The organism is Campylobacter concisus (assembly GCF_002913745.1).
In the GTDB taxonomy this organism is placed as follows: Bacteria; Campylobacterota; Campylobacteria; order Campylobacterales; family Campylobacteraceae; genus Campylobacter_A; species Campylobacter_A concisus_R.
This window is the reverse complement of record NZ_PPCG01000013.1, coordinates 1-47,303: the sequence shown is the minus strand read 5'-3', so window position 1 is coordinate 47,303 and position 47,303 is coordinate 1. Positions and strand designations below refer to the sequence as shown.

Below are 47,303 nucleotides of genomic sequence, written 5' to 3'. Positions count from 1 at the left end.
ATTTTGATATTTGATCTCACATTTTATAAAATATAAAAATTAAAAAAAATTATTAAATAAAATTTAATTTTAGTTTTAACTTTAAATAATAAAATAACAAAAAGTAAAATTTCTTTTAAAGGGAGAAAGATGAGCTTAAATAGAAGAGAATTTTTAAAATTCAGTGCAGGAGTTAGCGCAGCTGCATCATCTCTATCAGGTGGTGCTTTGCAAGGTGCTGCAAATGGAGGCGAAAAGCACGTTCATAGCTTTTGTGAGATGTGCTCTTCAAGGTGTCCTATCGAGGCAAAAGTCGTTGATGGCAAAGTTCGCTTTTTAAGTGGCAACCCAAAAGCTGGCGGCACGGCAACCTCTCTTTGTGCAAGAAGCGGCTCAGGACTTAGTCAGCTCTATGATGAAAATAGGATCAAAAAGCCGTTAATCAGAGCTGGCGATAGAGGCGAAAATAAATGGCGCGAGGTTAGTTGGGACGAGGCGCTTGACTATGTCGCTTCAAAGATGCTTGATATAAAGCAAAAGTATGGCCCCGAAAGCTTTGTATTTACCTGTAAAAGCTCGCAAACACACAAGCTAATGGTAAATTTTGCCTCAGCTTATGGCTCGCCAAACTGCTTTTCGCACTTTTCATGCTGTCCGATCACCTACCAAATGGTCTGCGAGCAGATGTATGGCATCGCTAAGCTAAAAAGAGACTTTGCAAATGCAAAATACGTTGTAAATTTTGGTCACAACCTCTTTGAGGGCATCGTCATAGCTGATGCTAAAAAGCTTGCTAAATTTGCAGCTAGCAAGGATACAAAACTACTTGTGCTTGAGCCAAGATTTAGCGTTGTAGCTTCAAAGGCTGATGAGTGGCTACCAGTTAAACCAGGCACTGACCTTGCCTTTGTGCTGGCACTCATCAACACTTGGATACAAAATGGCACTTACGATAAAGAATTTATTGAGAAATTTACAACTGGCTTTGATGAGATCGTAAAGAGCGTCGAGGGCAAAACACCTGAGTGGCAAGAAGCAATTACTGGCATAAAAGCAAATGATGTTAGACGTATCGCCGATGAAATTTACAAAGCTGCTCCAAGAGTTATCATCGACTTTGGGCACAAGACAACCACCACAAGAGCTGAATACATGAGGACAAAAGCCATCATGGTGGCAAATGCGATGATGGGTAACTGGGAGGTTAAGGGCGGTCTTTTTGGTGGCAAAAATGCAAAGACCTTTAACAAGCTAGTCGGCGAGGATAAATTTCCAGTTCTTAAAAACCCAGATGAGAAATTTAAAGTGCCAAAAGTCACTAGACTAGACTTCGCTGGCGAGGCTGGAGCGCATAAATTTGTAAGCAGAAAACATGGCGTTTTGATGGATATAGATAACGCTATCTTAAACGAGAAGCCTTACGCCATAAAAGGTTGGTTTAACATCCGCTTTAACCACCTCATAAACGTGGCTGAGACGATGAAGAGCATAGAGGCGATGAAGAAGCTTGAGCTCATCGTAGTGAGCGATGTCTATCTAAACGATATGGCGACCTTTGCTGATGTCATCTTGCCTGAGAGTAGCTACCTAGAGCGCGACGAGGGCATAGAGGACAAGTCAGGTCTAAAACCAGCTTATATGATAAGAAATAAAGTCGTCGATCCAGTTGGCGACACGAAAGATGGGGCGTTTATCTTTAGAGAGCTAGCACGCCGCATGAAGATAGATGAGCTTTACACTTGGAACGACATGCGTGAGTTTAGGATGCAACAAGCTGGTGGAGATGTAAATTTACTTGCCGCACTAGAAAAAGATGGCTTTATCACGTGGGATGAACCGGGAATTTTGTTTAGAGAAAAAGGCATGATCGATAAATTTATCGCTAAATATCCAGTCGCATCTAAATTTGTAGGAGAAAATGGCCTAATGGACGATATGGCTAAGCTTAAAACAAAAAGCGGCAAGATAGAGCTATTTTTACCTGACGTTGAGGCGCAGTTTGCAGGATATGGCGCGCTAAATGACAAAGATATGGACACATTTGACGGACACGAGCTTTGCCTAACATGCGGTAAAACGCCTATTCATACCAACGGCCACACTCAGGCAGTGCCATTTTTAAATGACCTTATGAGCGATAGCCCTATCTGGATCAATCCAAACACCGCTAAAAAGCAAAATTTACGTGACGGCGACACGGTCTTGGTCAAAAATAAATTTGGAGAGCAAAAGGGCAAGCTTATGGTGACTGAGGGCATTAGAGAAGATACGCTCTTTATCTATCACGGCTTTGGACACATCACGCCAGGTCTTAAGAGCATAGATCACGTAGGGCTTAACACAAGCGTGCTTCTTGATCCAGCTGAGGGTCCGGTGGCTGCGACTATGGTTACAAATGTTGGCGTTAGCATAAGTAAAGCGTAAGGATAGAAAATGAAAAAATATATGATGATACATGATGAAAATTTATGCATCGGCTGTCAAGGCTGCTCGGTAGCTTGCAGAAGTGCAAACAACGTGCCAAGGGGACTTTACCGCTTGCAGGTGCATGCAAAGATGAGTGGGACATTTCCAAATTTAAAGACTGACTTTTTACGTCAAAGCTGCGTTATGTGCGAAGATGCACCTTGTGTTGAGGTTTGTCCAACTGGCGCTAGCTTTAAAACAGCTGATGGCGTGACGCTGCTTGATCACAGAATTTGCGTTAGTTGTAAGTACTGCATCTTAGCCTGTCCATACGACGCTCGCTATGTCTTGCCAGATGGCGAGATAGGCAAATGCACATTTTGCTATGAGAGTAGGCTAGAAGAGGGCAAAGAGCCAGCTTGTGTTAGCGTCTGCCCTACAAATGCCCTAACTTTTGGCGACGTAAATGATGAAAACTCTAAAATTTCAAAGAAACTAAAAGAGAGCAAATACTACTTGCCAAAAGCGGAGTTAAACACAAAACCTTCACTTGCGATGATCGCAAATACAAAAGGAGCACACCATGAATAACATGTCAGGAAGCCTAGCTCAATACACAGAAATTTACTGGGGCTGGCCGATAGCTTTTTATCTATTTTTAGCAGGACTTAGTGCAGGTGCTAGCATCGTTGCTGTGCTCATCTCAAATAAATTTGGCAAAGACAACTACTACTTTAAAGCAGCCGCTCTTATCGCTCCAGTGGCGATCGTCCTTGGACTTGCTCTTTTGGTGCTTGATCTTGGCAAACCGCTTAGCTTTTACTGGATACTCTTGCTTTACAACTTTGACTCAGTTATGTCAATAGGCGTTGCTCTGCTTCTAGTTTATACGCCTCTTAGCGTTATATACGCGCTTGGTGCATTTAAAAACGAGATCGCATCACTTAAAATTTCTCTTTTTGACGCGCTTGCAAATTTAGCTAGTAAGCTTTCAGGTTTGCTTGGAGTTTTACTTTTCATCTTAGGCATTGGCGTTGGCGCATATACTGGCTTTTTGCTAAGCGCAGCTCACAAGATCGCACTTTGGAACACGCCAGTTTTGCCACTATTATTCTTAGTATCTGGCTTAAGCTGTGCTGGTGCTTTTACACTGCTTCTTGGCGTGCTAAAAGATGAAAAGAGAGCGCAAAACCAAACTGCACACTTTTTATTAAAATTTGACTTTTTAGCGATCGTAGCCGAGTTTTTGCTGATAGTTGCTCTTTTTATGGTCGTAAAAGGTGCAAGTGCAAGTGGTGCGCAGAGCGTAGCAAACGCACTTAGTGCAAATTCTCTTGGACTGATGTTTTATATCGGTGTCATAGGCCTTGGTATGGCTGTGACTATCATTTTAGACTTAAGCGTTTTAAAGGTGCATGATTTCAAACGCGAATTTGCCGTGCTAAACGCTATTTTAGTCATTTGTGGCGTCTTTTTGCTAAGATATTACATAGTCTATGCAGGACAAATTTTTATTTAATACTTAAAAAAGAATTTTAATTTGAAATTTACCTATTAAGTATTACAATAGATAAAAATCTTATTAAAGTTTGTTTTTTAGGAGAGCATTTTGAAGATTTTGCTTTTAGAAGATGATTTAGGGTTTCAAGAGAGCGTCTGTGAGTTTTTGCAGACGCTTGGTTATGAAGTTACAGCGGTGAGCGACGGTCAAGAGGCTTGCGACTTGATAGAGAAAAATTTCTATCACCTTTTTATACTTGACATAAAAGTGCCTGGAGTAAATGGTCACGAAGTCATCAAGTATATAAGAAGTCTAAATCCAAACGCTCCTATCATGATAACGACATCTTTAGTTGATATAGATGATATGGCGATTGGCTACGAGCTTGGCTGTAACGAGTATCTAAAAAAGCCATTTGAGCTAGCTGAGCTTAAATTTAGAGTTGCTGAGCTTATGAGAAAGTACTATGGCACTGACGATAAGAACATAGTAAAAATAAATGACGAGTTTAGCTTCAATCTAAATAAACGTGTGCTACTTAAAGATGGCAAGATGGTTGATCTTAGCGCAAAAGAGGTCGCTTTGGTCGAGTGTTTGGTCTCGCATCTAAATTCTTACGTCAGCATGGAGGAGCTTAGAGATCTTGTCTGGAACGACAAAGAGATCGAGGGCGCTGATATAAGGATGCACGTTTTAAAGATAAGAAACAAGACAAACAATAACTTTATCATCTCAAAGAGGCGCATAGGCTACAAGATAGATGCACAAGAGCTTTAAGATCCAGATCATAGCGACATTTGTCATAATGTCGCTCTTTTGCTTTCAAAGCTTTGTGATCTTAAATTTAAGTCAGAAAAATAGCAGCTCAAAGGCTCTCTTTGGCGCTATGAAGCATGAAACCATCATCAAAAATTCATTTCTCAAAAACGAAAATATAGCTAGCTCATTAAAGTATAAATTTGCGATTTATGACGTAAATTTTAAACCAGTCATCTCAACACTTAGCAAAGAGCCAAGTAGCTTTAAATTTGTAACTCTAGAAGAGGGCGGCTATCTTTTTTACAAGAGCTTTTTTATAAAAGATAAGACCCCTTACTACATCGTCGTAGAAAAGGAGCTTGACAACAAAAAGAACATCTTTTTAACAGCCATCATGCTGCTTGTCATCCTTGTGGCAGTGCTATTTATCGTCTATTTTTTATATCTAAGCAGTGTTAAGCCTTATAAAGAGTTTCAAAAGTATATGAACAACTTTTTTAACGACGCCATGCACGAGCTAAAGACCCCACTTGGCGTAGCTGGCATGAACCTTGAGATGCTTGGGCTTGAAAACAAGTATATAACTCGCATCAAAAACGCTCTAAAACAGATGCAAATAACCTACGAAGATGTCGAGTACTTCATAAAACGAGGCTACATCAAATTTCCACTTGAGAGGTTAAATTTGGGCGAATACGTTAAAGAGCGAGTGAAATTTCTCTCAAGCGTGGCTGAAGTTAAGCACATCGTGGTAAAGACAAATTTAGCAAGCGAGGCATTTACTATGCTAAGCAAGGTAGAAGCCCAGCGCATCATCGATAACACCATCACAAATGCCATAAAATACAGCCCAAAAGAGAGCGAGATAATAGTAAATTTAGAGCTTGAAGAAGAGCGCATCAATCTTAGCGTGCAGGACTTTGGCAAGGGGATAAAGGATGTAAAAAAGGTCTGGAAGCGCTACGTCAGAGAGGATGAAATCCAAGGTGGATTTGGCCTTGGGCTAAATATCGTCAGTGAAATTTGTCAAAAACATGACATTTTATATGGCGTCGATAGCGTTTATAATGAAGGCAGCACTTTTTACTATAAATTTAAACGAGCTTAGATTAAGCATAAAAGCGTAAAATGAAGCCTTAAATTTAGAAGGAAAAACTTTGGATAGAATCGTTGAAATCGAAAAAGTAAGCTTTGAAAATGACTTTGAAGTCTCGCTTAGACCGACAAAATTTGAAGACTACATCGGTCAAGAAAAGATCAAGCAAAATTTAGACGTCTTTATAAAAGCAGCCAAAAAGCGAAACGAATGCCTAGATCATGTGCTATTTTACGGCCCTCCAGGGCTTGGTAAGACGACCCTTGCTCACATCATCGCAAACGAAATGGGCGTAAGTATCAAAATGACTGCGGCTCCCATGATAGAAAAGAGCGGCGACCTTGCAGCGATCCTTACAAATTTACAAGAGGGTGACGTGCTTTTTATCGACGAGATACACCGCCTAAGCCCAGCTATCGAAGAGGTGCTTTATCCTGCGATGGAGGACTTTAGACTTGATATTATAATTGGCTCAGGGCCGGCTGCCCAGACTATCAAGATAGACCTGCCAAAATTTACACTTATTGGCGCAACGACGCGTGCTGGCATGATCTCAGCGCCTTTAAGAGACCGCTTTGGGATGGACTTTAGACTGCAGTTTTACACAAGCAGCGAGCTAAGCCGTATCGTGCAGATAGCCTCTGCCAAGCTTGGCAAAGAGTGCGATAAAAACGCCTCGCTTGAGATCGCCAAACGCTCACGTGCCACGCCTAGGATCGCTCTTAGACTATTAAAGCGAATTCGCGACTTTGCCGAGGTAAATGACGAGCAAATCATCAGCCACGAGCGTGCAAAAGAGGGGCTTAACGCGCTTGGGGTAAATTCGCTTGGATTTGATGAGATGGATATTAGGTATTTAGAAATTTTGATGCAAGCAAGGCGCCGTCCTATGGGACTTAGCACGATCGCAGCGGCACTTAGCGAGGACGAGGGCACGGTTGAGGACGTCATCGAGCCATATCTGCTTGCAAATGGCTTTATCGAGCGCACAGCAAAAGGCAGGATCGCTAGTGCGAAGTGTTTTGAGACCTTTAACGTCAAGATCGACATCGAAAAAGGGCTTTTTGAGTAGCGAAATTTAAATTTGGAGCAAAAATGAGCGAGCCACATCTTTGTCCTAAGTGTAAGCAAAGGACGATTTATTTTGACGGGATCTGCTACTGGTGCAAGCAAAAAGAGAAGCTGGAGTTTTATGAAAATTTAAGCGAAGACGAGATCAAACAAAAGCTAAAAAATGTCCTAGCCCACATAGATGAGATAGGCAAATACGGTGAAATTTACAGCGATCTTGTCTACATTTTCTACCTACATAGCATTTGCGACGAGCAGATCATAAGAGAAGTGACCAAGCAGGGCGAGTACTATCCATTTGAAATTTACAAAAATGCCCCAAGTGACGTAAGAGACGAGCTCATAAATAGCCTAAATGGCGCCCAAAACACCGTAAAAACAAATCACATTCTTTGTGCGCTTGCGTGGCAGGGCGATGAGGTGGTAAGAGAGCTATTTTTTAAGCTTTATGGTGCGCCAAAGCCTTGGAAGGCAAAGCTTCACGTTGATATGGATGGATACGCGCAGGTTGCAGGCTGGAGCTTTGATGAGAGCGGCAAGAGAAGAAGCCTAGTTTTTGATAGGTGCTTTACCTGCCAGCCAAGCCAAAGCGCAGAGGCAAGCGTTAAATTTAAAGCACTAAGCGATGAAAAGTGTAAATTTTGTAACGGCGAGATGCTGGAATTTACAATCAAAAAAGAGAGCCTAAAGCGACTTGGCTTAGAGCTTAAAAATGACGCTGTGCTTAAATTTTGTCCGACATGCGTGGGCTTTGTGCAGTACTTTTGCCAAAATGACGGCAATAGCGTTCAAACAGAAGTGGTAGGCGAGGGCGAGAGCGAAGACTATGTAAGAGAGGCTGTGGCGGTGCTTGATGGGCAAAATTTCGAGCTAGCAAGCGAAGTTTGCGCTCACTACTCGCATATGATAGATAGTGAAATTTTGCTTGGCGGATATCCGCAGTGGCTGCAAGACACCGAGCATCTAGCCTGCCCAAAATGCGCTAAAACGATGAAATATCTAGCGCAAATTCCTTTTGGTGCTTTGGCAGATGCCGAGGGCACGATCTATATGCAAATTTGTGATGAGTGCGAGGTTGTCGGAGCAAATTTTCAGTGCACGTAAAAAGGCTAAATTTATAGGAGCTTTTGAGCTAGAAAATTTACGTATGGCATAAATTTATCTAAATTTATTAAGCTGTGGCAGGCTAAAAATGCAAAAGCCTGCTCTTTGCAAATTTGGTGCCAAAGCGTTTTTTAGTAAATTTATCAAGCAAATGAGTAGCTTTGATAAATCTGCTATAATTACCCCATTTTAAGGGAGCGAGATGAATAACAGGCTGTTTTTTGGAATTTTTGCGCTTTGCGCTTTGGCTTTGGTGGTCTATCTTTTTAAACCATTTTTACTTGACATTTTTATCGCAGCGCTGCTTGCTGTGGCTGTTGCAAACGTGCAGATCGCATTTTTAACGCTTACTAAAAACCGCAAAACGCTCTCGTCAGGACTTACGACATTTGCGCTTCTTTGCCTATTTATCGCGCCGCTTCTTTACGCCGTCATCGAGATCGCGAAATACGCAGCTGGCTTTGATATAAACAACGTCACAAAGACGATTGAATTTATCAAAAACTACGACTTTAGCCTGCCAGAGTCGATAAATTTCTTAGAGCCAAAGATCAAGGAATTTATAGGCGGGCTTGATATCAAGATGCTCTTTTCGCAAGTCGCTGCTAATCTTGCAAATTTAGGCAAACTAAGCCTTAAATTTGGCGTTGATATGATCATTATCCTAGTCTTTTTCTTCTTTTGCAACCTTTATGGCAACGAGCTTATAAACTACCTAAAAGAGGCGCTTCCGCTTAAAAAAGAGGACACTGAGTCGATACTAAGCGAGGTTGGCAACGTGATGGGCGTCGTTTTTTACTCAACCATTGCAAATATGATCATCCAGGGCTTTTTATTTGCCATTGTCACCAGTTTTTACGGCTATGATGGCGTGCTAACTGGCATATTTTTTAGCTTTGCTTCACTCATCCCAGTCGTTGGTGGCTTTTTGGCGTGGGCGCCTATTAGCATTTATGAGTTTGCAAATGGCAACACAGCAGCCGCTATCACGATCGCACTTTACACCATTATCGTGATCTCATTTGGCGCTGATACCTTGCTAAAGCCGCTTGTCATTAAATTTATAAACTCAAAACTAGTCAAGATACCAACAAAGATAAACGAGCTACTCATCTTTTTTGCGATGATCGCTGGCATCACGACGTTTGGCTTCTGGGGCGTGATACTTGGACCTGCGATCGTGACATTTTTTATCTCAACGATCAAGCTTTACACGCTTTTGCGAGAGAGAAATTTCGTATAAAATAGGGGCAAAATATGATATATGAAGATAAATTTATAAGAGTTGAGCGCGAAGAGAACGAGCTTCCGTGGGTGAAAATTTTTACAGCTAAGCCCTACCGCGAGCTAAGTGAGTGTGATGAAGCGAGTAGAGCTAGGCTTTTTGAGGCGATGCTGGTTGCTGAAAAGGCGATGCTTGAGTTTTATAAACCAACTAAGATAAACATCGCAAGCTTTGGAAACTACGTGCCACACGTGCATATTCACGTCATTGCGAGATTTGAAAACGATGCATTTTTCCCAGATAGCGTTTGGGCTAGCCCCAAAAGAAAAAGCGAGCTTGAGCTACCTAAATTTGATGAGTTTGCTAAATTTTTAGAAAAAAAACTAAGGCTTAGTTTTGAGTAAATACAAAAAATATTTTAATATCTATATCATTTTAGTCGTTTTTGCGCTGCTTGGTAGCCTTTTTTATTTTCTTTATAGCTCATACATGGCTGAAAAAAAGCAAAACAACATGCGTGTCTTTTTTGACTATCACGTAAAGCAGCTAAACAAAAGCATTGATGACGCGAAATTTTCATCAATGGCGATCTCGATCTTGCTTGCTCAAAATGAGTCTATACAGATGTGCTTGCTAGGTCAAGACCGCGACGAATGCGTAAAAAATATCGAAAATTTGACCAAAACTCTTGGCGCAGCGTCGATGTATAACAACATCAAACTTCATCTTTACGACAAAGATCTAAAAAGCTACGTAAGAAGCTGGGATCTAAACAGATATGGCGATATGATCGCTAGTGGCAGGTTTTTAGTCCAAGAGTCAAGACGGCAAGATAAGCCCATGGTTGGCATCGAGGCGTGGTATGCTGGAGTGCATATAAGGGCTGTTTCAAATGTGATGCATGAGGGTAAAAACATCGGTAGCATCGAGGTTTTACTAAACTACGACTCACTTGGAAATTTTTATAAAACGCAAGGCATAGACCTCTTTGTGCTCCTATCAAAAGATAAGATGCCAGCACATAAAAGCGCGCCGAGTGATCAAATTTTAAGTGATTATTACATCGAAAATTTAAGCAGTGCAAATTTAAATATAGTTGGAATTTTGCGTGACATCGACCTTAAAAAGTATGAATTTTACGTATATAAGACGCACTATTTTTGCGTGGTGCCGCTACTTGATGCTAGCAACACGCAGATAGGCTACTACGTCCTTCATGTAAATTCCGACGAAAAAGAGCGAAACATCTCGCAAAATTATCTTGAATCAGAAGAGCTTTTTTAAATTTAAAAAGTATGCTCTAGCGCTTTGGTGTTGCTAGAGCTTTTTGCAGAGTTTTTATGGGCTACTTTTAAATTTGGAGTATAAATTTAACCCTGATACGAAAACTCTTCGCTTGGAAAAATTTTGCTTTTTACTTCGCTAGCATACTCTTGCACGCCTTTTCGCACAAGAGTGGCTCCGTCAAGATAGCGCTTAACAAATTTAGGTTTAAAGTCCTCGAAAAATCCAAGCATATCAGACCAGACAAGCACCTGTCCATCGACATCCGCCCCAGAGCCTATGCCCACAACTGGCACATGAACCCGCCTTGTTATCTCGCTTGCTACCTTGCTAAGCGTGCCCTCAAGAAGTATGCCAAACGCGCCAGCTTGTTCAAACGCCAAAGCCTCTTCAACTAGCCTTTTTGCCTCAAGCTCGCTTTTGCCTTTTATCTTATATCCGCCCTCAAATTTATAAAACTGCGGCTTTAGTCCGATGTGAGCCATCACGTTTATGCCCTCTTCGCAGAGGCGTTTTACTAAATTTACCTGATGCATACCAACTTCAAGCTTCACTGCATCTGCGTTTGTCTGCTTAAAAAATTTCATCGCATTTTTGATCGCTTGTTTTTCGTTTGTGTAGCTGCCAAATGGCATATCAGCTAAGATAAAAGTCTTTTTAGCCCCAGTGCAAACAGCCTTTGTGTGATAAAGCATGGTGCTCATATCGGCACTTAGCGTGCTCTCCTGCATGTTAAAGCTCATGTTTAGACTATCGCCAACAAGGATAACATCAGCGTAATCATCAAAAATCTTCGCAAATAGCGCATCATAGGCGGTTATCATCACGATAGGTTCAACGCCTTTTTTGTTTTTTATATCATTTATAGTGAGTTTTTTCTTTGCGATTGTTTCATCTTTCATGGCTGAGTCCGGTAAATTTTGTGATAATGCTAACAATTTTATCAAAATTTTGCTACAATTACGCCAATTTCTTAAGGACATGAAAATGGGTATATTAAAAAGGCTTGAAGTCGATTATTCTTATGATATAGTTGAGGAGTTTCTCTCTCACTACACTTTGATGTGCGATTTGCTAGAGCCTTTGATAATAAATTTAGGAAGAGCTGACAAGTATAAGGAGAGCATTTTAGAGCTTTCTAGGATCTTTCACAATATCAAATCAGCAGCAGGTTTTATGCATCTTGACCCGATCTTGAAACTAACGACTTTGGCTGAAGAGGTCACTCAAGAGGCTAGAAGCTTAAAAGGTCCAGCAAATGATAAATTTATAGATTGGTTGTTGCTTATTAGCGATCAGTTTCATAAATACAAAGGCGACGTCGAGAGAGACCTAGAGTATTTTAGCGTCCTTGAGCCAAAGATCATTGACGTACCTGCAAAGCTTGACTAAACAATCCAACTAAACCATTTCATTTTTTATGGGAGCGACTTGGCTTCGACAGGAGCAGAGTGTGTACGGTGGCACGTCGCTTTGAGCAAAGCGTAAAAAGCTCAAATTAAATTTAAACGCAAACAACGTTAATTTCGCTCCTGCTTACGCTAAAGCTGCGTAAGTTCAGTTGAGCCTCGCTTTGTCTCATTCTAGCTAGGATGTAAGCGAGTAATTTAGCTAGAGTAGGCCAGCAAAGTGACTGCTTGCTAGCTGAAATTTTAGTCTTAGTCTAAATTTTGGTTTTGGAAAGTGAGCCTTTTTAGATGAAATTTTCACTTTTGCTAAGCGTGTAGAGGCTGTACGGATTTTGCTTTTGGACAGGGGTTCGATCCCCCTCGCTTCCACCATCTACTTTAAATTTCTCTCAAATTTACTTACTTTTTAAAATAATATAAACTAAAATAACACAACTCATATAAACAAAGGAGAGGGATATGTTTTTGGGATTTGATGGTGTTTGGAGTTTTAACGAAGGCTTTGCTGCTGTTAAAAAAGATGGCAAATGGGGATATATAAACACCAAAGGTGAGTAGATCGTAGAGTGTAAATTTGATGACGCTTATAGCTTTTACGAAGGCTTTGCTGCTGTTCAAAAAGACGGCAAAAGGGGTTATATAAACACCAAAGGATGTTTTGTCATTTTTGACGAAAGCAAAAAATGAGATAGAGGTGCTTGATAAGGCTATAGACAGGTCAAATAACACTTTCTACTTATCACGACTAGGTGATAAATTTGGACTTTTGGATGAAAACTTTAATGTCGTTGTCAAAAATAGCATTTATGGTAAATTTGAGGTGCTTCAAAGGATAAATGAAACTACTTTTTTGATAAAAATAGCAGACCGAGATATCTTTGTGGATAGCGAGGGGAATTTTAGATAAGCTAGCTATAAAAAGCTTTACCAGCCAGTTAAATTTAACTTGGCTGGTTTTTTATCTAAGCTTTGTCTCGTAAAATGCATTAAAAAGCGAGTTTATGCCTTGCTTTGTAAATTTCTCCATTATCTTTTCGAGCTGCGGTTTTTCTTGCCAGATGGGCTCATCTACGAGGCTCATTTTTGCTAGCTCATTTTGAGCGTCTATGTAGCTGCCAAGGCTGTCTATTAGTCCCATTTTTAGGGCATTGTGTGCCAAAAAGACCCTTGCGTTTGCCCACTCGTCTTTTTTCTTGATATCTAAATTTCTAGCCGCCGCCACGTCGCTTACAAAGAGCATGTAAGCGTCATTTACTAGCCCTTGCAAGCTCTCGCGCTCCTGCTTGCTCCAGCTCCTCATAAAGGTGCCAGCTTCTTTAAACTCGCCAGCCTTCACCACCTGCTCGCTCACGCCTAAATTTTTGGCTAAATTTTCGATGTTTGCCCCTTGCATGATGACGCCTATCGAGCCTATGAAAGCGCCCGGGTTTGCTACGATAGTGTCGGCGTTTACGCCAGCGTAGTAGCTGCCACTTGCCATGTTGCCAGCAGCGTATGCGAGCACTTTTTTGCTCTCTTTTAGCCTCTTGACCGCCATGGCTAGCTCCACGCTAGGGCTTAGCGCGCCTCCTGGGCTGTCGATGTAGAGCAGCACGCCTTTGATGTTGCTATCAAGCCTTGCTTTTTCTAGTGCATCTAAAATTTCGCTTGTGTCCATTATCGTGCCGGTGATGTCAATGCGGGCTAAATTTGGCTCTTTCATCTTGCTATCTGGCGCGAAAATAAAAAATAAGATGAGTAAAAATATGAGCGCCTTAAAGTAGTTATTGATAAATTTAAAAATTCCCAAAAATCCTCTAAAAATAAGCCTTAAAATTTGCAAATTTTGCCTCCGATATATAGTTTTTTAGCCTCGTTTGTATGAAGTATGAGCTGAAGTATTAGCTCGCTATCATCGCACTCTAGGTCGTTATAGATTGCGATATCAGCCGCGCGTCCAGCCTTTATCTCGCCGTTATTTGTCCTAAGCGCCTTTGCGCCCCCATGCGTTGCAGCGACAAAAAGCCTAGTGGCAAGCTCGTTTAGATCAAGGCTAGCGTGGGTAAAAAGGGCGGCTCTTAGTTCATGCCAGAAATTTAGGCTGATATTTGAGCTAAGGCCGTCTGTGCCGATGTTTAGACTGACGTTATTTTTGAAAATTTCTTTTAAATTTAGCGCCTTTTTGCCAAGTAGCCTGTTTGAAACGGCGCAGTGTGTCACGCTGTGATGAGGCTTAAATTTAGCAAAATCACTCACATAAACGCAGTGCGTAAATAGCGTATTTATCTCACGAAACATCGCAAAGTAGCCATCCGCGTCATACATCGGCTTTGGGTCTTGGCTAAATCTTAAAAGATGCTTTTTAAAGCCACCGCTGCCGTGCTCTAGCCACTGCTTTTCAGCCTTGCTTTCTAAAAAGTGCGTGCTAACTAGAAGACCATCCTTTTTAGCTATCTCAAGGGCGGCTTTGGCGAGCTTTGGATGCGCAGAGTAGGGCGAGTGCAGTGAGATGGCTGGGGTGAAATTTTGGCTTTTATAGCCCTTTGTTTTTTCAAATTTAGCTAAGAAATTTTGTAAATTTTGGTGGATCATCTGCTCATTTGAGCCTAAAATTTCACTAAAAAGCACGACTTTTAGTGGGCTAGCGGCTAAAATTTCAAGATCACTACCAAAGCTAGATATCTCTCCAATGGCACAAACTCCACTTTTTAGTAGCAAATTTATAGCTTCACTCATCGCTTTTTTAGCGTCCATTTTAGCTAGCTCGCCGCCTTTATCGATGATAGAGCCAAGCCATTTTATAAAATCACCATATTTTAGTGTGCTAACGTTTGAGCTAAACTCCAAATGAACGTGCGTATTTACGAACGCTGGAGCGATCACACTCTCGCTAAAGTCACAAATTTTCGCATCTTTAAATTTCTTTTGCGCCTCTTTTTCGCTTGTAATTTCTAAAATTTTATCATCATCGATGACTAGACAAGAATTTCTTAAAATTTTTGGATTTTCTCCGCCAGTGATGATCTTTTTTGCTTTTAAAATTTCCATTTCTAGCCTTAAATTTTTGTTATTGTAGCGAAAATTTAGGAACGAAAATGTATAATTTGGGCTATTTAATCAAAAAGGAGTGACATGGATAAGAAGCTAAAAATAATGGTTATCCAAGGCCCAAATATCAACATGCTTGGCGCTAGAGAGCCAGGAATTTACGGCGTTATGAAGATGGAGGATATCCACTCTCAAATGAAGATCGTTGCCGATCAAAATGACGTTGAGATCGAGTTTTTTCAAAGCAACCTTGAGGGCGAGCTAGTCGATAAGATCCAAGAGTGCTTGGGCGATGCTGATGGCATCATCATAAACCCAGCTGCTTACACTCACACCTCTATCGCTATCCGTGACGCGCTAAGTGCGGTTGCGCTGCCAGTTATCGAGGTGCATATCAGCAATGTTTATAGAAGAGAAGAGTTCCGCCATAAAAGCCTCATCGCACCAGTTGCAGCAGGCCAGATCGTGGGCTTTGGACCAGTTGGCTATCATTTAGCGATGATAGGCATGCTTCAAATTTTTGAGCAAATCAAAGCAGTAAGAGCAAATCAAAAAGCACAATGAATTTCATCTTAAAGGACGAAAACGCCGTATTTTACGAGTGCGGCTACAGCTGCGACAATGAGTTTTTGCTATGCGTTGATGGCGTGAAATACTTTTTCACGGACGCGAGGTATTATTTTGAGGCAAAAAGCTGCGTAAATGCAGGCGTGGTCGTTCTTTTAGCGCAGAGAAATTTAATAAACGAGGTTAGGGCATTTTTAAGAAAGACGAAGCCAAGCAGCCTCGTTTTTAACCCTGATGAGCTAAGCTTAAGCGAATTTAACGCGCTTAGCAAGGGATTTAAGATAAATTTCAAGCCAAAGGCAAATTTCTCTAGACTAAAGAGAATTTGCAAAAGTGAAGATGAGATAAAAATTTTAAAAAAAGCTAGCGAATTTGGAGCAAAATGCTTTGATGAATTTGCTAAATTTGTGCGTGAAAATGGCGAGGGAATGAGCGAAAAAGAGCTTCATTTCAACGCCTCGCTCATCTTTAGGCAAAAAAACGAGCTAGGTCTTAGCTTTGATCCGATCGTGGCGATAAATGAAAATGCCGCAAAGGCGCATGCGCTGCCTGGGGATAAAATTTTAAAAAAGGGCGATTTGCTGCTACTTGACGCTGGGGTTAAATTTAAGCGTTACTGCTCTGATCGCACCAGAACTGCTTGCTTTGATGAAAATTTTAACTTCTCAAAGGAGCAAAAATTTAAAAACACCAAGATGCAAGAAATTTACGAGATCGTAAAAGAGGCTCAGGCTGCTGCAATAAAGGTCGCTAGAGCTGGCGTTAGGGCGTGCGAGATAGATCTTGCAGCAAGAAGTGTGATAGCAAAGGCTGGATATGAAAATGCCTTTTTTCACTCGACAGGACACGGCGTGGGTGTGGATATACACGAGCTTCCAGTCATCTCAGCAAGGAGCGAAACGCTCATAAAAGAGGGCATGGTCTTTAGTGTGGAGCCTGGAATTTATCTAGAAAATGAATTTGGCGTGCGCATCGAAGACGTGGTGGTCGCAAGAGAAGGTGAGTGCGAGATCTTATGAGGCTAGCTGGAGCAAGAAAGATCGTAAAAAGCCGTTTTTGCCCTAGTTTTTTTCATAAAAGAGATGAGTTTAAGTATGAGGCGCTAGTTGGCATGGGTGGCAACATCGGCGATAGCGCAAAGAGGTTTGATAAATTTATAAGAGCGATTAGTGAAGATAGGCGTTTTCACGTGGTTGAAGTTTCGCCGATCCTTATAAATGCGGCGTTTGGCTACGAAGCGCAGGATGATTTTAGTAACGCTGTTATAAATTTACAAACATCTGTAAGCCCTAGAAATTTGCTAAAAATTTTAGGACACTATGAGAGTAAATTTAAGCGCGTGAGGACGTTTAAAAATGCGCCACGCACGCTTGATCTGGATATTTTGTATTTTAGTAAAAAAGTCTATAAGACGCCGCGCCTTATCGTGCCGCACCCAGGGGCTAGCAAGAGGCTTAGCGTGATCGTGCCACTAGGGCTTATGAGAGGTTAAAGGATATAAATGGCTACAAAATTTCATACTTTTACAGGCGAGAGCACCATCGAGGCTTTGAAAAAGGCTCAAGAAGCGTGCGGCGAGAAGGCCATACTCGTCACTACAAAGCAAATCCAAGCCAAGACGATAAACAAAAAGCCGCTTTATGAAATTTTAGTAAGCGTCGAAGAGGACGAGGTAAAGCAACCGCCAAAACCAAATGTAAAAGCAATAAACTATGAAAATGCCTACTCTAAATTTAGCAAAAACTACGAGCCACCAAAACCAAAATTTGAGATAAAAGAGGAGCCTGCTAAATTTGAGGCGAAGACGACGTCGCCTGAGCCTTACGATCCAAATGAGAGCGTGCTTTTAAATATCTCAGACGTTGCAAAAGAGATAAGCGCGATCGCAAATGTCGATATGAACGAGATAAAAGAGCCAAACACAAATGGCATGAATAAAAAAATAGACGATGTGGCAAAACAAGTAAGCGTGCTAAGCGAGAAAATAGGGCTGATAACTGACATGATCTGGGACGAAAAAGCCCCAAATCGCAACAATCTCTCGATCCCGCCAGAGTTTGCTAGTATCTACAAGCTCGCAAAACAAAGTGGTATGAAAGAGGAGCATCTAGAGGCGATCATGCAAACGACGCTTGAAAATTTGCCAGTCTCTATGAAAAGCAACCCAACCGCGGTAAAAAGGTACTTTTACTCGCTTTTGCGAAATATGCTGCCTTGCAGAAAAGAGATAAGTGATAAAAAACAGCGCATAATGATGCTAGTTGGTCCAACCGGAGTTGGCAAGACGACGACTCTTGCGAAGCTCGCGGCTCGTTTTGCATACGGCAACGAAAAGCGCTATAAAACGGGCATCATCACGCTTGATACGTACCGTATCGGAGCGGTTGAGCAGCTATTTCAATACGCTAAGATGATGAAGCTACCGATCCTTGATGTCATAGAGGTCGAGGACTTTCAAAACGCCATAAAGCAGCTTAGCTACTGCGACGTGATACTAATCGACACCACTGGAAATTCGCAGCATGACAAAGAAAAGCTTGAAAGACTTGATAAATTTTTAAAGCATAGCGGCGCAAAGATCGATGTAAATTTAGTCCTCTCAGCTGGCTCAAAGGTCGAGGATCTAATAGAAATTTATAATGGATTTTCATTTTTGGAGATCGACACTTTAATAATCACTAAATTTGACGAGACCAAAATTTTTGGCAACGTCTTTTCGCTGATATATGAGACAAATACGCCAGTTAGCTACTTTAGCGTGGGTCAAGAGGTGCCTGATGACCTTGTGGAGGCAAGGAGCGAATTTTTAGTAGAGTGCGTGTTTGACGGCTTTACAAAGCAAAAGGCTAGCGATGAATAATCAAGCACAAAAACTACAAAATTTAGTCCAGTCTCAAAATAAGGCTAAAAATACTCATTTTATAGCGATCACAAGCGGCAAAGGCGGCGTTGGCAAGAGCACGATAAGTGCAAATTTAGCAAATGTCTTGTCGCAAAATGGCTATAAAGTAGGGCTTTTTGACGCTGATATCGGCCTTGCAAACCTTGATGTTATTTTAAACGTCAAAATGGGCAAAAACCTGCTTCACGTGCTAAAGGGCGAGTGCAGTTTAAAAGATATCTTGATACCTAGAAATAAAAATCTCATCCTCATCCCTGGCGAGAGCGGCGATGAAATTTTGAAATTTAACAATCAATTTTTATTTGAGAGATTTTTAGATGAGGCTAGCGAGCTTGATCAGCTTGATTTTTTGATCATCGACACTGGTGCTGGCATAGGTGGCAGCACACAGCTCTTTTTAGAGGCAGCTGATGAGGTCGTCGTGGTGACTGTGCCTGACCCTGCGGCGATAACCGATGCATACGCGGTCGTAAAGATCGTATCAAGGTTTAAAAATAACGAGCTTTTGCTTTTAAATATGGTAAAAAACGAGGCTGAGGCCACTAGAATTTATGAAAATGTAAAACGAGTGGCAAATGCAAATATCGGACCAAGCTTAAATTTAGAGCTAATTGGCTACGTGGCTTCTGATAAGAGCGTGGCAAGGAGCATAAAGCAAAGGACACTCTTTACAGATGACGAAGCTTACGGCTCTGCTAGCGTGCAGATCAAGCAGATAGCTTCGAATTTGCTTTATAGGTTGGAACGAAAAGTGCTTAAAGATGAGCAAAGCAGGAGCTTTGGGGGCTTCTTTAAGCGTTTGATAGAACAATTTTAATGGAGATTGAGCTTTGCGTGCAGAAAATTTTATAGCATTTTTTACGGTTTGTGGATTTTTCATAGGCATAGTTTTTACCTTGCTAAAGGTGAGTGAGCCTATCGAAATGCTTGTTTATACGCTAGTTATTACTTTATTTTTTTACCTTATAATTCACATCGTGATAATGAACTACGTCGATGTAAAAAGGACTTTGAAGAAATTTTTTGACAATCAAAGACATGAGGAGATCGCGGACTATCTCATCTCTGAGCTAAACGTTAGGGAAAAACGGATGGAAAATATCATGCTAAAAGTAACCACCGAAAATTTAGACTCTGGTAAGCAAAATGTACGAACTAAAGCAAAAGCAGCTTAATGCTTATAAAAGCACCATCAAAAAAGAGCAAGACGAGATCGTCTTAAAATACATGCCAGCTTTGCGTGCAATGGCGTTTAGACTAAAGGAGCGCTTGCCTTCAAGCATTGACGTAAACGACCTTATAAGCGTTGGTGTTGAGGAGATGATAAAGCTTAGCAGGAAGTATGACAAAGAGCAAAACGACTCATTTTGGGGGTATGGTAAAAAGAGAATTTATGGCTCGATGCTTGACTACCTAAGAGCGCTTGACGTCGTTAGTAGAAGCGACAGAAAGCTAGTAAAGAGCATAAATACCGAGATAGATAACTACTTTAACACACACGAAGAAGAGCCAAGCGACGAGTATCTGGCTGAAAAACTAAATGAAGATATCGAAAAGATAAGAGAGGCAAGGGGAGTTAGTGGTATCATCACCATTTTGCCGATCGATGAACAAATGGAGCTAATCGGACAAAGCGATGTTGAAAAAAGCGTAGAAAAAGAGGATCTTATCTTAAAGATCGAAAGTGCGTTAAAAGACTTTGATGAGCGCGATCAAATGATAGTTCAGCTCTACTACTACGAAGAGCTAAATTTAAAAGAGATCAGCGAGATAATGAACATCAGCGAGAGTAGAATTTCACAAATTCATAAACGTTTGCTTGATCGCATCAGACGCAGCTTGGGGGTTTAATGGCTGATATTTTAAGTCAAGAAGAGATAGATGCGCTACTTGAAGTCGTCGATGAAGACGGCGATACGAGCAATATCGAGATAGAAGAGAGCCCACAAAGTGAGCAAAGACAGATTATCGTTTATGATTTTAAACGTCCAAATCGTGTTAGTAAAGAGCAGCTCCGTGCGATAAAAGGCATCCATGATAAGCTTGCTAGAAATTTAGCTAGTCAAATTTCAAGTGTAATGAGAAGTATTGTTGAGATCAGACTTCACAGCGTCGATCAGATGACATATGGCGAGTTTTTGATGAGTTTGCCAAGTCCAACGAGCTTTAACGTCTTTTCTATAAAGCCGCTTGATGGCAACTGTGTTTTGGAGATAAATCCAAGCATAGCATTTCCTATGATAGATCGTTTGCTTGGCGGAACTGGTGAAAATTTTGAAACAAATAGAGAACTGACTGACATCGAGGTAAATTTGCTTGATGCAGTACTTAGGATGATCATGCAGCGCCTAAAAGAGAGTTGGGCGATGATAACTGATATGTATCCAAACGTCGAGGCAAAAGAGAGTAGCCCAAATGTCGTTCAAATCGTCTCTCAAAATGAGATCGTTATCATGGTCGTCATGGAGATCATCGTTGGTAACTCAAGCGGTATGATAAATTTATGCTATCCAGTCATCTACCTAGAGCCGATACTTTCGCGTCTTGCAAACAGAGATATCATGCTTGGCGAAACTAGTGCTAAGAAGAGTAGAAATAAAGAGTTAAAAACGCTTATCGGAAGGGCTGAAATTTTATATGAGGCGATATTAGGAAAATCAATCGTTAGCGTAAATGAGTTTTTAAATTTAAAAGAGGGCGATATCTTAAGACTTGATAGGGGCGCTGATGATAAGGCGATCGTTTGTATCGATAAAAAAGAGGTATTTTTAGCTGAAGTTGGGCTTCATAGATTTAGGAAGTCGATAAGAATCGAACAGCTAATACGCTCTGATAAAGATGAGATTAAAAATATTCTAGAAAAATACGAAGAAGAGCGAAAAGCGAAACTAATGGCTTATGAAGCTAACGAACACAATATGGAAGAAGAGACCGAAGAATATGATGAATGAATTTTTTAATATATTCTCCAATGAATTGAAAGCGACCATTGAAGGGCTAACTGGTAGAGCGCCAGAGATTGGAGAGAGAAATGAATTTGATGCTCCTACGCAAAATGGCATAAAGCCACCAGTTGCCATGGCTAGTGTAGCTTTAAGCGGTGACATTAGTGCTAAAGTTGAGATCGTATGTACGCCAGTGCTCATAAGCGCTGTTAGCGAATGGATGATGGGCGAAGAGGAAATCTCACGTAATGAAAATCTTGGAAATGACGAGCTTGACGCTGCTAAAGAGATCTTTTCAAACCTTTTTAGTGCTTTTAGCACCTCTCTTGGTGCGCAAAAAGGTATGCCAAAAATCAACTTTGAGGTGATAAATGTAAATTTCTTAGATGAGAATTCCCCTCTTGATTTTAGTGTTTATGAAAAGCTTTTTTTATTTAACGTAAAGATAGAGGATCTAAACGAGCATATTGGCTTTGCTTGCGATCATGCGCTGATGAGATTTTTTGAACCAACTAAAGCTGAAGCACCAGCAGCGCCTGTTAGCACACCTCATAACTCCAAAAATGAATTTAGCGCAGAAGAGATGAGAAATATCGGCCTTATTATGGATGTTAGGCTACCTATTCGCGTTCGTATCGGCTCAAAAAGGATGCTCTTAAAAGATGTACTCACTATGGATATAGGCTCAGTCATCGAGCTAAATCAGCTAGCAAACGACCCGCTTGAAATTTTGATAGGAGATAAGGTGATAGCCCTTGGCGAAGTTGTCATAATAGACGGTAACTTTGGCATCCAGATCACACAGATAGGCTCAAAACGCGAGAGGCTTCAGCAGTTAAAATAATGAATGAATTAGTAAATGATCTCTTAAAATTCCCAAGCGTTTTAAAGTATAAAAACAAAAATGTAACTTTCTTTGGCTCGGCTAGGTTTGATGAAGAAAATTTCTACTGCAAAAAGGCATACGAGCTAGCTTATAAGCTAAATGAGCTAGGTTTTGCCATCTTAACTGGCGGAGGAGATGGCATAATGAGAGCGGCAAACAAGGGTGCATTTGACAGCGCAAAGTCCCCTAGCGTCGCACTAAACGTGAGGCTGCCGTTTGAACAACAAACAAATCCATACGTCACCGCAAAATATCTCTTTTCAAATTTAAGCCCAAGAAAATTTGCCCTAACTGATAGCTCTATCGCATTTGTCGTCTTCCCTGGTGGCTTTGGTACACTTGATGAGCTATTTGAAATTTTGGTACTTGCTCATGTTGGCAGCAAAAAAGTGAAAATTTTTCTTTATGGATGCGAGTTTTGGCAAGGGCTTGATGAGTTTATACGAAAGACGCTGATCCCTCAAAAAACGATAAACGAAGAAGATCTAAATTTATACAAAATCACCGATGATCTAGAGCTTATCGTAAGCGAAATTTTGGCTATTTAAAAATAAGATATAAAATATCGCCTTTAAATTTAAAAAAGGTAAAAATATGAAAATAATGGTTGCAATGAGCGGCGGCGTAGATAGCACGATGACGGCTAAATTTCTGCAAGAGGCTGGGCATGAGGTGCAAGGCTGCTACATGATGCTTCATCAAAAGCCAGGATACCACGAAGAAAACATCAGAAAAGTCAAAAAAGTGGGCGAATATCTTGGCATCAAGGTGCATATACTCGATCTGCAGGATAAATTTAACGAATATGTCTATGATCCATTTGTCAGACTCTACAAAGAGGGCAAAACGCCCAATCCTTGTGCCTTGTGTAATAAATTTATAAAACTTGGTGCGCTACTTGACTTTGCAAAGGCAAATGGCTGCGAGAAGCTTGCTACTGGGCATTACGTGCAGGTTGTTGATGGTTTTATAACCTGCGCCAAAGATCCTAGCAAAGATCAGAGCTATTTTTTAGCTCAGGTGCCAAAAGAGGTGCTAAAAGATGTCATTTTCCCACTTGGAGATAAATTTAAAAAAGATATAAAAGAGCTAGCAAGAGGCGTAAAAGTGCTTGAAGAGTTCGCTACTCAGGCAGAAAGCAGTGAAATTTGCTTTGTGGAAAATACCTACATCGAGGTTTTAAACAAGCACTACAACACAAATTTACCAGGCAATGTGGTTGATAAAGACGGCAATATCATCGGCCGCCACCAAGGCTACATGCACTACACTATCGGCAAACGCCGCGGCTTTGAGGTTTTTGGCGCTCATGAGCCACACTTTGTCATCAAGATAAATGCCGAAAAAAACGAGATCGTTGTCGGCACGAAGGATGACCTTGCTCAAAAAGTGGTCGAGCTTGAAAATGTAAATTTATTTATCGATGAAGATAAATTTGAGTGCGAAACCAAGATAAGATATAGAAGCCCTAAACTTGAGGCTTTTGTAGAGGTTGATAAAGCTAACAAAACCGCAAAGCTAACGCTAAATCAAAACGCACTTGGCGTAGCGCAAGGTCAGCTTTGCGTGATGTATGAGGGTGATCGCGTCATCGCAAGTGGCTTTATAAAGAACTAAGCGCCTCTTTTATCACCTTAACGTGGCTAAATTCTGGCTCTTTGACAGCAGTTAGAAGCGCCACGTTTTTATACTCTTTTTCTAGCTTTTTAAGCTCTTTTAATCCCTCTTGCCCCTCTTTGCCATTTAGCTCTTGTCTAAATCTTTTGCAAAACTCATCAAACCTAGCCTCTTTATCTTCATGAAACCATGACCTTAGCTCGTTTGACGGAGTGACTGATTTTAGCCAGATAAAGCTAGAAAAGATCTCTTTTTTCACGCCTCTAGGATAAAGTCTATCGATAAAGACACCTTTAAATTTCTCGTCGTCGCTTTTAATAAAGTCGTAAATTCTATAAATTTTAAACATGAGCGTGATTTTAGTCTTGATAAAATAAAAAAGTCAAAAATATTTTTAACTAATTATCTTCTTTAAATTTATGTTGCCTTTTTTATTTTTTTGAAATAGAATAACACCTGGATTTATTTCAAGGAGGTTATGATGAAAGTTTTAAATTTAGCTCTACTTTGTGCGGTTGCAGGTATATTGTCTGGTTGTGTTGCTCCACAGTTTGAGCCAAAGCCGTTGTCACCAAATTCAAAAGGTATAGCTATGGTAAATTCTACACCTTATAGCTGCAAAGTTTTAGGAGAGGCAGAGGGAAGCGATGAGGCAAATGGCAGAATAAACCCAGCTATTGAAAGACTTAGACAAGGTGCGATAAATGATCTAAAAAATGAAGCAGTTGAAATAGTAGGACTCCATAAAAGAGTCGTACTTTACATTATAAAAGAAGAGGCGCTTTGCTACTGGCTTTTTGAAGGTATCAAAGCCTGCCCTGCTGGAAGCTCGTCCGCACTTGGTTATAGGGTAAGAGCTCAAATTTTTGACTGCGGAGATAAAAACTAACAAATTTAACTTTAAATAAAATAGCTGGAATAATAAATTTAGATTTAAAGCTCATTTTGATAAAATCACAACATAAAAATCACTAAAAAAGGTTACTATTATGAGAGGCTATAAAATTTTCTCAGGCACCGCAAACATCGAGCTTTCGAAGAAAATTTCGCAATATTTGTCGCTTCCACTGAGTGAAGCTAGCATTAAAAGATTTAGCGATGGTGAGATAAGCGTGCAGATCGGCGAAAGCGTGCGTGGGAAAGATGTTTTTGTCATCCAGCCAACATGTGCCCCAGCAAATATAAATTTAATGGAGCTTCTTATCTTAACTGACGCTTTAAAGCGCAGTAGCGCAAGCTCTATAACAGCGATCGTGCCATATTTTGGCTATGCTAGACAAGACAGAAAAGCAGCTCCTAGAGTGCCTATCACTGCAAAACTTGTGGCAAATATGATGCAAACAGCAGGCATCGACAGGGTCGTGACGATGGACCTTCACGCAGGACAAATTCAAGGATTTTTCGATATCCCAGTAGATAACCTTTATGGAAGCATCATCTTTAACGACTACGTAAAAGCTAAAAATTTACCAAATCCAGTCGTCGCAAGCCCAGATGTAGGCGGCGTGGCTCGTGCTAGAGCCTTGGCGAAAAATCTAAATTTATTAGATATGGTCATCGTTGATAAACGCCGCGAGAAAGCAAACGAGAGCGAAGTGATGAACGTGATCGGCGATGTTAAGGGCAAAGATGTGATCTTGGTCGATGATATGATCGACACCGCTGGCACCATCGTAAAAGCAGCTGAAATTTTCAAAGAGCGTGGCGCAACTAGCGTAATGGCGTTTTGCACGCACCCAGTGCTTAGCGGACCAGCCTATGATAGGCTAAAACTTGGCTTTTTAGACGAGCTAGTGGTGACTGATACGATCCCATTAAAAGAAGAACTACCTTGTATAAAAGTGCTAAGCACAGCTTCACTCTTTGGCGAAGTGATACGCCGTGTTTATCACAACGAAAGCGTAAATAGCTTGTTTTAATAACCCTTGCAGGCTAGAGCTCTAGCCTGCTAAATTTATTCGTTTTGGGTGATTGATATTTATCTTTTGGATTAAATTTCTAGCCCAAAAGACTTAAAATCCTACTTGTAACGAGCCTAAATTTAAAGTCAAATAAATAAAAATCACAATGAAACCTCGCCGCTAAATTTCTACATGCTAGCTACTAAAATTTAAATAAGCCATATTAAGATGCAGTGCCGATCAGATCCGCGTTGGAGCTGCGACAAATGCCGTGAGGATCGCGCAAAAATGGATCACGATGCAGGAGTAGTTTGTAAAATTATCTTTGGCTAGAAAAGATCAAGATCTAGCCTAAATTTATCTCGCAAGCTCGTCTAATAAATCTTGCAAAGTAACGTTTTTTAGCTCGTTTTCTAGGGCAGTTTGCGCCCTTAAAAAGTGCCCAGACAAAAGCTCTTCTATCCTGCCACCAAGCGGGCAAGCCCTTGGCGAGTCAGAGTGAATTTTAAAAAGTTTTTCTTTCTCATTTACTGCGTTAAAAATTTCAAGTAAATTTATATCTTTTGGCTCTTTTGCAAGGCTCACCCCGCCAACTCCAGCTGCGACATTTACGAGCCCTGCAGCCTTTAGAGTGCCAAGCAGGCGCCTAACGATAACTGGGTTTGTGTTTATGCTGCCAGCTATAAATTCGCTTGTAACCTTCTCATTTTCAAAAAATTTAGCACATAAAAGCGCGTGTATCGCAGTTGAAAATTTAATGCCAACTTGCATAAGCTCCCTTAAATTTTTTCGTGATTATACTTAAATTTTCTGCCAAAGACAGCCAGCTAAATTTGACTTACGAGCCTTCGCCAGCCGTCAAATTTATAAACTCAAGCTCTCTCGCCGACCGCAGTGAAGCGCTTTTGGATAAATTTCATGTTTTTTTAGCTCGTTGATGATCGCAAGTGCAAGGTCTGCGTAGCTTATGTAGCTCTCATTTTTTGAGTTTAGTATGAGATCATCCCCGCCAAGCACGTATTTGCCAGTGCGAGCGCCATTTGCGTCGTAGTCGCCTGCTGGACTTACATACGTCCAAAGCACATTTGTGCTACCTTTTAGCTCAAAATATGACTCCGCCGTAGCCTTTGCCACGCCCATATATGTAGCCGGGAAGTCTGGCGTATCCATGACCATAGTGCCTTTGCTATCAACAAATAACGTACCAGCGCCAAGAGCTACGATGAGCCTTGTGCTAGTGCCTTCTAGTAAATTTAAAAGGTGAGCGGCCACTTTTTTGCGAGAAAAGAAGGTTTATAACGACCAAACGGCAAATGCGCTGATAACCACATCGAAGTCTGTTAGATCAGCTTTTGTAGGCTCAAAAATATCTTTTATAGATGACTTTTACGTCGTCGTTTTACTCTTTGTTTTTTTAACAATCGCCGAGTTTTGAAGCCATTTTTAGATAAATTTACGCCGTTTTTGCCTAAGATTGCTATTTAAATTTTTCTTTTTAAATTTACAGCCAGCTTGGCTTTACGTCATCAACTATCACGCCGTCACTCATTGTGTATTGCTCTAGGCTACCGCGTTTTGTCTGGATGCAGATCATTTTGATGCCGTTTTTGCCAGCCCTAAAGCACCTTTTGCCATCTGGATCTATGCGCACCGCTTCGCCTTTGCTTACTTTTATCACTTCGCCGTCGATAAAAAGCTCGCCATCGCCATCAGTGATGATGTAAAGCTCCTTGTTTTGCTTGTGCGCATGGACAAATGGCACGCTCACATTTGCCGCAAATTCGTTTATAGATACTTCACAGCCAGTTAAATTTAAAGCCTCTTTTAGCTCGACTCTTGGCTCGTTTGCGACCTTTGCAACCTGATAATTTTTCATTTTATTCTCCTTATTTTTTGTTGTAATCTTTTTTCTTACAACTGATGAGCGAAGTATAATTATTTTTTGTTGTAATGTCAAGAGTTACAACAAAAATTTATCAAAATTTACAAATTTAGGCTAAAATTTACGAAAAATTTATGATAACTTGGAGTTAAAATTTGCAAAATAACGCCTTTAAAACGCTAAAGAGCATAGCTACCGAGCATAACAAAAAGCTCATTTTGACCTTTGCTTTGGTGCTAGCAGAGAACGGACTTTTTCTTGCTTATCCGATATTTGCGGGCTTTGCGATAAACGCAATCATACAAGGAAATACGTTAAATGCCCTTATTTACGCACTTTTTGTGCTCGTAGCGTGGCTTGTAGGAGCCATTAGGCGCCGCGTGGATACGCAAGTTTTTGCAAGTATTTATGCAAAGCTTGCTGTAAATGTCATCATGAATGAAAAACAAAATGCCAAAGACGACTCCGCCATCATCGCCAGAGTAGCGCTCTCGCGAGAGTTTGTAAATTTCTTTGAGACGCATTTTCCTATGTTTTTTACATCGGTCATTTCGATCATCGGCTCAGCGTTTATGCTCATCTTTGTCGAGCCAAAGGTCGCTGTGGCGTGCTTTGTAGTGATGACCTTTTTTCTTATATTTTCACCAAGATATATCAAGAAAAATGACGACCTTTATCTTCGCTTAAATGACCGCTTAGAGAAAGAGGCAAAGGTGATAGGTGCTTTTAACAAAAGCACGCTAAATAGGCACTACGACGTCGTTTCTAAATTTCGTATAGCGATCTCAAACAGGGAGGCGATGAGCTATTTTATCATCGGCATTAGCGCATCGCTGCTCTTTTTGGTGGCGATAATAGTGCTAAGCTCGCAGCAGACAAATGCCGGCCAAATCTACTCTGTGATGACCTATATATGGAATTTCGTCATTAGTCTTGACGACTCGCCAAAGCTCATCGAGGAATTTTCAAATTTAAAAGATATAGGCAAGAGGATCGACGCCCAAAAGAAGGACAATAATGCACAATAAGAGCGTTCTTAGAAATTCGTTTTTGCTAATTTTCACGTTTATGATAGTTGAGGCTGTTTTTGGCTTCGTTTCAAACTCGCTTGCGCTTGTTAGCGACGCATTTCACATGTTCTCAGACGCTGCGGCTCTCTTTTTGTCACTGGTCGCTTTTAAGATCGCAGAAAAAAGGGCAAATTTACAAAAGACCTTTGGCTACAAAAGGGTCGAGATCATCGCCGCTTTCATAAATGCCATCGCTCTTATCGCACTCGCCATTTTTGTCGTAGTCGAAGCTATTATTAGGTTTTTTAACGAGCCGCAGATCGAGGCTGAAACGATGCTTTTTGTTAGTATTTTGGGGCTTGTGGTAAATTTAGTCGTAGCTATTTATATGCATAAAAGCGCTGATACAAAAGAAAATTTAAACATGAAAGGTGCTTATTTGCACGTGCTTGGCGACACGCTTGGCTCAGTTGGCGCTATCGTCGCAGCGCTTCTTGTGATGAAATTTAACTTCACGCAGGCCGATAGCATCGCAAGTATCTTTGTCTCGCTGCTCATCATAAAAAGTGGCGCTAGCTTGCTAAAAGATAGCTTTAATATCCTGATCGAAGCCGTGCCGCTTAAGCTTGATACGGATGAAATTTTAGGCGTTATAAAGGGCGTAGATGGCGTTAAAATCGTGCATGACCTGCATATCTGGGCGATAAATGCTGGCACAAACGCGCTCATAGCCCACGTGGTGGTGGATGATGCGCTAAGCGTGGCTGAAATTTCAAAGATGATAAAGCGCATCGAGCACGAGCTTTCTCACGCAGGCATCGGCCATGTCACGCTTCAGTTTGAGAGCGAGAACCTTGGACATAAAGACGATCTCATCTGCGAGCTAAATGATGAAGATGATCACTGCGGGCATCATCACTAAAATTTGACGCAAAAGGTTTAAATTTAATGTTTCGCATAAAAAATGAATATCTAATGGTCGTGGCTATTGGTTTGCTTGGTATTTTTATGGATATGGCTCCTCTTATCGCAGTAAATTTTGTAGTAGCCTTGATCTGCGCTCTATTTTGTATGAAAAAGGGCTATATATTTATTTTGTTGCTAGGGTTAAATTTTGCTCTGTATTTTAATGTCATAGATGCTCCGTTTGAACAACCAGAGCTTTGGACTTATCACGTGCCAGCGCTGGCAACTGCGACATGCGGGCTTAGTGCTTTAGTTTATGCTTCAGCTTTTTTAGCTTTTTTACCGCTTTTTGCTTATCTTTATTTTTTATATTCACTTTGCGTTGTACTCTGCGCTTTGCGTGAAAGTTTAAGAGCTAACTTTGAGCTTTAAATTTAAGCCTTGCTAGCCTAGCAAACTCATTTTTACTCAACTTTAACGATTTTTTTTATAAAATCGCCTAAAATTTAACTAGGGATTTCATGAAAAACATTAGAAACTTTAGCATCATCGCTCACATCGACCACGGCAAAAGCACGCTTGCTGATCGCCTCATTCAGGAGTGTGGCGCCGTAAGTGACCGTGAGATGAGCTCGCAGATCATGGACACGATGGACATCGAAAAAGAGCGTGGCATCACGATCAAAGCCCAGTCTGTCCGCCTAAACTACGCACTAAATGGCGAAAATTTTGTTCTAAATTTGATAGACACCCCAGGACACGTTGATTTTAGCTATGAGGTGAGCCGTAGTCTAGCTAGCTGCGAGGGCGCACTGCTCGTCGTGGACGCTAGTCAGGGCGTGGAGGCGCAAACCATCGCAAACGTCTACATCGCACTTGAAAACAACCTGGAGATCATACCAGTCATCAACAAGATCGACCTGCCAGCGGCTGATCCTGCTAGTGTAAAAGATGAGATCGAGCACATCATCGGTCTTGACTGCTCAGGAGCGATCGAAGTGAGCGCAAAAACAGGCGTTGGCATAAAGGAGCTGCTTGAAGCGATCATCACGAGGATCCCTGCACCAAATGGCGACGTAAGCAAGCCTACAAAGGCGCTAATTTATGATAGTTGGTTTGATAACTACCTTGGCGCGCTTGCTCTTGTGCGTGTTTATGATGGTGAAATTTCAAAAAATGATGAAATTTTAGTCATGGGAACAGGCAAAAAACACATCGTACTAGACCTCATGTATCCAAATCCTATAGCACCGATCAAGACCAAAACGCTTAGCGCTGGTGAGGTTGGCATCGTGGTTTTGGGGCTTAAAAACGTTAGTGACGTGCAAGTTGGAGATACGATAACGCAGTCAAGAAATCCTCTAAAAGAGCCAGTTGGTGGCTTTGAGAGAGCTAAGCCGTTTGTTTTTGCGGGACTTTATCCTATTGAAACTGATAAATTTGAAGATCTGCGTGACGCGCTGGATAAGCTAAAGCTAAATGATAGCTCCATTAGCTACGAGCCAGAGACCTCGGTCGCACTTGGATTTGGCTTTAGGGTTGGCTTTTTAGGTCTTCTTCACATGGAGGTTGTCAAAGAGAGGCTGGAGCGTGAATTTGATCTTGATCTCATCGCCACAGCGCCAACTGTGACTTATGAAGTCATCCAAACTGATGGGCTAAATTTAAAAATTCAAAACCCAAGCCAGTTGCCGCCAGTCAATAAAATAGACTCGATCCTTGAGCCATACGTGAAGGCTACTATCATCACGCCAAGCGAGTTTTTGGGCAACATCATCACGCTCTTAAACAACCGCCGCGGCATACAAACAAAGATGGACTATATCACGACTGACCGCGTTTTACTCGAGTATGACATACCGATGAATGAGATCGTGATGGACTTTTACGACAAGCTAAAGTCAAGCACCAAAGGCTACGCGAGCTTTGACTACGAGCCTAGCGACTACCGCGTGGGCGATCTAATAAAGCTTGATGTCAAAGTAGCCGGCGAGACGGTCGATGCGCTCTCTATCATCGTGCCTGAGAGCAAGGCTCAGACAAAGGGCAGAGACTTTGTAAAGGCGATGAAAGAGATCGTGCCACGTCAACTCTTTGAGGTGGCGATACAAGCTAGCATCGGTAATAAAATAATCGCCCGAGAAACCGTAAAATCAATGGGTAAAAACGTCACAGCCAAGTGCTACGGCGGCGATATCACGCGTAAGAGGAAGTTGCTTGAGAAGCAAAAAGAGGGTAAGAAGCGGATGAAGGCCATTGGTAAGGTGAATTTGCCGCAGGAGGCGTTTTTATCCGTTCTAAAAATAGACTAGCGGCGTGTCGTGAGCGCCTTTGAATGAGCTTTAAATTTTCTCTCTTCGATGGACTATTTGTCCTATCTTGATCGAAAATTTATGCGCAACATCCAAAATCATCTCACGACATTATGACTTGTCTTATGCTGTTTTGATAGGTTTAAATATTAAATTTACAAAAAGGAGTGCTATGCCGTTTGTGAAAATTTGCGTGACAAAAGAGGGTGATAGCCCAAGTGTGGAGCAAAAAGAGAAGATGATAAGTGGAGTTACAAAGCTAATAAGCGAAATTTTAGGTAGAAGCGCTCAAAATACCGTTGTCATTATCGACGAGATCGATACGAACAACTACGGCATCGCAGGCGAGAGCGTGAAAAATCTCCGCAAAAAACAAAAAGAGCAAAAGGAAGTGAAATGCTAAGAGCGACATTATTAGCAGTTTTTGCAGCCGTCTTTCTAACTGGCTGCGTGGCAAAAGCTAGCCTTTGTCTATCGTGCGAGGGCATAGATGGCGTGCAAAGTGCAAGTATAAGTAGCGAAGATAAGACCTATTTTGAAGAGGTTATGAGGATTCCAGCTGACTGTAGCGCTTGCAGGGGCAGGGGCGATGGCGTCTTTATAAATGGCGTCAAGTATAGAAGCGACGTGGCGATAAACTGCTGCTTAGAAAAAAATATGATCGACATAAATGTTGGGCTAAAAAAGGTATATTTTCATAGGATCGTGGATGCTAGAAGCAGCGCAAGGTCGATTTATTACACAAGAGAAGATGGTAGTGGCGTAGTCTTTAACTCAAATCCACGCCTTGAAGTGCTCTTTTATATGTTTTTAAAACGTGAGCTAAATTCGCGTGGCATCGTAGTCGTGGATACGCAAACATCGCCTTATACATATAGGCTTGATTTTAGATTTGACGAGCTTAGAGGCACTTACTCTAGAAGCTCTGAAATTTTAAACGGACATCTATATGGCGAGCTTGTGCTTTCAGATATAAATTTCAAAAAACGAATTTCTATCTCAACTAGACACCACGTGGAGGAGCTTGAGGCTTCAAAAAGCGGTCAGTTTGACTTCTTTATCGCACTTTTAGTCAAGCAAGCTGCCATAAAAGTGGCTGATGAGATCACTAAACTTTGAAAGGAAAAATATGAGTAAATTTAAATTTCTAGCTATCTTTGGACTTTTTGTTCTATTTTTGAGCGGTTGTGCGCCTACTCAGACGGTGCTTGCATTTGATCCTTATAAGGCTATCGTTTCAAATCAACAAAACAGTGGTTTTGAGGTCTATATAAGTGCAGTGCATGATAGTCGCAAAAACAAAAGCACTATTGCAACTATAACAGATGGCAAGGGCACCGTGGATGAATACGTCGTGCTTCAAAATGACCTTGCGACCTACTTTGGCGATTCTCTTAAAAAAGAGCTCATAGCTCATGGCGCAAATGTAAATGGCATGGGTGGCGTCGTGGTTGAAGTTTTCATAAACGAATTTGAAGCAAATATGAGCGGATATGGCAGCGACAACACAAAAGGCAAGATAAAGATCACTCTTAAAATCCAAAAAGGCGATCAAAGTATCATCAAAAATATCTCAAACAACCAAACCAAATTTGAGCTAGTTCGCACTGGCGGAGCATTTAAGCCATTCTTAACAGACATCATCAACGACGCCGTTAAGCGCTCTGCGATCGCTATCTTAAATAGCTGATGTTTTGTGCGTTTTGCAAGAGCTTTACGCTAAAGACATTTTGTAAAACCTGCTCGCAAATTTTAAGCGAGCCAAGCCCTTTGGTAAGAGAGCTAGAGGGCTTTAAAATTTATAGTTTCTACGGCTACTCTGAGATCAAAGAGCTCATCCACTCAAAGCACCAAATGCACGGACTTTTTATCTATAAAAATTTAGCCAAATTTGCATTTAAGAAATTTGCTAAAAGTTTTAGCTTCCCAGAGCAAATTTATGCCCTGCCGATAGATGATAGAGTGCATCATGGCTACTCACACACGGCTATTTTGGCAAATGAACTTCGTGCTAAAAACCTTAAACCCATCTTTCACGCCCTGCATGCGACAAGCAATGTCAGCTACAGCGGCAAGGATCTTAAATTTAGACAAAACAATCCAAGAAATTTTAAAATTTTAAAAAAGATTACCGCACCAGTTGTATTAGTCGATGACATCGTAACCACTGGCACAACGATACTAGAAGCTAGAGATACACTTCAAAAAGCAGGCACTAGAGTGCTTTTTGCGCTTGTTTTAGCAGATGCTAGAAACTAGGTTTTATGTTTATTTTTTATGTAATTTAAAAAGATGAAAAAGTAAAGCAATGTCTTATTTTCAGGTTGTTTTTTTGACAATGCCTTTTTTTAAGCTATTTTTAAAGAAATGCTAATTATAATACGAGTTCTTTTAAGTGTTCCGGATTAGCTCAGCGGTAGAGTAGGTGACTGTTAATCACTTGGTCGCTGGTTCGAACCCAGCATCCGGAGCCATTTATCTTCAAAAGTCCTTTTAAAATCACGATTTCAACGATGCTTTAAAAACTTTAAGTTTTCTTATTTTTTGCATTTTTCCACTTTATTTCTCCTCAGCTTTATTGCTATTTCAAAGTATATCATTTTGCTTTGTTGTCAAAACATGATTATATGTCCGGCTTTTGGCGAAGTTAAAATAATTTTTTCATTCATCCTAGCTTCATTTAAGACTTTTATAATGCGCTCATCCAAACAAGAGTTGGAAATCAAAAATAAAAGGATCAAAAATGAAAAATGTATTAGGTGCAGCAGTTTTAGCAGCAATTTTAGGAGCAACAAGTTTGCAAGCAGCTATCACATCAAAGGATGCTTTAAATATAGCTGAGAAAAACTTTCCAGGCTCAAGCGTCAAAGATATCGAGATGAACGTCAAAAAGGGCGTGACATTTTATAAGATAGAGTCTTTTAAAGACGGCGTCAAACAAGATATCAAGATCGATGCCAATAGCGGTCAGATCGTTAAAATGGAGAATAAAAATAAAAAACATATCTTGCCAATCGAAGCGGTAGATTTTTCAAAATTTGCCCTAAGCATCGATGAGGCTGTGGCCAAAGCTCAAGCGCTCGAGGCTGGCTGGAGTCTTGATGAGGCAGACCTTGATAATAAAAATGGTGTTTGGATATACAAAGTAGAGCTTAAACGCGACAGGAGCGAGAAAAAAGTGATCATAAACGCTCAAACTGGCGAAATAATCGATAATTACACAAAGTGATCTAACGCCCTTTTTGGGCGTTAAATTTTATAAAGGTGAAAAAGATGAGTGAAAATTTAGATCAAAATTTAAACGAGAAAGTTAGCAAGCAAGTCTTAGAAAGAAATTTGAATAAAAATTTAAGCGAAAACGAGATAGAAAATATAAGTGAAAATGTTACTAATAAAAATAGTTACGAAAATTTAGGCAAGAGCGAGCAAAGCCCTGAAAATTTGGATAAAAATCCTAGTGAAGAAAGTAGTAGCGCAGAAATTTTAAGTCAAGCTACCTCAAAATGCAAAGTTCAGAATTTATTTAAAAAGACGCTTGAACTTTCGCTTCAAGGCGTAGCGGGTGCGCTCATCTACACTGGTAAGGCTGGAGTGTGGCTAATAAACGCTACAAACTGCCTAAAAGACGAGGCGCAAAGGGCGGAGCTATCAAAGATAAATGAAGAGCAGGCTAAATTTGAAAGAGTGGCTTGCATCTTGCCAGAAAAAGTCAAAGAGATCGTCATAGAGCGCCTAAAAACAAAGCCAGAAGAGGTGGAATTTGCACCGATTTATCTAGCTAAAAAACAAAGCTTTGGCACACTTGGAGCGGAGTGTTTTTATGAGGCAAGGGCTAAATTTAACGGCTTTTTATATGATTTTAAGATAGGCGCAGCAAATGGCGAAATTTTAAATCTAAAAATAAAAAGCTAAATTTGATAAAATAGCTGGCAAAATAAAGTGAGGCAGGGATGAAAATTTTAGTCGTAGAGGACGAAATAGACCTAAATAGCGTTATCACAAGGCACCTAAAGAAAAACGGATATAGCGTCGATAGCGCGTTTAACGGCGAGGAGGCGATGGACTTTATCGCTGTGGCGCACTACGATCTCATCGTGCTTGATCTTATGATGCCAGTGATGGACGGACTTACATTTTTGCAAAGATCGCGCGCCGCAAAGCTAGCGACCCCTGTGCTGATACTAACGGCAAAAGACGATGTGGATGACGTTGTAAAGGGGCTTGACGCGGGTGCAGATGACTACTTGGTCAAGCCATTTGACTTTAAGGAGCTGCTAGCTAGAGTGCGCACACTCATTCGCCGAAACAGCGGTAACGTGGCTAATGAAATTTGCGCAGGCGAGCTAAAGATCGACCTTTCTAAAAAGTCAGTCGAATTTAACGGCGAGCAGATCGAGCTAACTGGCAAAGAGTATGAAATTTTAGAGTTTTTGATGCTAAATAAGGGCAGAATTTTAACTCGCGACCAGATCAAAGAGCACGTCTGGGACTTTGACTACACGGGTGGTTCAAACGTCATCGAGGTGCTTATAAAAAATATAAGAAAAAAGCTTGGCGAGTGCGAGGCAATCCAGACTAAAAGAGGGCTTGGTTATGTTGTTAAGGATTAAACAAGCGCTTGCAAACATCCCGATAACGGCGCGCGTAACGCTTTGGTACTCGTTTTTTATCATCGTTATTGTGGCGGCTCTCATTGCCATCTCGGCGGTCGTGGCAGATGAGGTTTTTGAGGATGTGAGCCAAAAAAAGCTAGCCAAATCAGTCACCAAAATCGCCAATGATATGGATGAGTTTGAGCCATACGATGATGGGATATTTTTTATAAAATATAATGCAAAAGGCGATGTGATCGGTGGTCTAGCGCCAAAGCGCTTTCAAATTTCACTTAAAATGAACAGCGGTGCAGTCCGTCTTTATGAAGAAGGCGAAAACCGCTTTTACTACTACGATATCGCAGCTAAAGGCAAAGGTGTCTGGATCAGAGGCGTGATAAATGCTGAGAAATTTTTTAAAAAAGAGGGGCTATTTTTACTAGCGCTTGGCGTTTTTGTGCCGGTTTTGTTTATTTTTGTGCTTTACGGCGGCTATAAAACGATAAAAAACGCGATGAAACCAGTCGCTACGATGTCAAAAACTGCGCTCGAGATAGGCAGCAGCCGGGACTTTTCAAAGCGCATAGACCTACCTGCTGGCAAAGACGAGCTGCACGCGCTTGCAAGCGTTTTTAACCAGATGCTCGACTCGCTTGAAAAGGTTTATCATAGCGAGAAACAGCTCACCTCAGACGTCTCGCACGAGCTGCGAACGCCGCTATCTGTCATCATGGCTGAGAGTGACTACGCTGCGAGCTATGCGCAAAATTTGGACGAGGCCAAGGAGTCGCTGGAGGTCATCTCTAGGCAGTCAAGAAAGATAACCTCGCTGATAGATCAAATTTTGGAGCTCTCAAGACTGGAAGCTGGCAGAAATTTGGAGCTAAAGCGCATAAATTTAAGCTCTATCTTGCAAAATTTGGCCAGCGACTATGAGAAGCTAGCAAGCGCAAAGGGGCTAAAATTTAGCTGCGTTGTATCGCCAGATGCCCAAATTTTAGGCAATGAGCTGATGATATCAAGGCTGGTGGATAACTTTTTAAGCAATGCACTAAAATTTGCCTCAAGTAAAGTCGAGCTAAATTTAAACATGTCAAAAACGCATGCACTTTTGTCTGTAAAAGATGATGGCGTCGGTATCTCTAAAAAAGACATCGAGCTAATCTGGAATAAATTTTATCAAGTTGAAAGTTCAAGAAACAAAAGCCAAAACACAGGCAGCGGCCTTGGTCTTGCCATCGCTGCAAATATCGCTAAAATTCATGGCGCAAAGCTTGGCGTAAAAAGCGAAGCTGGAGCTGGAAGCGAATTTTGGGCAGAATTTGAGCTTGTAAATTTAAAACAAGCATAAATTTAGGTAGTTTGCCAAGATAAAATTTACGCAAGAGAAAAACAAATATAAGAGTGAATTTAAATTTCGCATAAAATGACGTCTATTCACAAGCACAAAACTATCAAAGCTATGAGATAGATGAATATTGAGCAAAGTATTAAGGTGCGTGATTTAAAGCCCATTTAAATGGCTTTTAAAAGGGTTTGTAAAATAATGTAAAGAAAATTTCGCCACCTTGTCTTTGAGCAAAACTCACTCTGACTACGATTTAACCACTCTTTTCTATGCTTTTTTATAACTTTGATATCTAAGATAGCTTTACAAAATTTAGCCCAGAGCCAAGAGCCACACAAGAAAAAATCAAAAGCCACGCGAGCAAAAAACCAAAAACCAAAAAGACACTAAATTTAGTGTCTTTTATCGTTATCTTTCGCCAAGCTTCCCGCATGCATCAGCACGGCACCTACTGCAGTGCGTCATCTGCTCTATATCGCCGCCTATCGATCTTCGTATGCGGTGGATCTCCTCGGTTGAAGGGGACTTTAAATTTTCAAAAGGTGTGTCATGCACCGGTATCATCGCCATGCAGTTCATTATGTCAGCTCCCCACTGCTTTGCCTTTGCTGAGATGCTTTGGACGTGATCCATATTGACCCCGGGGATGACTACGGTGTTTATCTTTACTAGCATGCCAGCCTCTTTTAGCTTGCGGATGCCCTCGTCCTGGCGTGCTAGCAGTATCCTAGCGGCCTCCTCGCCGTAGTAGTTTTTACCCTCATACCTCACCCACGAATAGACCTTTGAGCCAACATCTGGCGTCACGGCATTTACAGTTACTGTCACGTGGCTCACGCCAAGACGCACGATCTCATCAACGTGCTCAGGCAGTGCTAAGCCATTAGTCGAGAGGCAGAGCAGGGCATTTGGGAAGTGGGACTTGCACTTTTCAAAGGTCGCTAGCGTCTTGTCAGCATCGCACATCGGATCGCCAGGTCCAGCGATGCCGATGACTGAGATGTCTTGTCTAAATTTAAAGAGCTTTTCTAAAAATTTCACCGATTCATCTGGTGTTTGCACCTTTGCCGTTACGCCAGGGCGATTTTCATTAGCGCAGTCATATATGCGGTTGCAGAAGTTGCACTGGATGTTACAGTGAGGGGCAACTGGCAGATGCACGCGTCCGTAGCTAGCGGAGGCCTTTTTGTTAAAGCATGGGTGGTTATCTAGATCAGCTTTAGTGCGAAAGATCATTAGCTCTTTTTCCTTCCAAATTTAATGGCATTTGCATGGCAGACATTTAGGCAGTCTCCGCAGTTTGTGCAGTTTATCTCATCAGGTCTTGTCCCCATCTCGCACTTGCGCAAACATGCGTCGCAGTCGTCACAGGCACTTGTTTTATAGACGCGAAATATCGAGAATTTACGCAAAATTTCAAGCACGCCACCTGATGGGCAGACGAAACGACACCAAAGGTTAGCTACAATCAGCGAGGCTAGCATGACCGAGATGATGACTGCTGTGCGTGTGACCCACTCCCATTCGCCAAAGCGAAGTGACAAAGTAACGGCAGTTAGGTACTCATCGCTCGTTCTTATAGGTATCATCATGCGAGGATTGCCCCAGACGAAATAGACCCAAAGGCTGATTGCTATGGTAATTAGCATGCCTATTTGAGCGATTACCAGCTTTTTGCTGCGAATTTTTAGCTTGAAAAATGCAAATTTACCAAGCATTTGATTGACAAAGCCAGCTGGACAGACCCAGCCACAAAATGCCCTGCCAAAGAGGATGACAAGCGCTGGGATAAATAGCCAAAATCCAAAAAACAGCGACGTGATCCGCCCCCAACAGGTGATGATAGGGCAGTTTTGGCAATTCACAAAAGGCACTACAAAAGGGCACCTAAAAATACCGTAATATGCCCATTGTCCGATACCTGCTATGAAGATGAGCTGCACTAGGCGTCTTATCTTTGTTGTGGGAGAGTTTTTGCTTTTCTTTTTTAAATTTACATTGCCGCATGCACTGCTATTAGAGCATGCGCTATTACAGCTACTACACATCTTTTACACCAAACCTTTCTATAAGCTCTAGTCCACGCGCTGAATAAATGGAGGTAAAGCCATGTTTTTCAAAAATTTCTTGACCCTCAGTGCCGCAAACAAAGTCTGCAAAGTCATTTGCTAGCCTTTCATCTTTTACATATTTCATTATATTTAGCGTAAAAGTGAGCGGTCCAGGCGGGATGAGCTTTTCGTCGATGGGCATATACTCGATCTTGTCTTTAAACCTATCGTGCGTTGTTAGGCGCTTTTCGATGATCGAAGCGTCGCCCTTGCCATCAACTAGCTCGCACATCATATTTATGACGCATGATCCGTTTGCGACCATGTTTTTCATCACCGCATCGGTTAGGTTTGAGTTTTTTAAGATCCCTTTGACTGGGCCACTGCCAGGGGGCGATGATCTAAGAGGCAGCATCACTCTAACTCCTGGCTCAGCAAGGTCTTTTAAGTCGCGAATGCCAGCAGGGTTGCCTTTTGGCACGACTAGAACGTAGTCAGTAAAGCATAGCGGCCTAAAATGGAGGCTAAGACCAGCTTTGCGAAGTTTTTTAGAAAGCTCTAAAACCCTTGCTCCAAAGAGCTCGGTCGTGCTTTGAAGTGCTAAAAGCGACTTGCCAAGAGCACCAGCAAAAGCGCCGGTGTATTGGATGTTGTGCCCTGTTCTTGACTCGTAAATGGCATTTAACTCATTAAATGCTTCAGACAAGCCTCCGCACGACCAAACCTGAAGCGAGTCAGACTTAAATGGCGTAAAGCCAGCCAGCATCGTTTGTGGCGTGGCAGCAGCTGTGGCTAAAGCACCTTTTAAAAAGCCACGGCGTGATATACCAGTTTGTTTTAATTCCACGAAATCTCCTTTTGGGATTTAAGAAATGTAAATTTGATATTTTCGGCACGCGAAACTTGTGAAATTTGACTTTTGAAATTTGCAAAAATGGTAGTTGAAGGTAAATTTATGCAAATGTAAATTGCGACCGCAATCTAAATTTGAGTGATTATAGCCAAATGCTAGCTTAAAAATCGAGATAAATTTAAAAGACGCAGGGGTAAATTTTCTAAAGTAAATTTATCGTTTAAAAAATAATTAAGATTTTAGCCGCTAAAAGGTTTAAAATAATATATAATGCCTCTTGTGATTTAAATGGAAATTATCTTAAAAATGGAGGTTTATCTTGAAAAATAATCTTAGCATTTCTCTTGTTTTATCTAGCATTTTATGTAGCTGCTTAGACGCTCAGGTCATGGATATAGGGACAAATTTTTATAGAGATTACCTTGATCTTGCGCAAAACAAAGGCATCTTTAAAGCTACTGATGCACCACTAGAATTTACGCAAAGAAACGGCGCTAAATTTACGTTTAATAAGATCCCAAACAACAACGCAAGAAACAATAAAGGCAACTTTACTGCGCTTGGGCGAAATTTTGTAGTGACGGCAAATCACACACTTCTTGCCTCAGCTGCTACAAATTTTAATGAAAACAGAGGCTGGTTTGGCAACACACTTTATGAGTACGCGACAAATTCTACGCAAAAGCTTTATGGTGCAGATACAACATATCTGCGAACTTCAAAATACATAGTCGAAGGGCAGATTGATCCTTTGGATGTGCCAAATTTGGAGATCTCTAGCCAAGATCAAACAAAAGATGAGGCTAATGCAAAAAAGATAGAAGATCGTTTTAGTGATATAAAAAATAGCGGCGGAGCTAGTGGCGAGAATATCCTTGCATACGAGGCTGGCACAGGCTCACTTGCCCTTGAAAGGCCAAAAAGCGATTCAGATGGCTTTGCTGAGGTGATGAGCGCTACTGAGTTTGAGAACCAAAATATAGTAAATAACGCACTTGGTGCAAGCGTAAATGAGATAGGAGTGGCGTATTCTGCGGTTTATAAGAGCCATTACTCAAGTGTAAGTAAGCCTGGTGTTTATCTATTTATGACTTCAAACAGAGACTTTAGAAATAGACTTTTGCCAGGAGATAGTGGCTCTGGGTTTTTTGTCTATGACACGGTAGCTCAAAAATGGGTCTTAGTAGGCGTTTTAACCGGAGTTGAGGATAATAAAAACTACGCTTCTATCGTTACTGCAAGAGATTTTAACGACTATAAAAAAGAGTATGAAAATTTAGTAAGTGGCATAAATGTCCTAGGCAGCGCGCTAGTGCAAAATAAAGATAATATATTTAGCAGCGCAAATGGCTCAAACATCACGCTAAACTCTAATCTAGACTTAGGACATGGCGGTATCGTCGTAAATAGCGGAGATCTTACGCTAAATAGCACAAATGGTAGCAAGATAGCAAAATTTGCAGGTTTTGACATAGCTGGGGGTGCAAGTTTAAATTTAAACGTCGTTTCAGACACAAGCGTGCATAAGCTAGGCAAAGGCAGCTTGATAGTAAGCTCAAGTGGCAATAAGCCACTAAGGCTAGGCGAGGGTGTGGTTGAGCTAAGAGCTTTAAATGCATTTGATAAAATTTATCTAACAAGTGGCAGGGGGCTCTTAAGGCTTGGCGTGTATGAAAATTTAAATGACAAAATTTTCTTTGGTAATGGTGGTGGAGCGCTTGATCTAAATGGCTTTGATCAGACTTTTGACAACATATCATCCAACTCAAGCGACGCGAAGATAACAAATGAAAACTCACAAAGAGCGACCCTTAAAATAAACGGCGAAAGTGGCAAAGATACGATATTTCACGCAAGCATCGATAAAAATATAGAGTTAAAACATAGCGGGCAGGGCAAGGAGCTTGTTTTTGACGGAGGATTTGACATTGATGGTGCTTTGAGCCTAGAAAACGCCAAAGTTACGCTCCAAGGCCATCCAAAGACGCACGCCGTTGGCGATGCTAGCGTTTTAACTCCCCTAGCAAAGAGCAAGATGGCCGCAGCTGGTCTAAGCGAGCCAGCCTATATGGATCTCGCTCGCCCATCCACACTCTCTCAGCCTGACTGGGACGAGAGAAAATTTAGTGCAAAAGATGGCATAAAGCTTAAATCATCAGAGCTTACCATAGGCAAAGATGCTAAGCTAAATGGCGACATCACGGCTAAAAACTCGGTCATAAATTTAAGTGGCGAGCTAACTCACTATATCGATAAATTTGATGGCTCAAATACCTATGATGATGGCTTAAAATATCGCCAGGATATTGAGAGTAAAAATTTACTTGTTAAAGACGTTAAATTTGACAATAAAATCGTCATGGATAGCGATAGTCTGCTAAGAGTAGGAGGCGGCGCAACTAAGCTAAAAGAGCTAGTAATAAATGGCAAAGATACGCCTTTAGCTAAAGATGTGCTCTTAGGAGATGGTAAATTTGAGGTAGAAAATTTAGAGGTTAGTGGTGCGCAAAAGCTTGGCTTTGAGCCTGATAGCCTCATAAAAAAGAGTCTAAAGATAAAGAGCTTTGGCAGTGAAAATGAGCCAGTACTTGACTTTAAAAAGGTCTTAACTCTTGGCGCTGGGATGAAATTTGATGTTGATTTTACTGCGGCACTTAAAGGTGGCATGGCGCTTGATAAAACATATACCTTAGTAAGCGCGCAAAATATCATAAATGAGGGCGCTATCTTTAACAACGAACAAAAACTTGGGGATTTGTTTATGACCTACGCCATAAGTGACGGCAAGATCGTGATGAAGCTAAGCGACAAAAAGGGAGAAAATCCAGCCGTTTCGTCCAATGTGGTGCAAGAGAGGGTTTCTAAATTTAGCCAAAGAGAAAATAAAATCCTAAGCATGCTAAAAGGCACGCCTGAATTTGTGCAAGCAATCTCAAGCGGTGACGATGAGGCGCTAAGAAAATTAGCGCAAAAAGCAGATAAAGATATGAAGGAAATTTCTGCTTCAGCTCTTAAAGTGAGCATAAAAGCCTTGCAAAACAGCAATGAGCTGATGAACTCTAGGTTATTTCAGGTCACGCAATTAAGAGGAAAGACTGATATCTCGCAGTTTAAGCTAGCTGGACTTGAAAGTGACATCATGCCAAGCGCGAAGATGGCTTACGAAGCAGCAGAAGCTAGTAGGGAGAGAAACAACTTTTGGGCAAATGTAAATGGTGCTTATTTTAAGGATAGACAAAGCGATGGCGACCTTAAATTTTATGGTACAAATATCGGCTATGACAGAGGTTATGACGAGTTTATCTTAGGCGTGAGCGCTGGAGCAAGCAAGGCTAAATTTAGCTCAAATGTATTAAAAGATGATGCTAAAATTTATAGTTTTGGTGCGTATGGGCTTTTTGAAAGAGGAGCTCACGAGATACAAAGTAACTTAAATTTTGCCTTTATAAACTCAAAACGCAGCCTAGATGAGGCGCAAAAAGCTAGCGTAAAAGGCAGAGGCATCCTCTCAAGCAACTACTATAAATATAAAATTTCACTCTCTAAAAGTGGCGAGTTTGAGCAAAGCATAAACCCACTACTCGCACTAGAGCTTGGCGCTAACGGCATTGATGGATTTAAAAATGACCGATATGATCAAAAGAGCATAAATGACTTTAATGTGGCTGTAGCAGCAGGAGTAGAATACGCTTTAAACAGCGATAGAAACGCATTTAGCGTGCAATTTTTAGTAAAACAAAGTGTGTATAACTCAGAAGATAAATCTTATGTTTCGCTTAATAATTCAAGTGAGTATGTTGATTACAAGCTTGATGACAATAAGCTAAGCTACAAGCTTACTTTAAACTCAGATACCAAGCTTAGCGAAAATTTAGTTCTCTCTTCTCAGCTAAGCGGTATGCTTGATAATGATAAAAACTACGGCATAAGTGGTGGTTTGAAGATCGAGTATAAATTTTAAATTTATGTCAAAGTGGATTTAAATTTCACTTTGGCGTTGGTAAAAACAGTTAAATTTAACTAAGCTTGAGATCTAATAAAAAATGGTAAAATTTAAACTTTCAAGTAGGTGGTGGGTTCACCACCTACCATATTAATAATAAAATATTCTGTAATAGAGCTTTTTAAGAGAAATTATTATCGTTAATATCCGTAAAAATATCCTGTTGATGTCGCGCTGTAAATTTGCAAATTTTAGGAAAATAAATACTACCTTTTTAAATAAAAAAGGGTTGTGAAAATGAATTTAACTCCTGAGCTATATTTAAAATTTGCAAAAGATGTTGAGCCAGAAATTTTTGAAAACAAGACGCCTAAATTTCATCCTGAAATCATACGTTTTATCGACGGAGAGGGACAATATAAAGCCGTAGCAGTCTTTCGTGGTGCTGGTAAGACTACCTTGCTAAATAAAATTTATGTCTTAAGTCGTCTATATTTTGCTGCGGAGCCTTTTATCATGATAGTTTCAGCAAATGAAGATAAGGCGACAGCATTTTTGGAGGCGATAAAAGGTAGCATCGACAAAGCAGCAGCAAAAGGCTACGCCATAGCTCGTGGCAAAGCTTGGAATAAAGGCTTTATAGAGGTTATGATAAATCAAGGCATGAAGGATGAAAATAGTAAAAGCTTAGAGAAAAAATGCTACGTCGTATCTCTCTCTGCTGGGCAAGATCCACGTGGTATGAATATCGATAACATGCGTCCAACATTGATTATCATAGATGATTTGGAGAGTAAGGTCGGCAGATATCCTATAGATTCAAACGCAAACCGCCAAAAGCTTCGCAGCTGGTTTTATGCTGACTTGCTGCCAACTCTGCATCCAACACGTGGCAGGGCTGTGATCCTTGGCACGATACTTCATGAAGATAGCATTTTAAACAACATCGTAAATAATACCGAAGAGATGGATGCTAAACAAGAGTGGATCTATATCAAAATCCCGATCATTAGAAACGGTGTAAGCTCGTGGCCATCTCGCTTTTCTATGGATAAAATCAAAAAGATACAAAGCACTCTAGTCTCAAAGGGAATGGCAAATGAATTTTATCAAGAGTATATGTGCGCGGCAATCGATCCGCAAAAGGCTATATTTAAGCGTGAATATTTTAGGTATTTTAAGGGAGTGGAGTATAGAGCAGACGAGCCATTTACCACTGTAACCGTAACTGATGGCGTGAATAAACAAGAGTTAAAGATAAGAAGAGCGAGCAAAATAGAGCTAGAAAATGGTGAGAAAATTTGGCTAAAGGAGTGTCAAATTTACACTATGGCTGATATCTCAAGCGGCAAGGGTAGGGATCAAACCGCTTATGTAACATTTGCGATCGATAGGCAAAATAGGCTTTTTATCATTGATATCACAAGTGGATATTTTACGCCATTTGAGCGAAGCTTAAAGATAATCGAAATTTATCTTACCTTTGATCCAGAGCGTATCGGCATAGAAAAGGCTGGCATGCAAAATGATTTTTTCTACACTATAGATACTATCCAAAAGCTAACGGGCGTAAATTTGCCAATTGATCCGCTTAGTCATGGTGGCAACTCAAAGAACAAACGTATCTCAAATCTTGAGCCATACTACCGCACAAGGCAAATTTATCATAATGCAAATTTAAACGCTACAGATGAGCTGGAGGCGCAACTTTTGGGGTTTGATGCTGAGACTGAAAGCAAGAGTGATGATATCATGGATGCGGCTGCGTATATCTTGCAATATATTGCAGGGCGATTTTTTGATGAGAGCTATGATGAAATTTATGATGAATATGCAGAGGAAGAGAACTGGGTGTGAAAATAAAACATAAACAAAAAAATAGTTTATATTTATGTTATAATTTCATTATGAACGATAAAAAGGTGTATAGATGTTAATAAGCTTTGGTGTATCTGGATATAGATCTATAAATGAGAAGGTAGAAATAAATTTTGATGTTTATAAAAACCAGCGAATAAAAGGGACGAAGTATGAGCCAAATTATTTTTTAGACAGAAAAATAAAACTTGCTAAAAGTGTAGTCCTTTTTGGTGATAATGCAGCAGGTAAAAGCAATATATTAATGGCTATTAGTTCTTTTGGAGAAATAGTGGCTGGAGGCATTGACCTTGATGCAGAGTCTAAAAATATAAACAATAAATCAGACAAAACTTCTTATGAAACAGAATTTTTAATAGATAACGATATATATGAATACAATTTAACCTTAAATAAAAATGGTGTAGTAAGTGAAAAGTTGATTAAAAATGATATGATCATATATGATTTTAAAGATAATAAATTGACATTTAAAAAATATCCAGAAATCGAAAAAATATTGTCTGTTCAATCAAAGGAGACAATTCTAAAAAAGATAGAGGATAATAAAATACCAGAAATAGATATTTTTCTACAAGGTTGTATCGCAAGAACAGCTGAACGTGGAATATATAAATTACTTGATGTAATGCTCAAATATGGAAAACTTTTTGAGAATGGTTCTATAGTAAAATTTCCTACTTTAGCTAAAAACCTAATGGAGAATAATCATGATACTTTTTTAAAAATACTTAGAATTTTAGATAAGAGTATAGATGATTTTTTCTTTTTTGAATTAGATGAAAATAGGAATTTTATGTTTTTAAAAAGAGGTGGAAAAAATTTCCCTATCGAAGAAGAGAGCAGTGG

The 47,303-nt window shown here is 40.7% G+C and carries 53 protein-coding genes, 1 tRNA gene, 1 other RNA gene and 1 pseudogene; 46 read left to right on the top strand and 10 right to left on the bottom strand.

The genetic code is table 11. The features are described 5' to 3' along the window. The first annotated feature begins 129 nt into the window (after positions 1-129). The 10 genes from phsA to CYO90_RS01150 all read left to right on the top strand — a co-directional run bounded on the left by phsA (position 130) and on the right by CYO90_RS01150 (position 10,425). Positions 130-2,403: a thiosulfate reductase PhsA gene (gene phsA / locus CYO90_RS01195; RefSeq protein WP_103578141.1), complete on the top strand. Its 2,274-nt coding sequence runs from the start codon at positions 130-132 to the stop codon at positions 2,401-2,403. Positions 2,404-2,412: 9 nt separating this feature from the next. Continuing rightward, complete coding sequence (locus CYO90_RS01190; protein WP_012140133.1) at positions 2,413-2,976, top strand: 4Fe-4S dicluster domain-containing protein; 564 nt, start codon at positions 2,413-2,415, stop codon at positions 2,974-2,976. Next, a complete protein-coding gene (gene nrfD, locus CYO90_RS01185) occupies positions 2,969-3,904 on the top strand; it encodes an NrfD/PsrC family molybdoenzyme membrane anchor subunit (protein ID WP_103578140.1) in 936 nt (311 codons plus the stop codon). The genes CYO90_RS01190 and nrfD overlap by 8 nt, the downstream gene beginning before the upstream one ends. 90 nt (positions 3,905-3,994) lie before the next feature. Beyond that, positions 3,995-4,663: a response regulator transcription factor gene (locus tag CYO90_RS01180; protein WP_009294240.1), complete on the top strand. Its 669-nt coding sequence runs from the start codon at positions 3,995-3,997 to the stop codon at positions 4,661-4,663. Continuing rightward, positions 4,647-5,753: a sensor histidine kinase gene (locus CYO90_RS01175; RefSeq protein WP_103578139.1), complete on the top strand. Its 1,107-nt coding sequence runs from the start codon at positions 4,647-4,649 to the stop codon at positions 5,751-5,753. The genes CYO90_RS01180 and CYO90_RS01175 overlap by 17 nt, the downstream gene beginning before the upstream one ends. 49 nt (positions 5,754-5,802) lie before the next feature. Beyond that, on the top strand, positions 5,803-6,813 hold the full coding sequence (gene ruvB, locus CYO90_RS01170) for a Holliday junction branch migration DNA helicase RuvB (protein WP_021090089.1): 1,011 nt from the start codon (positions 5,803-5,805) through the stop codon (positions 6,811-6,813). Positions 6,814-6,836: 23 nt separating this feature from the next. After that, complete coding sequence (locus tag CYO90_RS01165; RefSeq protein ID WP_103578138.1) at positions 6,837-7,916, top strand: cytochrome C; 1,080 nt, start codon at positions 6,837-6,839, stop codon at positions 7,914-7,916. Positions 7,917-8,118: 202 nt separating this feature from the next. After that, a complete protein-coding gene (locus CYO90_RS01160; RefSeq protein ID WP_103578137.1) occupies positions 8,119-9,159 on the top strand; it encodes an AI-2E family transporter in 1,041 nt (346 codons plus the stop codon). Between the two features lie 14 nt (positions 9,160-9,173). Further along, a complete protein-coding gene (locus CYO90_RS01155; RefSeq protein ID WP_103578136.1) occupies positions 9,174-9,545 on the top strand; it encodes an HIT family protein in 372 nt (123 codons plus the stop codon). Further along, positions 9,538-10,425 carry a cache domain-containing protein gene (locus CYO90_RS01150; protein ID WP_103578135.1) on the top strand — a complete coding sequence of 296 codons (888 nt, stop codon included), beginning with the start codon at positions 9,538-9,540 and terminating at the stop codon, positions 10,423-10,425. The genes CYO90_RS01155 and CYO90_RS01150 overlap by 8 nt, the downstream gene beginning before the upstream one ends. Positions 10,426-10,511: 86 nt before the next feature. On the opposite strand, the gene panB is transcribed toward CYO90_RS01150, so the two are convergent. Then, positions 10,512-11,327 carry a 3-methyl-2-oxobutanoate hydroxymethyltransferase gene (panB, locus tag CYO90_RS01145; RefSeq protein ID WP_103578134.1) on the bottom strand — a complete coding sequence of 272 codons (816 nt, stop codon included), beginning with the start codon at positions 11,325-11,327 and terminating at the stop codon, positions 10,512-10,514. 85 nt (positions 11,328-11,412) lie between these two features. Here panB and CYO90_RS01140 point away from each other — a divergent pair, with 85 nt between their 5' ends. The 5 genes from CYO90_RS01140 to CYO90_RS01120 all read left to right on the top strand — a co-directional run bounded on the left by CYO90_RS01140 (position 11,413) and on the right by CYO90_RS01120 (position 12,741). Further along, a complete protein-coding gene (locus CYO90_RS01140; protein WP_009294227.1) occupies positions 11,413-11,817 on the top strand; it encodes a hypothetical protein in 405 nt (134 codons plus the stop codon). A gap of 30 nt (positions 11,818-11,847) precedes the next feature. Continuing rightward, positions 11,848-12,206: a transfer-messenger RNA gene (gene ssrA / locus CYO90_RS01135) on the top strand. 87 nt (positions 12,207-12,293) lie between these two features. Next, positions 12,294-12,392, top strand: a complete 99-nt coding sequence (locus CYO90_RS01130) for a WG repeat-containing protein (protein WP_103578133.1) — start codon at positions 12,294-12,296, stop codon at positions 12,390-12,392. Next, complete coding sequence (locus CYO90_RS10725; protein ID WP_103578144.1) at positions 12,393-12,521, top strand: WG repeat-containing protein; 129 nt, start codon at positions 12,393-12,395, stop codon at positions 12,519-12,521. Then, positions 12,502-12,741: a ribonuclease gene (locus CYO90_RS01120; protein WP_103578143.1), complete on the top strand. Its 240-nt coding sequence runs from the start codon at positions 12,502-12,504 to the stop codon at positions 12,739-12,741. Before CYO90_RS10725 ends, CYO90_RS01120 begins: the two co-directional genes overlap by 20 nt. Before the next feature lie 51 nt (positions 12,742-12,792). Here the strand turns inward: CYO90_RS01120 and sppA are convergent, their stop codons facing one another. Both sppA and mqnF read right to left on the bottom strand, forming a co-directional pair. Then, positions 12,793-13,656, bottom strand: coding sequence for a signal peptide peptidase SppA (sppA, locus tag CYO90_RS01115; RefSeq protein ID WP_103578132.1), 864 nt, complete (start codon positions 13,654-13,656; stop codon positions 12,793-12,795). Continuing rightward, complete coding sequence (gene mqnF, locus CYO90_RS01110; RefSeq protein ID WP_103578131.1) at positions 13,644-14,861, bottom strand: aminofutalosine deaminase family hydrolase; 1,218 nt, start codon at positions 14,859-14,861, stop codon at positions 13,644-13,646. The genes sppA and mqnF overlap by 13 nt, the downstream gene beginning before the upstream one ends. Before the next feature lie 84 nt (positions 14,862-14,945). Here mqnF and aroQ point away from each other — a divergent pair, with 84 nt between their 5' ends. The 11 genes from aroQ to mnmA are packed head-to-tail and all read left to right on the top strand — an operon-like array spanning position 14,946 to position 23,778. Beyond that, entirely contained in the window at positions 14,946-15,425 is a 480-nt protein-coding gene (aroQ, locus tag CYO90_RS01105) for a type II 3-dehydroquinate dehydratase (RefSeq protein ID WP_004317604.1), read from the top strand. Continuing rightward, positions 15,422-16,447 (top strand): M24 family metallopeptidase, encoded by a 1,026-nt coding sequence (locus CYO90_RS01100; RefSeq protein ID WP_103578130.1) that lies wholly within the window; start codon positions 15,422-15,424, stop codon positions 16,445-16,447. Before aroQ ends, CYO90_RS01100 begins: the two co-directional genes overlap by 4 nt. Beyond that, positions 16,444-16,920 carry a 2-amino-4-hydroxy-6-hydroxymethyldihydropteridine diphosphokinase gene (gene folK / locus CYO90_RS01095; protein ID WP_103578129.1) on the top strand — a complete coding sequence of 159 codons (477 nt, stop codon included), beginning with the start codon at positions 16,444-16,446 and terminating at the stop codon, positions 16,918-16,920. The genes CYO90_RS01100 and folK overlap by 4 nt, the downstream gene beginning before the upstream one ends. A gap of 9 nt (positions 16,921-16,929) precedes the next feature. Next, a complete protein-coding gene (gene flhF, locus CYO90_RS01090; protein WP_103578128.1) occupies positions 16,930-18,288 on the top strand; it encodes a flagellar biosynthesis protein FlhF in 1,359 nt (452 codons plus the stop codon). Further along, entirely contained in the window at positions 18,281-19,147 is an 867-nt protein-coding gene (locus CYO90_RS01085) for a P-loop NTPase (protein WP_103578127.1), read from the top strand. The genes flhF and CYO90_RS01085 overlap by 8 nt, the downstream gene beginning before the upstream one ends. A 13-nt stretch (positions 19,148-19,160) precedes the next feature. Next, positions 19,161-19,505: a hypothetical protein gene (locus CYO90_RS01080; protein WP_004317586.1), complete on the top strand. Its 345-nt coding sequence runs from the start codon at positions 19,161-19,163 to the stop codon at positions 19,503-19,505. Then, entirely contained in the window at positions 19,477-20,181 is a 705-nt protein-coding gene (locus CYO90_RS01075) for an RNA polymerase sigma factor FliA (RefSeq protein ID WP_004317527.1), read from the top strand. Before CYO90_RS01080 ends, CYO90_RS01075 begins: the two co-directional genes overlap by 29 nt. Next, positions 20,181-21,281 carry a flagellar motor switch protein FliM gene (gene fliM / locus CYO90_RS01070; protein WP_009294218.1) on the top strand — a complete coding sequence of 367 codons (1,101 nt, stop codon included), beginning with the start codon at positions 20,181-20,183 and terminating at the stop codon, positions 21,279-21,281. Before CYO90_RS01075 ends, fliM begins: the two co-directional genes overlap by 1 nt. Next, positions 21,271-22,119: a flagellar motor switch protein FliY gene (gene fliY, locus CYO90_RS01065; RefSeq protein WP_103578126.1), complete on the top strand. Its 849-nt coding sequence runs from the start codon at positions 21,271-21,273 to the stop codon at positions 22,117-22,119. The genes fliM and fliY overlap by 11 nt, the downstream gene beginning before the upstream one ends. Beyond that, positions 22,119-22,709 carry a TIGR00730 family Rossman fold protein gene (locus tag CYO90_RS01060; RefSeq protein ID WP_103572264.1) on the top strand — a complete coding sequence of 197 codons (591 nt, stop codon included), beginning with the start codon at positions 22,119-22,121 and terminating at the stop codon, positions 22,707-22,709. Before fliY ends, CYO90_RS01060 begins: the two co-directional genes overlap by 1 nt. Positions 22,710-22,725: 16 nt before the next feature. Beyond that, positions 22,726-23,778 (top strand): tRNA 2-thiouridine(34) synthase MnmA, encoded by a 1,053-nt coding sequence (gene mnmA / locus CYO90_RS01055; protein ID WP_258030613.1) that lies wholly within the window; start codon positions 22,726-22,728, stop codon positions 23,776-23,778. Here mnmA and CYO90_RS01050 read toward each other — a convergent pair. Then, positions 23,765-24,127: a DUF488 domain-containing protein gene (locus CYO90_RS01050; protein WP_103578124.1), complete on the bottom strand. Its 363-nt coding sequence runs from the start codon at positions 24,125-24,127 to the stop codon at positions 23,765-23,767. The two genes, mnmA and CYO90_RS01050, sit on opposite strands and share 14 nt — an antisense overlap. A gap of 132 nt (positions 24,128-24,259) precedes the next feature. Between CYO90_RS01050 and CYO90_RS01045 the strand changes: the two genes are divergently transcribed. From CYO90_RS01045 to CYO90_RS10405, 3 genes and pseudogenes are all read left to right on the top strand, one after another. Further along, the gene (locus tag CYO90_RS01045; protein WP_021084276.1) at positions 24,260-24,667 is read left to right on the top strand and encodes a hypothetical protein; all 408 of its coding nucleotides are present in this window, start codon (positions 24,260-24,262) and stop codon (positions 24,665-24,667) included. A 100-nt stretch (positions 24,668-24,767) separates the two neighbouring features. Continuing rightward, positions 24,768-25,697 carry a ribose-phosphate pyrophosphokinase gene (locus CYO90_RS01040; protein WP_004317514.1) on the top strand — a complete coding sequence of 310 codons (930 nt, stop codon included), beginning with the start codon at positions 24,768-24,770 and terminating at the stop codon, positions 25,695-25,697. 205 nt (positions 25,698-25,902) lie between these two features. Beyond that, positions 25,903-25,989: pseudogene (locus CYO90_RS10405) on the top strand (hypothetical protein); the annotation flags it as partial. A gap of 47 nt (positions 25,990-26,036) precedes the next feature. Here the strand turns inward: CYO90_RS10405 and CYO90_RS01035 are convergent. Together CYO90_RS01035 and CYO90_RS01030 are read right to left on the bottom strand one after the other, a co-directional pair. Continuing rightward, positions 26,037-26,450 carry an Rrf2 family transcriptional regulator gene (locus CYO90_RS01035; RefSeq protein ID WP_103578123.1) on the bottom strand — a complete coding sequence of 138 codons (414 nt, stop codon included), beginning with the start codon at positions 26,448-26,450 and terminating at the stop codon, positions 26,037-26,039. Positions 26,451-26,543: 93 nt separating this feature from the next. Further along, entirely contained in the window at positions 26,544-26,951 is a 408-nt protein-coding gene (locus CYO90_RS01030) for an Rrf2 family transcriptional regulator (RefSeq protein WP_258030612.1), read from the bottom strand. A gap of 4 nt (positions 26,952-26,955) precedes the next feature. Between CYO90_RS01030 and CYO90_RS10155 the strand changes: the two genes are divergently transcribed. Next, positions 26,956-27,114 carry a hypothetical protein gene (locus CYO90_RS10155; RefSeq protein ID WP_181000198.1) on the top strand — a complete coding sequence of 53 codons (159 nt, stop codon included), beginning with the start codon at positions 26,956-26,958 and terminating at the stop codon, positions 27,112-27,114. Between the two features lie 66 nt (positions 27,115-27,180). On the opposite strand, the gene CYO90_RS01025 is transcribed toward CYO90_RS10155, so the two are convergent. Beyond that, positions 27,181-27,555, bottom strand: a complete 375-nt coding sequence (locus tag CYO90_RS01025) for a cupin domain-containing protein (protein WP_103578122.1) — start codon at positions 27,553-27,555, stop codon at positions 27,181-27,183. A gap of 161 nt (positions 27,556-27,716) precedes the next feature. Here CYO90_RS01025 and CYO90_RS01020 point away from each other — a divergent pair, with 161 nt between their 5' ends. The 13 genes from CYO90_RS01020 to CYO90_RS00960 all read left to right on the top strand — a co-directional run bounded on the left by CYO90_RS01020 (position 27,717) and on the right by CYO90_RS00960 (position 37,732). Further along, on the top strand, positions 27,717-28,589 hold the full coding sequence (locus CYO90_RS01020; RefSeq protein WP_103578121.1) for an ABC transporter six-transmembrane domain-containing protein: 873 nt from the start codon (positions 27,717-27,719) through the stop codon (positions 28,587-28,589). After that, positions 28,579-29,493 (top strand): cation diffusion facilitator family transporter, encoded by a 915-nt coding sequence (locus tag CYO90_RS01015; protein ID WP_103578120.1) that lies wholly within the window; start codon positions 28,579-28,581, stop codon positions 29,491-29,493. The genes CYO90_RS01020 and CYO90_RS01015 overlap by 11 nt, the downstream gene beginning before the upstream one ends. Positions 29,494-29,519: 26 nt before the next feature. Further along, positions 29,520-29,909: a transporter gene (locus tag CYO90_RS01010; protein ID WP_103578119.1), complete on the top strand. Its 390-nt coding sequence runs from the start codon at positions 29,520-29,522 to the stop codon at positions 29,907-29,909. A gap of 89 nt (positions 29,910-29,998) precedes the next feature. After that, on the top strand, positions 29,999-31,789 hold the full coding sequence (lepA, locus tag CYO90_RS01005; RefSeq protein ID WP_103578118.1) for a translation elongation factor 4: 1,791 nt from the start codon (positions 29,999-30,001) through the stop codon (positions 31,787-31,789). A 172-nt stretch (positions 31,790-31,961) separates the two neighbouring features. Continuing rightward, the gene (locus CYO90_RS01000) at positions 31,962-32,192 is read left to right on the top strand and encodes a 2-hydroxymuconate tautomerase family protein (protein ID WP_009294206.1); all 231 of its coding nucleotides are present in this window, start codon (positions 31,962-31,964) and stop codon (positions 32,190-32,192) included. Continuing rightward, complete coding sequence (locus CYO90_RS00995; RefSeq protein ID WP_103578117.1) at positions 32,186-32,908, top strand: hypothetical protein; 723 nt, start codon at positions 32,186-32,188, stop codon at positions 32,906-32,908. The genes CYO90_RS01000 and CYO90_RS00995 overlap by 7 nt, the downstream gene beginning before the upstream one ends. A 10-nt stretch (positions 32,909-32,918) precedes the next feature. Beyond that, entirely contained in the window at positions 32,919-33,479 is a 561-nt protein-coding gene (locus CYO90_RS00990) for a YajG family lipoprotein (RefSeq protein ID WP_103578142.1), read from the top strand. Beyond that, positions 33,479-34,048, top strand: a complete 570-nt coding sequence (locus CYO90_RS00985) for a ComF family protein (protein WP_103578116.1) — start codon at positions 33,479-33,481, stop codon at positions 34,046-34,048. The genes CYO90_RS00990 and CYO90_RS00985 overlap by 1 nt, the downstream gene beginning before the upstream one ends. Before the next feature lie 140 nt (positions 34,049-34,188). Continuing rightward, positions 34,189-34,263, top strand: a tRNA-Asn gene (locus CYO90_RS00980). A 269-nt stretch (positions 34,264-34,532) separates the two neighbouring features. Then, positions 34,533-35,018 carry a PepSY domain-containing protein gene (locus CYO90_RS00975; RefSeq protein WP_103578115.1) on the top strand — a complete coding sequence of 162 codons (486 nt, stop codon included), beginning with the start codon at positions 34,533-34,535 and terminating at the stop codon, positions 35,016-35,018. Between the two features lie 44 nt (positions 35,019-35,062). Continuing rightward, on the top strand, positions 35,063-35,701 hold the full coding sequence (locus tag CYO90_RS00970) for a hypothetical protein (RefSeq protein WP_103578114.1): 639 nt from the start codon (positions 35,063-35,065) through the stop codon (positions 35,699-35,701). 38 nt (positions 35,702-35,739) lie between these two features. After that, on the top strand, positions 35,740-36,399 hold the full coding sequence (locus CYO90_RS00965) for a response regulator transcription factor (protein ID WP_103578113.1): 660 nt from the start codon (positions 35,740-35,742) through the stop codon (positions 36,397-36,399). Continuing rightward, the gene (locus CYO90_RS00960; protein WP_103578112.1) at positions 36,383-37,732 is read left to right on the top strand and encodes a sensor histidine kinase; all 1,350 of its coding nucleotides are present in this window, start codon (positions 36,383-36,385) and stop codon (positions 37,730-37,732) included. The genes CYO90_RS00965 and CYO90_RS00960 overlap by 17 nt, the downstream gene beginning before the upstream one ends. 405 nt (positions 37,733-38,137) lie before the next feature. Here the strand turns inward: CYO90_RS00960 and nifB are convergent, their stop codons facing one another. The 3 genes from nifB to CYO90_RS00945 are packed head-to-tail and all read right to left on the bottom strand — an operon-like array spanning position 38,138 to position 40,627. Next, the gene (nifB, locus tag CYO90_RS00955; RefSeq protein ID WP_103578111.1) at positions 38,138-38,965 is read right to left on the bottom strand and encodes a nitrogenase cofactor biosynthesis protein NifB; all 828 of its coding nucleotides are present in this window, start codon (positions 38,963-38,965) and stop codon (positions 38,138-38,140) included. Beyond that, on the bottom strand, positions 38,965-39,777 hold the full coding sequence (locus CYO90_RS00950) for a 4Fe-4S binding protein (protein WP_103578110.1): 813 nt from the start codon (positions 39,775-39,777) through the stop codon (positions 38,965-38,967). Before CYO90_RS00950 ends, nifB begins: the two co-directional genes overlap by 1 nt. Next, positions 39,770-40,627, bottom strand: a complete 858-nt coding sequence (locus CYO90_RS00945; RefSeq protein WP_103578109.1) for a substrate-binding domain-containing protein — start codon at positions 40,625-40,627, stop codon at positions 39,770-39,772. Before CYO90_RS00945 ends, CYO90_RS00950 begins: the two co-directional genes overlap by 8 nt. Before the next feature lie 325 nt (positions 40,628-40,952). Between CYO90_RS00945 and CYO90_RS00940 the strand changes: the two genes are divergently transcribed. The 3 genes from CYO90_RS00940 to CYO90_RS00930 form a co-directional block, all read left to right on the top strand. Then, positions 40,953-44,594: a S6 family peptidase gene (locus tag CYO90_RS00940; protein WP_103578108.1), complete on the top strand. Its 3,642-nt coding sequence runs from the start codon at positions 40,953-40,955 to the stop codon at positions 44,592-44,594. A 279-nt stretch (positions 44,595-44,873) separates the two neighbouring features. Next, positions 44,874-46,433: a hypothetical protein gene (locus CYO90_RS00935; protein ID WP_103578107.1), complete on the top strand. Its 1,560-nt coding sequence runs from the start codon at positions 44,874-44,876 to the stop codon at positions 46,431-46,433. A 73-nt stretch (positions 46,434-46,506) separates the two neighbouring features. Further along, positions 46,507-47,303, top strand: a 797-nt coding sequence (locus CYO90_RS00930; RefSeq protein WP_103578106.1) for an AAA family ATPase, incomplete at its 3' end; no start/stop codon positions are given.

What these genes read in the sequence shown, in the direction of transcription:
- phsA (WP_103578141.1), top strand. Translation starts at nt 130, where the DNA reads ATGAGCTTAAATAGAAGAGAATTTTTAAAATTCAGTGCAGGAGTTAGC.
- CYO90_RS01190 (WP_012140133.1), top strand. Translation starts at nt 2,413, where the DNA reads ATGAAAAAATATATGATGATACATGATGAAAATTTATGCATCGGCTGT.
- nrfD (WP_103578140.1), top strand. Translation starts at nt 2,969, where the DNA reads ATGAATAACATGTCAGGAAGCCTAGCTCAATACACAGAAATTTACTGG.
- CYO90_RS01175 (WP_103578139.1), top strand. Translation starts at nt 4,647, where the DNA reads ATGCACAAGAGCTTTAAGATCCAGATCATAGCGACATTTGTCATAATG.
- CYO90_RS01165 (WP_103578138.1), top strand. Translation starts at nt 6,837, where the DNA reads ATGAGCGAGCCACATCTTTGTCCTAAGTGTAAGCAAAGGACGATTTAT.
- CYO90_RS01160 (WP_103578137.1), top strand. Translation starts at nt 8,119, where the DNA reads ATGAATAACAGGCTGTTTTTTGGAATTTTTGCGCTTTGCGCTTTGGCT.
- CYO90_RS01155 (WP_103578136.1), top strand. Translation starts at nt 9,174, where the DNA reads ATGATATATGAAGATAAATTTATAAGAGTTGAGCGCGAAGAGAACGAG.
- panB (WP_103578134.1), bottom strand. Translation starts at nt 11,327, where the DNA reads ATGAAAGATGAAACAATCGCAAAGAAAAAACTCACTATAAATGATATA.
- CYO90_RS01140 (WP_009294227.1), top strand. Translation starts at nt 11,413, where the DNA reads ATGGGTATATTAAAAAGGCTTGAAGTCGATTATTCTTATGATATAGTT.
- CYO90_RS01130 (WP_103578133.1), top strand. Translation starts at nt 12,294, where the DNA reads ATGTTTTTGGGATTTGATGGTGTTTGGAGTTTTAACGAAGGCTTTGCT.
- mqnF (WP_103578131.1), bottom strand. Translation starts at nt 14,861, where the DNA reads ATGGAAATTTTAAAAGCAAAAAAGATCATCACTGGCGGAGAAAATCCA.
- aroQ (WP_004317604.1), top strand. Translation starts at nt 14,946, where the DNA reads ATGGATAAGAAGCTAAAAATAATGGTTATCCAAGGCCCAAATATCAAC.
- CYO90_RS01100 (WP_103578130.1), top strand. Translation starts at nt 15,422, where the DNA reads ATGAATTTCATCTTAAAGGACGAAAACGCCGTATTTTACGAGTGCGGC.
- folK (WP_103578129.1), top strand. Translation starts at nt 16,444, where the DNA reads ATGAGGCTAGCTGGAGCAAGAAAGATCGTAAAAAGCCGTTTTTGCCCT.
- flhF (WP_103578128.1), top strand. Translation starts at nt 16,930, where the DNA reads ATGGCTACAAAATTTCATACTTTTACAGGCGAGAGCACCATCGAGGCT.
- CYO90_RS01085 (WP_103578127.1), top strand. Translation starts at nt 18,281, where the DNA reads ATGAATAATCAAGCACAAAAACTACAAAATTTAGTCCAGTCTCAAAAT.
- CYO90_RS01075 (WP_004317527.1), top strand. Translation starts at nt 19,477, where the DNA reads ATGTACGAACTAAAGCAAAAGCAGCTTAATGCTTATAAAAGCACCATC.
- fliM (WP_009294218.1), top strand. Translation starts at nt 20,181, where the DNA reads ATGGCTGATATTTTAAGTCAAGAAGAGATAGATGCGCTACTTGAAGTC.
- fliY (WP_103578126.1), top strand. Translation starts at nt 21,271, where the DNA reads ATGATGAATGAATTTTTTAATATATTCTCCAATGAATTGAAAGCGACC.
- CYO90_RS01060 (WP_103572264.1), top strand. Translation starts at nt 22,119, where the DNA reads ATGAATGAATTAGTAAATGATCTCTTAAAATTCCCAAGCGTTTTAAAG.
- CYO90_RS01050 (WP_103578124.1), bottom strand. Translation starts at nt 24,127, where the DNA reads ATGTTTAAAATTTATAGAATTTACGACTTTATTAAAAGCGACGACGAG.
- CYO90_RS01045 (WP_021084276.1), top strand. Translation starts at nt 24,260, where the DNA reads ATGAAAGTTTTAAATTTAGCTCTACTTTGTGCGGTTGCAGGTATATTG.
- CYO90_RS01040 (WP_004317514.1), top strand. Translation starts at nt 24,768, where the DNA reads ATGAGAGGCTATAAAATTTTCTCAGGCACCGCAAACATCGAGCTTTCG.
- CYO90_RS01035 (WP_103578123.1), bottom strand. Translation starts at nt 26,450, where the DNA reads ATGCAAGTTGGCATTAAATTTTCAACTGCGATACACGCGCTTTTATGT.
- CYO90_RS01025 (WP_103578122.1), bottom strand. Translation starts at nt 27,555, where the DNA reads ATGAAAAATTATCAGGTTGCAAAGGTCGCAAACGAGCCAAGAGTCGAG.
- CYO90_RS01015 (WP_103578120.1), top strand. Translation starts at nt 28,579, where the DNA reads ATGCACAATAAGAGCGTTCTTAGAAATTCGTTTTTGCTAATTTTCACG.
- CYO90_RS01010 (WP_103578119.1), top strand. Translation starts at nt 29,520, where the DNA reads ATGTTTCGCATAAAAAATGAATATCTAATGGTCGTGGCTATTGGTTTG.
- lepA (WP_103578118.1), top strand. Translation starts at nt 29,999, where the DNA reads ATGAAAAACATTAGAAACTTTAGCATCATCGCTCACATCGACCACGGC.
- CYO90_RS01000 (WP_009294206.1), top strand. Translation starts at nt 31,962, where the DNA reads ATGCCGTTTGTGAAAATTTGCGTGACAAAAGAGGGTGATAGCCCAAGT.
- CYO90_RS00995 (WP_103578117.1), top strand. Translation starts at nt 32,186, where the DNA reads ATGCTAAGAGCGACATTATTAGCAGTTTTTGCAGCCGTCTTTCTAACT.
- CYO90_RS00990 (WP_103578142.1), top strand. Translation starts at nt 32,919, where the DNA reads ATGAGTAAATTTAAATTTCTAGCTATCTTTGGACTTTTTGTTCTATTT.
- CYO90_RS00985 (WP_103578116.1), top strand. Translation starts at nt 33,479, where the DNA reads ATGTTTTGTGCGTTTTGCAAGAGCTTTACGCTAAAGACATTTTGTAAA.
- CYO90_RS00975 (WP_103578115.1), top strand. Translation starts at nt 34,533, where the DNA reads ATGAAAAATGTATTAGGTGCAGCAGTTTTAGCAGCAATTTTAGGAGCA.
- CYO90_RS00970 (WP_103578114.1), top strand. Translation starts at nt 35,063, where the DNA reads ATGAGTGAAAATTTAGATCAAAATTTAAACGAGAAAGTTAGCAAGCAA.
- CYO90_RS00965 (WP_103578113.1), top strand. Translation starts at nt 35,740, where the DNA reads ATGAAAATTTTAGTCGTAGAGGACGAAATAGACCTAAATAGCGTTATC.
- CYO90_RS00960 (WP_103578112.1), top strand. Translation starts at nt 36,383, where the DNA reads ATGTTGTTAAGGATTAAACAAGCGCTTGCAAACATCCCGATAACGGCG.
- nifB (WP_103578111.1), bottom strand. Translation starts at nt 38,965, where the DNA reads ATGATCTTTCGCACTAAAGCTGATCTAGATAACCACCCATGCTTTAAC.
- CYO90_RS00950 (WP_103578110.1), bottom strand. Translation starts at nt 39,777, where the DNA reads ATGTGTAGTAGCTGTAATAGCGCATGCTCTAATAGCAGTGCATGCGGC.
- CYO90_RS00935 (WP_103578107.1), top strand. Translation starts at nt 44,874, where the DNA reads ATGAATTTAACTCCTGAGCTATATTTAAAATTTGCAAAAGATGTTGAG.